58 protein-coding genes and 2 tRNA genes (2 of these 60 running past the window's edge) are annotated in these 54,975 nt (G+C 65.0%); 25 read left to right on the top strand and 35 right to left on the bottom strand.

Going from position 1 to position 54,975, the window contains the following annotated elements; translation table 11 throughout:
- From RAH32_RS02005 to RAH32_RS02095, 19 genes are all read right to left on the bottom strand, one after another.
- Positions 1-1,308: the 5' portion of an NADH-quinone oxidoreductase subunit M gene (locus RAH32_RS02005; RefSeq protein ID WP_306604647.1), read on the bottom strand. Its footprint begins 261 nt before the window's first position; the window shows 1,308 of its 1,569 coding nt (coding positions 1-1,308); the start codon lies at positions 1,306-1,308; its stop codon lies off the left edge, out of view.
- Position 1,309: 1 nt separating this feature from the next.
- Complete coding sequence (gene nuoL / locus RAH32_RS02010; protein WP_306604649.1) at positions 1,310-3,559, bottom strand: NADH-quinone oxidoreductase subunit L; 2,250 nt, start codon at positions 3,557-3,559, stop codon at positions 1,310-1,312.
- A 6-nt stretch (positions 3,560-3,565) separates the two neighbouring features.
- Entirely contained in the window at positions 3,566-3,871 is a 306-nt protein-coding gene (nuoK, locus tag RAH32_RS02015; protein WP_103173177.1) for an NADH-quinone oxidoreductase subunit NuoK, read from the bottom strand.
- Positions 3,872-3,930: 59 nt separating this feature from the next.
- Positions 3,931-4,533: an NADH-quinone oxidoreductase subunit J gene (locus RAH32_RS02020; protein WP_306604653.1), complete on the bottom strand. Its 603-nt coding sequence runs from the start codon at positions 4,531-4,533 to the stop codon at positions 3,931-3,933.
- Positions 4,530-4,943 carry a carboxymuconolactone decarboxylase family protein gene (locus RAH32_RS02025; protein WP_306604654.1) on the bottom strand — a complete coding sequence of 138 codons (414 nt, stop codon included), beginning with the start codon at positions 4,941-4,943 and terminating at the stop codon, positions 4,530-4,532. Before RAH32_RS02025 ends, RAH32_RS02020 begins: the two co-directional genes overlap by 4 nt.
- Positions 4,940-5,431: an NADH-quinone oxidoreductase subunit NuoI gene (nuoI, locus tag RAH32_RS02030; RefSeq protein WP_103173180.1), complete on the bottom strand. Its 492-nt coding sequence runs from the start codon at positions 5,429-5,431 to the stop codon at positions 4,940-4,942. The genes RAH32_RS02025 and nuoI overlap by 4 nt, the downstream gene beginning before the upstream one ends.
- Complete coding sequence (locus RAH32_RS02035; RefSeq protein ID WP_306604657.1) at positions 5,431-5,616, bottom strand: hypothetical protein; 186 nt, start codon at positions 5,614-5,616, stop codon at positions 5,431-5,433. The genes nuoI and RAH32_RS02035 overlap by 1 nt, the downstream gene beginning before the upstream one ends.
- A gap of 3 nt (positions 5,617-5,619) precedes the next feature.
- Complete coding sequence (nuoH, locus tag RAH32_RS02040; protein WP_306604659.1) at positions 5,620-6,651, bottom strand: NADH-quinone oxidoreductase subunit NuoH; 1,032 nt, start codon at positions 6,649-6,651, stop codon at positions 5,620-5,622.
- 16 nt (positions 6,652-6,667) lie between these two features.
- The gene (locus RAH32_RS02045) at positions 6,668-7,435 is read right to left on the bottom strand and encodes a hypothetical protein (RefSeq protein WP_306604661.1); all 768 of its coding nucleotides are present in this window, start codon (positions 7,433-7,435) and stop codon (positions 6,668-6,670) included.
- Positions 7,436-7,440: 5 nt separating this feature from the next.
- Complete coding sequence (gene nuoG / locus RAH32_RS02050) at positions 7,441-9,462, bottom strand: NADH-quinone oxidoreductase subunit NuoG (RefSeq protein ID WP_306604663.1); 2,022 nt, start codon at positions 9,460-9,462, stop codon at positions 7,441-7,443.
- An 11-nt stretch (positions 9,463-9,473) separates the two neighbouring features.
- Positions 9,474-9,905, bottom strand: a complete 432-nt coding sequence (locus RAH32_RS02055; protein ID WP_306604664.1) for a DUF5333 domain-containing protein — start codon at positions 9,903-9,905, stop codon at positions 9,474-9,476.
- Positions 9,902-11,197, bottom strand: a complete 1,296-nt coding sequence (gene nuoF, locus RAH32_RS02060) for an NADH-quinone oxidoreductase subunit NuoF (protein ID WP_306604666.1) — start codon at positions 11,195-11,197, stop codon at positions 9,902-9,904. The genes RAH32_RS02055 and nuoF overlap by 4 nt, the downstream gene beginning before the upstream one ends.
- A gap of 27 nt (positions 11,198-11,224) precedes the next feature.
- Positions 11,225-11,440 (bottom strand): DUF5337 domain-containing protein, encoded by a 216-nt coding sequence (locus RAH32_RS02065; protein ID WP_306604668.1) that lies wholly within the window; start codon positions 11,438-11,440, stop codon positions 11,225-11,227.
- Between the two features lie 15 nt (positions 11,441-11,455).
- The gene (gene nuoE / locus RAH32_RS02070; protein ID WP_306604669.1) at positions 11,456-12,373 is read right to left on the bottom strand and encodes an NADH-quinone oxidoreductase subunit NuoE; all 918 of its coding nucleotides are present in this window, start codon (positions 12,371-12,373) and stop codon (positions 11,456-11,458) included.
- On the bottom strand, positions 12,373-13,611 hold the full coding sequence (locus RAH32_RS02075) for an NADH-quinone oxidoreductase subunit D (RefSeq protein ID WP_306604671.1): 1,239 nt from the start codon (positions 13,609-13,611) through the stop codon (positions 12,373-12,375). The genes nuoE and RAH32_RS02075 overlap by 1 nt, the downstream gene beginning before the upstream one ends.
- A 4-nt stretch (positions 13,612-13,615) precedes the next feature.
- Entirely contained in the window at positions 13,616-14,233 is a 618-nt protein-coding gene (locus RAH32_RS02080; protein ID WP_306604673.1) for an NADH-quinone oxidoreductase subunit C, read from the bottom strand.
- A 3-nt stretch (positions 14,234-14,236) separates the two neighbouring features.
- The gene (locus RAH32_RS02085) at positions 14,237-14,770 is read right to left on the bottom strand and encodes a NuoB/complex I 20 kDa subunit family protein (protein WP_306604675.1); all 534 of its coding nucleotides are present in this window, start codon (positions 14,768-14,770) and stop codon (positions 14,237-14,239) included.
- On the bottom strand, positions 14,761-15,126 hold the full coding sequence (locus RAH32_RS02090) for an NADH-quinone oxidoreductase subunit A (RefSeq protein ID WP_103173238.1): 366 nt from the start codon (positions 15,124-15,126) through the stop codon (positions 14,761-14,763). The genes RAH32_RS02085 and RAH32_RS02090 overlap by 10 nt, the downstream gene beginning before the upstream one ends.
- 301 nt (positions 15,127-15,427) lie before the next feature.
- Positions 15,428-15,892, bottom strand: coding sequence for a hypothetical protein (locus RAH32_RS02095; RefSeq protein ID WP_306604677.1), 465 nt, complete (start codon positions 15,890-15,892; stop codon positions 15,428-15,430).
- Between the two features lie 252 nt (positions 15,893-16,144).
- Between RAH32_RS02095 and RAH32_RS02100 the strand changes: the two genes are divergently transcribed.
- The 3 genes from RAH32_RS02100 (at position 16,145) to RAH32_RS02110 (ending at position 18,795) form a co-directional block, all read left to right on the top strand.
- Entirely contained in the window at positions 16,145-17,629 is a 1,485-nt protein-coding gene (locus tag RAH32_RS02100; RefSeq protein ID WP_306604679.1) for a hypothetical protein, read from the top strand.
- A 23-nt stretch (positions 17,630-17,652) separates the two neighbouring features.
- A complete protein-coding gene (gene lipA / locus RAH32_RS02105) occupies positions 17,653-18,666 on the top strand; it encodes a lipoyl synthase (RefSeq protein WP_373429649.1) in 1,014 nt (337 codons plus the stop codon).
- 45 nt (positions 18,667-18,711) lie between these two features.
- Positions 18,712-18,795, top strand: a tRNA-Leu gene (locus RAH32_RS02110).
- 41 nt (positions 18,796-18,836) lie between these two features.
- On the opposite strand, the gene RAH32_RS02115 is transcribed toward RAH32_RS02110, so the two are convergent.
- Positions 18,837-19,583, bottom strand: a complete 747-nt coding sequence (locus tag RAH32_RS02115) for a TerC family protein (protein ID WP_306604684.1) — start codon at positions 19,581-19,583, stop codon at positions 18,837-18,839.
- A 126-nt stretch (positions 19,584-19,709) separates the two neighbouring features.
- Entirely contained in the window at positions 19,710-20,615 is a 906-nt protein-coding gene (locus RAH32_RS02120) for a hydrogen peroxide-inducible genes activator (protein WP_306604685.1), read from the bottom strand.
- A gap of 108 nt (positions 20,616-20,723) precedes the next feature.
- On the opposite strand from RAH32_RS02120, the gene RAH32_RS02125 reads away from it, so the two are divergent.
- A complete protein-coding gene (locus RAH32_RS02125) occupies positions 20,724-22,205 on the top strand; it encodes a catalase (RefSeq protein WP_306604687.1) in 1,482 nt (493 codons plus the stop codon).
- 46 nt (positions 22,206-22,251) lie between these two features.
- Here the strand turns inward: RAH32_RS02125 and RAH32_RS02130 are convergent, their stop codons facing one another.
- Positions 22,252-23,391, bottom strand: a complete 1,140-nt coding sequence (locus tag RAH32_RS02130) for a DUF6456 domain-containing protein (protein WP_306604689.1) — start codon at positions 23,389-23,391, stop codon at positions 22,252-22,254.
- A gap of 231 nt (positions 23,392-23,622) precedes the next feature.
- On the opposite strand from RAH32_RS02130, the gene RAH32_RS02135 reads away from it, so the two are divergent.
- Entirely contained in the window at positions 23,623-24,021 is a 399-nt protein-coding gene (locus tag RAH32_RS02135; protein ID WP_306604692.1) for a DUF6477 family protein, read from the top strand.
- Here RAH32_RS02135 and RAH32_RS02140 read toward each other — a convergent pair.
- Positions 23,984-25,546: a helicase HerA-like domain-containing protein gene (locus RAH32_RS02140; RefSeq protein ID WP_306604694.1), complete on the bottom strand. Its 1,563-nt coding sequence runs from the start codon at positions 25,544-25,546 to the stop codon at positions 23,984-23,986. The genes RAH32_RS02135 and RAH32_RS02140 overlap by 38 nt on opposite strands.
- A gap of 458 nt (positions 25,547-26,004) precedes the next feature.
- On the opposite strand from RAH32_RS02140, the gene RAH32_RS02145 reads away from it, so the two are divergent.
- Positions 26,005-26,757: an invasion associated locus B family protein gene (locus RAH32_RS02145; RefSeq protein ID WP_306604696.1), complete on the top strand. Its 753-nt coding sequence runs from the start codon at positions 26,005-26,007 to the stop codon at positions 26,755-26,757.
- A gap of 55 nt (positions 26,758-26,812) precedes the next feature.
- Here the strand turns inward: RAH32_RS02145 and RAH32_RS02150 are convergent, their stop codons facing one another.
- From RAH32_RS02150 to RAH32_RS02165, 4 genes are read right to left on the bottom strand one after another with little or no spacing between them, the layout of a single operon-like run.
- Positions 26,813-28,021: a beta-ketoacyl-[acyl-carrier-protein] synthase family protein gene (locus RAH32_RS02150; RefSeq protein WP_306605202.1), complete on the bottom strand. Its 1,209-nt coding sequence runs from the start codon at positions 28,019-28,021 to the stop codon at positions 26,813-26,815.
- Between the two features lie 29 nt (positions 28,022-28,050).
- A complete protein-coding gene (locus RAH32_RS02155; protein WP_306604698.1) occupies positions 28,051-28,317 on the bottom strand; it encodes an acyl carrier protein in 267 nt (88 codons plus the stop codon).
- Between the two features lie 12 nt (positions 28,318-28,329).
- The gene (gene lpxD / locus RAH32_RS02160; RefSeq protein WP_306604700.1) at positions 28,330-29,430 is read right to left on the bottom strand and encodes a UDP-3-O-(3-hydroxymyristoyl)glucosamine N-acyltransferase; all 1,101 of its coding nucleotides are present in this window, start codon (positions 29,428-29,430) and stop codon (positions 28,330-28,332) included.
- Positions 29,431-29,471: 41 nt separating this feature from the next.
- Entirely contained in the window at positions 29,472-30,941 is a 1,470-nt protein-coding gene (locus RAH32_RS02165) for a L,D-transpeptidase family protein (protein WP_306604702.1), read from the bottom strand.
- 439 nt (positions 30,942-31,380) lie between these two features.
- Between RAH32_RS02165 and mepK the strand changes: the two genes are divergently transcribed.
- Both mepK and RAH32_RS02175 read left to right on the top strand, forming a co-directional pair.
- The gene (mepK, locus tag RAH32_RS02170; protein WP_306604704.1) at positions 31,381-31,941 is read left to right on the top strand and encodes a peptidoglycan L,D-endopeptidase MepK; all 561 of its coding nucleotides are present in this window, start codon (positions 31,381-31,383) and stop codon (positions 31,939-31,941) included.
- 174 nt (positions 31,942-32,115) lie between these two features.
- Complete coding sequence (locus RAH32_RS02175) at positions 32,116-32,691, top strand: TetR/AcrR family transcriptional regulator (RefSeq protein ID WP_306604706.1); 576 nt, start codon at positions 32,116-32,118, stop codon at positions 32,689-32,691.
- Here RAH32_RS02175 and RAH32_RS02180 read toward each other — a convergent pair.
- Entirely contained in the window at positions 32,688-33,305 is a 618-nt protein-coding gene (locus tag RAH32_RS02180) for a TetR family transcriptional regulator C-terminal domain-containing protein (protein WP_306604708.1), read from the bottom strand. The genes RAH32_RS02175 and RAH32_RS02180 overlap by 4 nt on opposite strands.
- A 201-nt stretch (positions 33,306-33,506) precedes the next feature.
- Here RAH32_RS02180 and RAH32_RS02185 point away from each other — a divergent pair, with 201 nt between their 5' ends.
- From RAH32_RS02185 to RAH32_RS02220, 8 genes are all read left to right on the top strand, one after another.
- Positions 33,507-34,772: a Zn-dependent hydrolase gene (locus RAH32_RS02185; RefSeq protein ID WP_306604710.1), complete on the top strand. Its 1,266-nt coding sequence runs from the start codon at positions 33,507-33,509 to the stop codon at positions 34,770-34,772.
- Between the two features lie 69 nt (positions 34,773-34,841).
- A complete protein-coding gene (gene hydA, locus RAH32_RS02190) occupies positions 34,842-36,293 on the top strand; it encodes a dihydropyrimidinase (protein WP_306604713.1) in 1,452 nt (483 codons plus the stop codon).
- Positions 36,293-36,766: a hypothetical protein gene (locus RAH32_RS02195; protein WP_306604714.1), complete on the top strand. Its 474-nt coding sequence runs from the start codon at positions 36,293-36,295 to the stop codon at positions 36,764-36,766. The genes hydA and RAH32_RS02195 overlap by 1 nt, the downstream gene beginning before the upstream one ends.
- Positions 36,763-37,575, top strand: a complete 813-nt coding sequence (locus RAH32_RS02200) for an ABC transporter ATP-binding protein (RefSeq protein ID WP_373429650.1) — start codon at positions 36,763-36,765, stop codon at positions 37,573-37,575. The genes RAH32_RS02195 and RAH32_RS02200 overlap by 4 nt, the downstream gene beginning before the upstream one ends.
- The gene (locus RAH32_RS02205; RefSeq protein ID WP_306604716.1) at positions 37,568-38,473 is read left to right on the top strand and encodes an ABC transporter permease; all 906 of its coding nucleotides are present in this window, start codon (positions 37,568-37,570) and stop codon (positions 38,471-38,473) included. Before RAH32_RS02200 ends, RAH32_RS02205 begins: the two co-directional genes overlap by 8 nt.
- 35 nt (positions 38,474-38,508) lie before the next feature.
- Positions 38,509-39,312 carry an ABC transporter permease gene (locus tag RAH32_RS02210; RefSeq protein WP_373429660.1) on the top strand — a complete coding sequence of 268 codons (804 nt, stop codon included), beginning with the start codon at positions 38,509-38,511 and terminating at the stop codon, positions 39,310-39,312.
- Positions 39,313-39,337: 25 nt separating this feature from the next.
- Positions 39,338-40,318, top strand: a complete 981-nt coding sequence (locus tag RAH32_RS02215; protein WP_306604720.1) for an ABC transporter substrate-binding protein — start codon at positions 39,338-39,340, stop codon at positions 40,316-40,318.
- Between the two features lie 116 nt (positions 40,319-40,434).
- Positions 40,435-41,037: a YitT family protein gene (locus RAH32_RS02220; RefSeq protein WP_306604722.1), complete on the top strand. Its 603-nt coding sequence runs from the start codon at positions 40,435-40,437 to the stop codon at positions 41,035-41,037.
- 35 nt (positions 41,038-41,072) lie between these two features.
- Here the strand turns inward: RAH32_RS02220 and RAH32_RS02225 are convergent, their stop codons facing one another.
- A complete protein-coding gene (locus RAH32_RS02225; protein ID WP_306604724.1) occupies positions 41,073-42,065 on the bottom strand; it encodes a hypothetical protein in 993 nt (330 codons plus the stop codon).
- A 127-nt stretch (positions 42,066-42,192) separates the two neighbouring features.
- On the opposite strand from RAH32_RS02225, the gene RAH32_RS02230 reads away from it, so the two are divergent.
- From RAH32_RS02230 to preA, 5 genes are all read left to right on the top strand, one after another.
- Positions 42,193-42,525: a PepSY domain-containing protein gene (locus RAH32_RS02230; RefSeq protein ID WP_306604726.1), complete on the top strand. Its 333-nt coding sequence runs from the start codon at positions 42,193-42,195 to the stop codon at positions 42,523-42,525.
- A 10-nt stretch (positions 42,526-42,535) separates the two neighbouring features.
- Entirely contained in the window at positions 42,536-43,198 is a 663-nt protein-coding gene (locus tag RAH32_RS02235) for a response regulator transcription factor (RefSeq protein WP_306604727.1), read from the top strand.
- Entirely contained in the window at positions 43,195-44,493 is a 1,299-nt protein-coding gene (locus RAH32_RS02240; RefSeq protein ID WP_306604729.1) for a sensor histidine kinase, read from the top strand. Before RAH32_RS02235 ends, RAH32_RS02240 begins: the two co-directional genes overlap by 4 nt.
- Before the next feature lie 98 nt (positions 44,494-44,591).
- Complete coding sequence (locus RAH32_RS02245; protein WP_306604731.1) at positions 44,592-45,950, top strand: NAD(P)-dependent oxidoreductase; 1,359 nt, start codon at positions 44,592-44,594, stop codon at positions 45,948-45,950.
- Positions 45,951-45,961: 11 nt separating this feature from the next.
- Positions 45,962-47,263: an NAD-dependent dihydropyrimidine dehydrogenase subunit PreA gene (gene preA / locus RAH32_RS02250; RefSeq protein WP_306604733.1), complete on the top strand. Its 1,302-nt coding sequence runs from the start codon at positions 45,962-45,964 to the stop codon at positions 47,261-47,263.
- Positions 47,264-47,269: 6 nt separating this feature from the next.
- Here the strand turns inward: preA and RAH32_RS02255 are convergent.
- From RAH32_RS02255 to pdxH, 4 genes are all read right to left on the bottom strand, one after another.
- A tRNA-Pro gene (locus RAH32_RS02255) sits at positions 47,270-47,346 on the bottom strand.
- A 40-nt stretch (positions 47,347-47,386) separates the two neighbouring features.
- The gene (locus RAH32_RS02260; protein ID WP_306604735.1) at positions 47,387-47,887 is read right to left on the bottom strand and encodes a DUF192 domain-containing protein; all 501 of its coding nucleotides are present in this window, start codon (positions 47,885-47,887) and stop codon (positions 47,387-47,389) included.
- The gene (locus tag RAH32_RS02265; protein ID WP_306604736.1) at positions 47,874-48,473 is read right to left on the bottom strand and encodes a cold-shock protein; all 600 of its coding nucleotides are present in this window, start codon (positions 48,471-48,473) and stop codon (positions 47,874-47,876) included. Before RAH32_RS02265 ends, RAH32_RS02260 begins: the two co-directional genes overlap by 14 nt.
- 166 nt (positions 48,474-48,639) lie before the next feature.
- Positions 48,640-49,254 carry a pyridoxamine 5'-phosphate oxidase gene (pdxH, locus tag RAH32_RS02270; protein WP_306604738.1) on the bottom strand — a complete coding sequence of 205 codons (615 nt, stop codon included), beginning with the start codon at positions 49,252-49,254 and terminating at the stop codon, positions 48,640-48,642.
- Between the two features lie 82 nt (positions 49,255-49,336).
- Between pdxH and fabI the strand changes: the two genes are divergently transcribed.
- The 4 genes from fabI to RAH32_RS02290 all read left to right on the top strand — a co-directional run bounded on the left by fabI (position 49,337) and on the right by RAH32_RS02290 (position 52,231).
- Positions 49,337-50,164, top strand: coding sequence for an enoyl-ACP reductase FabI (fabI, locus tag RAH32_RS02275; protein ID WP_306604741.1), 828 nt, complete (start codon positions 49,337-49,339; stop codon positions 50,162-50,164).
- Positions 50,165-50,173: 9 nt separating this feature from the next.
- Entirely contained in the window at positions 50,174-50,785 is a 612-nt protein-coding gene (locus tag RAH32_RS02280) for a LysE family translocator (RefSeq protein WP_306604743.1), read from the top strand.
- 14 nt (positions 50,786-50,799) lie between these two features.
- The gene (gpt, locus tag RAH32_RS02285; RefSeq protein WP_306604745.1) at positions 50,800-51,300 is read left to right on the top strand and encodes a xanthine phosphoribosyltransferase; all 501 of its coding nucleotides are present in this window, start codon (positions 50,800-50,802) and stop codon (positions 51,298-51,300) included.
- Positions 51,301-51,409: 109 nt separating this feature from the next.
- Entirely contained in the window at positions 51,410-52,231 is an 822-nt protein-coding gene (locus tag RAH32_RS02290; RefSeq protein WP_306604747.1) for a PRC-barrel domain-containing protein, read from the top strand.
- 54 nt (positions 52,232-52,285) lie between these two features.
- Here RAH32_RS02290 and trpE read toward each other — a convergent pair whose 3' ends face one another.
- Positions 52,286-53,788 carry an anthranilate synthase component I gene (gene trpE, locus RAH32_RS02295; protein WP_306604749.1) on the bottom strand — a complete coding sequence of 501 codons (1,503 nt, stop codon included), beginning with the start codon at positions 53,786-53,788 and terminating at the stop codon, positions 52,286-52,288.
- Positions 53,788-54,975: the 3' portion of a peptidylprolyl isomerase gene (locus RAH32_RS02300; protein ID WP_306604751.1), read on the bottom strand. It continues 666 nt past the right edge of the window; 1,188 of the gene's 1,854 nt are visible here — the last part of the coding sequence; its start codon lies beyond the right edge, outside the window — the gene reads right to left on this strand; its stop codon occupies positions 53,788-53,790. The genes trpE and RAH32_RS02300 overlap by 1 nt, the downstream gene beginning before the upstream one ends.

Consider the following 54,975-nt stretch of genomic DNA (forward strand, 5'->3'; position numbering starts at 1 on the left):
CCACAGCGCGTAGCCCGCCGACAGGATCACGCCGGTCGCGGCGACAAAGGCGACCCAGGTATTGGCCTTGAAGGTGCCCATCAGGGTCAGGAATTCGCCCACGAAGCCCGAGGTGCCGGGCAGGCCCACGTTGGCCATCGTGAAGAACAGGAACACCAGCGCATAGACCGGCATCCGGTTGACCAGCCCGCCATAGGCGTCGATTTCCCGCGTGTGCATCCGGTCGTAGATCACGCCCACCAGCAGGAACAGCGCGCCCGAGATGAAGCCGTGCGACACCATCTGGAAGATCGCCCCGTCCAGTCCCTGCTGGTTCGCGGCAAAGACGCCCATCGTGACGAAGCCCATATGCGCCACCGACGAATAGGCGATCAGCTTCTTCATGTCGGACTGCACCAGCGCCACCAGCGAGGTATAGACGATGGCGATGGCCGACATCCAGAAGACCAGCGGTTGCAGCATGTCGCTGGCCACCGGGAACATCGGCAGGCTGAACCGCAGGAAGCCGTATCCGCCCATCTTCAGCAGCACCGCAGCCAGCACGACCGAACCGGCCGTCGGCGCCTGCACGTGCGCGTCGGGCAGCCAGGTATGGACCGGCCACATCGGCATCTTGACCGCGAAGCTGGCGAAGAAGGCCAGGAACAGCAGCGTCTGCATTCCGCCGACCACCGTGAAGCCCAGGACGCGCATCGTCTCGGACGGGAAGTCGAAGGCCAGCAGTTGCGCGATGTCGGTCGTGCCGGCGGTGCGCGCCATCGCGATCATCGCCACCAGCATCAGGACCGATCCGAGGAAGGTATAAAGGAAGAACTTGAACGTCGCGTAGATGCGGTTCGCCCCGCCCCAGATGCCGATGATCAGGAACATCGGGATCAGGCCCGCCTCGAAGAACAGGTAGAACAGGATCAGGTCAAGCGCCGTGAAGACGCCGATCATCAGGCCTTCCAGCACCAGGAAGGCGATCATGTATTCCTTGACGCGGGTCTTCACGTCCCAGGTGGACAGGATCGTCAGCGGCATCAGGAAGGTCGTCAGCATCACGAACAGGACCGAGATGCCGTCCACGCCCATCTTGTAGCGCAGGCCCATGATCCAGGGATGATCCTCGACAAACTGGAATCCGGTATCGGCCGGGTCGAAGCCTGCCAGCACGAACAGCGAGATCACGAAGGTGGCCGAGGTGGCGATCAGCGCCAGCCACTTGGCATTGCGCTGCGCGGCCTCGTCCTCGCCCCGCAGGAACAGGGCCAGGATCCCCGCTGCCACGATGGGCAGGAAGGTGATGATCGAAAGAAGGTTCGTCATGTCAGTGCGCGCCCCGCATCATCACCCAGATCAGCAAGCCCACGATGCCCAAGACCATCGCGAAGGCATAGTGGAACAGATAGCCCGACTGCACGCGACCGGCGAAGCGCGTCAGGCGCGGGATGATTCCCATCGCCACCCCGTTGATGGCGCCGTCGATAACCGCTCCGTCACCGCCCGTCCACAGCTTGCGGCCGATCCACAGCGCAGGCCGGACGAAGACGAAGTGATAGATTTCATCGAAGTACCACTTGTTCAGCAGGAATTGATACAAAGCGGGCTGCTGTGCGGCGAGTTTCGCCGGGGCATTGGGAAAGCGGATATACATCAGCCAGGACAGGCCAAGCCCGATCAGCATCGCCACGAAGGGCGACAGCTTGACCCAGGTCGGCACGTAATGCGCGTCATGCATGACATGGTTGTCCGACCGCATGAAGATCGCGCCCTGTTCGTATTCTGCGAGGGCCTCGTGACCGTCGGCGGCAGTTTCCTCGGCAGGATCGCTTGCGGCACCTGCGGCAGCATGAGTCGCAGCACCCGCTGGTTCCCCATGCGGCGCCTCGGCCACGGCGCCGTCAAGCGCCTCGCCATGGCCGCCCTCGGCCTGTTCATGCGCGGCTTCGGGCAGGCCGAAGAACCGCTGCACGTCGTCACCGAAGAAGCTGCCGTACCAGATCATGCCCGCGAAGATCGAACCCAACGCCAGGACAGCCAGGGGAACAGTCATCACCGGCGGGCTTTCATGCGCATGATGATGCGCGTGCAGCGGGTCGTAGTAGCCGTGATTGTCGTGGCCATGCCCGCCATGTCCGTGGCCATGCGCTGCGGGAACGGGCTGCACTTCTTCCTCGGTCTTGATCTCGGCGTCCCAGACCTTTTGCGGGCGCGGCGCACCCCAGAAGGTCAGGAACATTAGCCGCCAGGAGTAGAAGCTGGTCATCAGCGCCGCAATCACCAGCAGCCAGAAGGCATAGCTGACGCCGGATGCATAGGCGCTTTCGATCACGGCGTCCTTGGACAGGAAACCCGCGAAGCCGATATGGGTCAGCGGAATGCCCACGCCCGTAATGGCAAGCGTGCCGATCAGCATGGCGGCAAAGGTATAGGGCACCTTCTTGCGCAGCCCGCCATAGTTCCGCATGTCCTGTTCGTGGTGCATCGCGTGGATCACGGAACCGGCGCCCAGGAACAGCATGGCCTTGAAGAAGGCGTGCGTGAACAGGTGGAACATCGCGACCGAATAGACGCCGACGCCCGCCGCCACGAACATATAGCCCAGCTGCGAACAGGTCGAATAGGCGATCACGCGCTTGATGTCGTTCTGCACCAGGCCCACGGTCGCGGCGAAGAAGGCCGTGCTGGCGCCGATGATCGTCACGAACATCTTGGTCTCGGGCGCGAATTCGAACAGCGGCGACATGCGGCAGACCAGGAAGACACCCGCCGTCACCATGGTCGCCGCGTGGATCAACGCCGACACCGGGGTCGGGCCTTCCATGGCGTCCGGCAGCCAGGTGTGCAGGAACAGCTGCGCAGACTTGCCCATCGCGCCCACGAACAGCAGGAAGGCCAGAAGGTTCGCCGCGTTCCACTCGGTCCACAGGAAGCGCATCTGCACGTTCGCCAGTTCGGCCACCTGCGCGAAGATGGCGTCGAACTGGATCGAGCCGGTCATCCACCACAAGCCGAAGATGCCCATCAGGAAGCCGAAGTCGCCGACCCGGTTGACGATGAAGGCCTTGATGGCGGCGGCATTGGCGGACGGCTTGCGATAATAGAAGCCGATCAGCAGGTAGGAGGCAACGCCCACGCCTTCCCAGCCGAAGAACATCTGCAACAGGTTGTCCGCCGTCACCAGCATCAGCATGGCAAAGGTGAAAAAGGACAGATAGGCGAAGAAGCGCGCCTTGTAGTGTTCGTGATGCGTCCAGTTGTCGTCATGGGCCATGTAGCCCATGGAATACAGGTGGACCAGAGCGGACACCGTCGTCACCACGATCAGCATGATCGCCGTCAGCCGGTCCAGGCGGATCCCCCACTGGGCGCTGAACTCGCCCGATACGACCCAGTCCATGACCGGGATGTGCTGGGTTTCGCCGTTAAAGCCCAAAAAGACGATCCAGGCAAACAGGGCGCAGACGAACAGCACCCCCGTCGTCAGCAACTGCGCGGCCTTTTCGCCGATGAAGCGCCAGCCGAAGCCGCCGATCAGGGCGGCCACCAGGGGCGCGAACAGGATGAATTGCACCATGACCGCTTACCCCTTCATCACGTTGACATCATCCACCGCGATCGAGCCGCGGTTGCGGAAGAACACCACCAGGATCGCCAGGCCGATCGCGGCCTCGGCCGCGGCGACGGTCAGGATGAACATGGTGAAGACCTGCCCCGCAAGATCGCCCAGATGGGCCGAGAAGGCCACGAAGTTGATGTTGACCGACAGCAGGATCAGTTCGATCGACATCAGGATGACGATGACGTTCTTGCGGTTCACGAAGATGCCGAAGATCCCGGCGACGAACAGGATCGCCCCCACGACAAGGTAATGTGTCAAGCCTATCATCGTCTTTCGTCCCTTCGGGTCGTTACCCGTTCAATGTCTGTCCGCCTGGCAAGCGGGGCTTATAGCCCCTGCCCCGGCTTCACGTCGCGCAGTTCCATGGCCTTGGCCGGATCGCGATACATCTGCTCCAGTACGTCCTGCCGCTTGATGTCGCGCCGATGACGCATGGTCAGGGTGATGGCGCCGATCATTGCGACCAGCAGGATCAGCCCCGAGATCTGGAACGGCAGCAGATAGCGGTCATACAGGATGCTGCCGATGGCATTGGTGTTCATCGCCTGGTCCAGGATGGGCGCGGCACGCAGGCCCGGCGCCTGGTCGGCGATCTCCCAGCCGCCGAAGGCGATGACCAGCAGCGCCAGCAGGACAAGACCGATCAGCCCCGCCAGCGGCAGATAACCGGCCAGTTCCCCGCGAAGCTGCGCGAAATCCACATCCAGCATCATCACGACGAACAGGAACAGCACCGCGACCGCGCCGACATAGACGATCACCAGAAGCATCGCCACGAATTCCGCACCCTGCAGCACGAACAGACCGGCCGAAGCGATGAAGGCCAGGATCAGCCACAGCACCGAATGGACCGGGTTGCGCGACAGCACCACCATGAAGCCCGCCGTGCAGACCGAGATGGCGAACAGATAAAAGGCGAAGGTGATCATGAGGACTGTTTCCCTTCATGTTCGGTGAGGACGCCCTGGGCGATTTCCAGGGCCTTCTGCATGGCCGGGATGCCGCCGAACATCCCCATCTGATAGATCACCTCTGCCACCTCGCGCGCGGTGGCGCCGGCCTCGATGGCGTGCCGGATGGTCAGGCGCAATTGCGGCTCGGCATGGGCGCCTTGCACGGTCAGGGCGGCAAGCGTCACCAGCAGCCGGGTCTTGGCGTCAAGCCCGTCGCGGTTGAAGGTGCGGCCGAACCACAGTTCCAGCATATCCGCCGGCATGGTCGGGATCATCTTCTCGAACGCGCGGGGATCGAAGGTTTCCAGGGCAGGATTGAAGGCGCGGGCCATTTCCTGACCCGACTGCATCATCTGCTGGAACAGCTTGGTGAAGGCGTCGCTCATCGGTAGGGCGCGTCGATCGACAGGTTGCGGGCGATCTCGGCCTCCCAGCGGGCGCCGTTGTCCAGAAGCTTCTGCTTGTCGTAGAACAGCTCCTCGCGCGTCTCGGTGGCGAATTCGAAGTTCGGGCCTTCCACGATGGCATCGACCGGGCAGGCTTCCTGGCAGAAGCCGCAATAGATGCACTTGGTCATGTCGATGTCATAGCGCGTGGTGCGGCGCGAGCCGTCCTCGCGAGGCTCGGCATCGATGGTGATCGCCTGGGCCGGACAGATCGCCTCGCACAGCTTGCAGGCGATGCAGCGTTCCTCGCCATTGGGATAGCGGCGCAGCGCATGTTCGCCCCGGAAGCGCGGCGACAGCGGCCCCTTCTCGTGCGGATAGTTGATGGTCGCCTTGGGCGCGAAGAAGTACTTCACGCCAAGGCCGAACCCTTTCAGGAAATCGACCAGCAGGAAATACTTGGTCGCGCGGGCGATGTCGAATGCCATCAGAATTCTTCCCCTTGCTTGGGCGCAGCGAAGCGGTCGAATGCCGCCACATACTCGCGGACCCTGGCGCTGTCACGGGACTGTTCAGCACTATCCAGATTGTTGGCCAGGAAATGCGCGAACTCGACCTTGTCGGTTTCGGACGCGTTGGCCAGCATTTCGGCGATCTTGTTGGAATAAGCCATCTCTTATGCTCCTGCCCAGCGTGCCCAGAACGAACCGAAGACTTCGAAGCGCGCAAGGAAGGCGACCAGCACGACCCAGCCCAGCGACAGCGGCAGGAACACCTTCCAGCCGATCCGCATCAACTGGTCATAGCGGTAGCGCGGCACGATCGCCTTGACCATCGCGAACATCCAGAACCAGAAGACCATCTTCAGGAACATCCACAGCGCACCGTCCGGGATGCCCGGAATGGGCGACAGCCAGCCGCCGAAGAACAGCAGCGAGATCAGCGCACACATCAGCCAGATCGCGATGTATTCGCCCGCCATGAACAGAAGATAGGGCGTGGACGAGTATTCCACCATGAACCCCGCCACCAATTCGGATTCCGCCTCGGCCAGGTCGAAGGGCGGGCGGTTCGTCTCGGCCAGGGCCGACACGAAGAACAGCACCAGCATCGGCAGGTGCGGCAGCCAGTACCAGGACAGCAGGCCCGCGCCCGCCTGCGCCTCGACGATCGCGCTGATGTTCATCGAGCCGGTCGAGATGATGACCCCGATGATGATCAGGCCCAGGCTGACCTCGTAGGAAATCATCTGCGCAGCCGCCCGCAGCGACGACAGGAACGGGTATTTCGAGTTCGAGGCCCAGCCGCCCATGATCACGCCATAAACCTCGAGCGAGGACACGGCGAAGATGAACAGGATGCCCACGTTGATGTCGGCCATCACCCAGCCCGGCGCGAAGGGGATCGCGACGAAGGCCAGCAGGGCCAGGGTCATCGACAGGAAGGGCGCCAGGAAGAAGACGAACTTGTCCGCCCCCGCGGGGATGACGATTTCCTTCAGCACGTATTTCAGCGCGTCGGCAAAGGTTTGCAGCAGCCCCCAGGGGCCGACCACGTTCGGTCCGCGCCGCATCTGCACGGCGGCCCAGATCTTGCGGTCGCCATAGACCATGAAGATCAGCGACAGCATGACAAAGGCGATCACCGCCAGACCCTGCGCCAGCATCAGGATCGTCATGCCCAGAGAGGATGCCCAGAATTCAGCCATGCCCGTCCCTATCCCGTTACGCGGCGGGAATGCCGCGTTCCTTGCATTCGCGCAAGGTGTCTTCCGTTTCCATCACACGCAAACCCATCGGCCTTTGATCCGACAGCGTGAACGCGGCCCCGATCGTCAGCTTGCCATCCCGCGTGTCCTGCAGCGTGCGCACATGGCGGCCATATGCCTCGCCATTCCGCTTGGCCCAACCGGCCAGCGCGCAGGTGGCATACGAGAAGGCGATATCCGCGTCCACCCCCTTGCGCAGATTTGCCGTCACCTCGACAAGATCGCCAGCTCCCTTGGGATCAAGGGGCGCCACGCGGGCACCCAGGAAATCCTCGGGATCAAGTTCGGTGCCCTCGGCCCAAGTCGGCAGCGCGGGCTGGGTCCGGGCCGCGAATTCCTCAAGCGCCTTTTCCTGCGCGGTCTGACGCGGGGGCAGGTCTGCGGCAACCATCCCGCCCAGGTCCAGGTCCAGATTCGCGTTCAGCGCCATCAGGTCGGCCTCGGTCACGGCGAAAGCGTCCTGCCCTTGGGGGCTGTCCAGCGCCATCGTCGTCACTGTGCCATCGGGTTCCAGAATCAGGATCTCACCCGACTTGGTCGAGATTCGGGCCAGCGTCAGGGGTGCCTTGCCTGGCGCGGCGCCGGGGGTCGCGACCCTGGCGGTCATCGTCGCGGGCTTGGCCGGGGGGCGGTCGCCGCCAGCGCCGCCCGCGCAGCCGGACAGGATCGCAGCACCGGCAAGGGCTGCGATCGCGATCCGCGGCGGGCAGGACGCTGGCCGCATGATCGTCACTCGGCTGCCATGGCGGGCGATGCCTTGCGGGCCGCGGCCATCTGCGACAGTTCGCCCATCAGGGGCGACGACCGGGCGATCGGATTTGTCAGGTAGAAATCCTTGATCGCATAGCGGAACGTCGCGCGACCCAGATCCAGCCGATCCAGGGGGCGCCATTCGTTTTCCGGCACCTGGTCGATCATCGCCAGATGCGGCACGGCCTGCACCATCGCCCGGCGCAGTTGCGTCAGACTGTCCCAAGGCAGAGGCTGGCCCAATTCGGCGGACAAAGCACGGAGGATCGCCCAGTTTTCCTTTGCCTCGCCGGGCGCAAAGTTCGCGCGCAGCGCCAGCTGAGGACGCCCCTCGGTGTTCACGAACAGGCCGTTTTCTTCCGTATAGCAGGCCGCGGGCAGGATGATGTCTGCCCGGTGCGCGCCACGGTCGCCATGGCTGCCCTGGTAGATCACGAAGGCACCCGGAGCCACGTCCACCTCGTCCGCGCCGAGGTTATAGATCACCTCGGCCCCGTCGATGGCCGCAGCCATGCCGCCCTCGGTCACGGCGCCCACATCCATCGCACCGACGCGCGAGGCGGCGCTGTGCAGGACCAGCAGCTTGCAGTCGTCCAACTCGCAGATGCGCATGGCATTGGCCAGCACGGCCTCTCCATCCGCCTCGGTCAGGGCACCCTGCCCCACGATCACGATGCCCGGCGTGCCCGCGGTCGACTTCAGGTCGTCCTTGACCAGGTGCGACAGCGCGGCGCGGTCGTTGCCGTGGTGGTGATAGTCATAGGTCAGATCGACCGGATCGCCGATCAGCGCGATCTGCGCGCCATGCGCCCAGGCCTTGCGGATGCGGGCGTTCAGGACAGGCGCTTCGTCACGCGGGTTGGTGCCGATCAGCAGGATGCGTTTCGCGCTGTCGATATCCGCGATCGTCGCGTTGCCGACATAGGCGCCCCGGTTGCTTGCAGGCAGCCGTGCGCCATCGGTGCGGCATTCGACGCTGCCGCCCAGTCCCTCGACCAACTGCTTGAGGCTGAAGGCAGCCTCGACCGGGGCCAGATCGCCAACCAGACCCGCGACCTTGCGGCCCTTCATCGCAACGGCCGCAGCCGACAGGGCCTCGCCCCAGGTGGCCGGGCGCAGCTTGCCGTTCTCACGGATATAGGGCTTGTCCAGCCGCTGGCGGCGCAGCCCGTCCCAGACATAGCGGGTCTTGTCGCTGATCCATTCCTCGTTCACGTCGTCATGGTTGCGCGGCAGGATGCGCATGACCTCGCGCCCCTTTACGTCCACGCGGATATTGCTGCCAAGCGCGTCCATCACGTCGATGGTTTCAGTCTTGCCAAGCTCCCAGGGCCGCGCACGGAAGGCATAGGGGCGGCTGACCAGAGCGCCCACCGGGCACAGATCCACGATGTTGCCCTGCAGGTTCGAGGCCAGCGTCTCGTTCAGATAGCTGGTGATCTCGCTGTCCTCGCCGCGCCCGGTCTGGCCCATCTGGCTGATGCCCGCGACCTCGGTGGTAAAGCGCACGCAGCGTGTGCAGCTGATACAGCGGGTCATGTGGGTCTCGACCAGTGGGCCCAGATTCAGCTCCTCGGCCGCACGCTTGGGTTCGCGATAGCGGCTGAAGTCTACGCCGTAAGCCATTGCCTGGTCTTGCAGATCGCATTCGCCGCCCTGGTCGCAGATCGGGCAGTCCAGCGGATGGTTGATCAGCAGGAACTCCATCACGCCCTCGCGGGCCTTCTTGACCATGGGGCTGTTGGTGCGGATTTCAGAAGGCGCGCCGTCGGGGCCGGGGCGCAGATCCTTGACCTGCATGGCACAGGACGCGGCAGGCTTGGGGGGACCGCCCACGACCTCGACCAGGCACATCCGGCAGTTGCCGGCGATCGACAGCCGTTCGTGGTAGCAGAAGCGCGGGATTTCGATCCCCGCCATTTCGCAGGCCTGGATCAGGGTCAGGTTGGGATCGACCGCGATCTCGGTCCCGTCAATCTTGATTGTCCGCAAGTCGGCCATCGGTTTCTTCCTTACCTGGCAACCAGAAGCGATCCGGCGATCGTCTTCCGTTCTATCTCTTGCCGCCCCAGGCGGCAGAATGTCTCGGGCTGGCCGTTCACCACCCCGTTGGCGACCATGTAGCGGTCGGCCTGTGCGTAAATGCGGCGGCGCTCCTCGCGGCTGTCGAGAAACGCGTCGATCTGCGCCTCGCTGTAGCCCTGTTCCAGGGCATAGCGTTTCAGCTTGCGCGCCTCGGAAAAGGCCTTGATGATCCGCGCGTCCAGATCGGGACAGCCCCGGCGCAGCAGATCGGCCACCCGCGCCTGCACCAGGCTGTCGTTGACGTGGCGTTCCTGCGACAGGGGCGGAAGGGCGGCGGCGGGGCTGGCCGGCGCAGCCGCAAGGGACAGCGCCACAAGCGCCGCCCTTGCCAAGCCGCGATATGCCGCCCTGCCCGTCATTCCGCAGCCATCGCCCCCATGCGGCCGGTGCGCTTGGCCTTGATGCGGTCCTCGATCTCCTCGCGGAAATTGCGGATCAGGCCCTGGATCGGCCAGGCGGCGGCGTCGCCAAGCGCGCAGATGGTGTGGCCCTCGACCTGCTTGGTCACGTCCAGCAGCATGTCGATTTCCTCGACCTCGGCATCGCCGCGCACCAGGCGTTCCATCACCCGCATCATCCAGCCGGTGCCTTCGCGGCAGGGCGTGCATTGCCCGCAGCTTTCGTGCTTGAAGAACTTGGACAGCCGCCAGATCGCCTTGATGATGTCGGTCTGCTGGTCCATCACGATCATGCAGGCGGTGCCGAAGGAGGACCGCAGTTCCCGCATCCCATCATAGTCCATGATGGCGTTTTCGCACTGTTCCGCCGTCAGCACCGGACAGGACGCCCCGCCGGGGATCACCGCCTTGAGGTTCTTCCAGCCGCCGCGCACGCCGCCGCCATGCTTTTCGATCAGCTCGCGCATCGGGATCGACATGGCTTCCTCGACCACGCAGGGCGTGTTTAGGTGTCCGGTCAGGCCGAACAGCTTGACGCCTGCGTTGTTCGGACGGCCAAAGCCCGCGAACCATTCAGGCCCGCGCCGCAGGACCGTGGGCACCACGGCGATGGATTCGACGTTGTTCACAGTGGTCGGGCAGCCGTAAAGACCCGCGCCCGCCGGGAACGGCGGCTTCATGCGGGGCATCCCTTTCTTGCCTTCCAGGCTTTCCAGCAGCGCCGTTTCCTCGCCGCAGATATAGGCGCCGGCGCCGTGGTGCAGGTAAAGGTCGAAGTCCCAACCCGACCCGGCCGCGTTCGCGCCCAGCAGCCCGGCGTCATAGCATTCGTCGATGGCGGCCTGCAGGGCTTCCTTCTCGCGGATGAACTCGCCGCGGATATAGATATAGGCCGCGTGCGCGCCCATGGCGAAGCTGGCGATCAGCGCGCCTTCGATCAGCGTGTGCGGATCGTGGCGCATGATCTCGCGGTCCTTGCAGGTCGCGGGTTCGGACTCGTCGGCGTTGATCACCAGATAGGACGGGCGGCCGTCGGATTCCTTGGGCATGAAGGACCACTTGAGACCCGTCGGGAAGCCCGCCCCACCCCGGCCGCGCAGCCCGGATGCCTTCACCTGTTCCACGATCTTGTCGCGGCCACGGGCGATGATCTCGGCCGTGCCGTCCCAGTGGCCGCGCTTGCGTGCGCCCGCCAGGCTACGGTCGCCCATCCCGTAGAGGTTGGTAAAAATGCGATCCTGATCTTTCAGCATCCTGTTCTCAATCCTCTCATCCGGGCGTCAGGACTTCCTGCGCCGCCAGATACGCCAGGTCACGATCAGCGACCAGACAAAAGCTCCGATGGCGGCCAGATCCGCCAGATAGGCCCATTTTCCGGCCCAGTCGTAATAACTGCCAAGCGCCTGAACCAGCAGCCACAGGCCCATGGCGCCGGCGATCACAAGGGCCGCCAGCCGCATCTGGCCCGCATCACGATCCTGCCCTGTTCCGCGCATCGCCTTCCCCGTGGCCTATCGGTCCGTCGTCTCGTCCTTCTGCTCCGCTTCCTCGATCCCCCGGATCCCGGCGGGATTGCGGTCCGAAACAGGACGCGCTGCGGACGCGGCCTGCGCCTCCTGCGCGGTTATGCCGGTCGCATCCACCGGCACACCTTCCGAGGGGCGCGGTTCGGCTTCCGGGGCGGTATCGACGCCGGTCTGGTCGTCCACGGCAGCCTCGGGGTTGCGCAGCCATTTGGTCAGGATCGGCACCTCGGTCCCGTCGATGCGCTTGACGGTCTCGCCAATGTCGCGCGCCAGGGCTGCGCTGGCGTTCAGACTGTCGCCCTGCCCCTTCAGATGGGCAAGCGCGATCGGACCGCCCAGCGGCTCGGACGAAAAGCGGCCGTTCTGCGGCCCCGGCAGCGGCACCTGGCCGGCCGAGAAGGCGTCGATCAGTTCTTCCAGCCTGGCCGGGGTCAGATCCTCGTAATAGTCCTTGCCGATCTGGGCCATGGGCGCATTGGTGCAGGCGCCCAGGCACTCGACCTCTTCCCAGCTGAACTTTCCGTCGGCGGACAGGGTATGCGGCGCCGGCGCGATCTTGCGCTTGCAGACGGCGATCAGGTCCTCGGCCCCGCAGATCATGCAGGTGGTGGTGCCGCAGATCTGGATATTGGCAACGGACCCAACGGGTTGAAGCTGGAACATGAAGTAGAATGTCGCGACTTCCAGCGCCCGGATATAGGGCATGCCCAGCAGTTCGGCGCAGTATTCTATGGCAGGCCGGGACAGCCAGCCTTCCTGTTCCTGCGCGCGCCACAGGACCGGAATGATCGCCGATTGCTGGCGGCCTTCCGGGTATTTGGACATCTGGGCATAGGCCCACTCCAGGTTGGCAGGCGTGAATGCGAAGCTGTCCGGCTGAACCGGCGAAAGACGGCGGAGCATCAGCGGTCAACCTCTCCGAACACGATGTCAAGGGTGGCGATCAGGGCGGGCACATCGGCCAGAAGATGGCCTTTGGCCAGGAAGTCCATGGCCTGAAGATGCCCGAAGCCAGGCGCGCGCAGCTTGGCGCGATAAGGTTTGTTGGTGCCGTCGCTTACCAGATAGACGCCGAATTCGCCCTTGGGGGCCTCGACTGCTGCATAAACCTCGCCTGCCGGAACCCGGAAGCCTTCGGTATAAAGCTTGAAGTGATGAATCAGGCTTTCCATGTCGCGCTTCATCTCTCCGCGGCGGGGCGGGGTCAGCTTGCCGCGCGCCAGCACGTCGCCTGCGGGTTCCGCCCGCAGCTTCTGGATGGCCTGCTTCATGATCCTGGTCGATTCCCGCATTTCCTGCATGCGGATCAGATAGCGGTCGTAGCTGTCGCCATTCCGGCCGACCGGTATCTTGAAATCGAATTCGCTATAGCACTCGTAGGGCTGCGACCGTCGCAAGTCCCAGGCCAGGCCCGAACCGCGCGCCATCACCCCGGAAAAGCCCCAGTCCAGCGCATCCTGTTCGGTGGCGACGCCGATGCCAACCAGACGCTGCTTGAAGATCCGGTTTTCGGTCAGCAGGGTATCCAGGTCATCCAGAAGCTTCGGGAACCGGTCGCACCAGGCATCGAGGTCGTCGATCAGGTCCGGCGGCAGGTCCTGGTGAACACCGCCCGGCCGGAAGTAGTTGGCGTGCAGACGCGACCCGCTGGCGCGTTCATAGAAGATCATCAGATCCTCACGCGCCTCGAAGCCCCACAAGGGCGGCGTCAGGGCGCCCACGTCCATTGCTCCCGTGGTCACGCCAAGCAGATGGTTCAGGATCCGGCCGATCTCGGCATACAGGACCCGGATCAGGCTGGCACGGCGCGGCACGACCGTGCCGGTCAGGCGCTCGATCACCAGGCACCAGGCATGTTCCTGGTTCATGGGCGAGACATAGTCCAGCCGGTCGAAATAGGGCAGATTCTGCAGGTAGGTCCTGCTTTCCATCAGCTTTTCGGTCCCGCGATGCAGCAGACCGATATGCGGGTCGGCGCGTTCCACCACCTCGCCGTCCAGTTCCAGCACCATGCGCAGCACGCCATGCGCCGCCGGGTGCTGGGGACCGAAGTTGATGTTGAAGTTGCGGATCTTCTGTTCGCCCACCAGGGTGTCGGCGGAACCGTCGTCGTATTGGTTGGTGCGGATATCGCCGTCCATGGCCTTACCCCTTGGTCTTTTCGTCGCCGGGCAGCACGTATTTCGCGCCTTCCCACGGCGAAAGGAAATCGAACTGGCGGTATTCCTGCGTCAGACGCACGGGTTCGTAGATCACGCGCTTTTCGGATTCGTCATAGCGAACCTCGACATAGCCGGTGGTCGGGAAGTCCTTGCGCAAGGGAAAGCCGCTGAAGCCGTAATCGGTCAGGATCCGGCGCAGGTCCGGGTGGCCCGAGAACAGGATCCCGAACATGTCGAACGTCTCGCGCTCCAGCCAGTTGGCGCAGGGATGGATGCGCGTGATCGACGGGACGACCTCATCCTCGCGGATGGCGACCTTCACGCGGATCCGCTGGTTCTGATACATGGACAGCAGGTGCCATACCACGTCGAAACGCTGCGGCCGTTCGGGGTGATCGACGGCGGTGATGTCTATCAGCGTCGAGAAACGGCAGCTGCTGTCGGTGCGCAGGAACTCGATCAAATCCACGATGCTGGACAGCGTCGAGGTCACGGTCAGCTCGCCGAAGGCGACGGTCGCATCCAGAACCTGGTCCCCGCAGCGCAGGCGAAGATGTTCGGCCAGCTGTTCCAGCGCGTCGATGTCGGGATAGACGGCCATGACTTACCTCACCAGCGTGCCGGTGCGCCGGATCCGGCGCTGGAGTTGCAGGATGCCATAGAGCAGAGCCTCGGCCGTCGGCGGGCAGCCGGGGACATAGATGTCCACGGGCACGATCCGGTCCACGCCGCGCACCACCGAATAGCTGTAATGGTAATAGCCGCCGCCATTGGCGCAGCTTCCCATGCTGATGACATAGCGCGGCTCGGGCATCTGGTCATAGACCTTGCGGACAGCGGGGGCCATCTTGTTGGTCACGGTGCCCGCGACGATCATCAGGTCCGACTGGCGCGGGGACGCGCGCGGCGCCGTGCCGAAGCGTTCCACGTCATAGCGCGGCATCGAGGTATGCATCATCTCGACCGCGCAGCAGGCCAGCCCGAACGTCATCCAGTGCAGCGAGCCGTTGCGCGCCCAGTTGATGACGTCTTCGGTTCTGGTCAGCAGGAAACCCTTGTCCTGCAATTCCTGGTTCAGCGCGGCAGTCGCGACCTCGCGGTCGGGACCGGCGGTATTCGCTCCGGTCATCACGCCCATTCAAGCGCACCTTTCTTCCATTCATAGGCAAAGCCCACGGTCAGCACGGCCAGAAACACCATCATCGACCAGAAGGCCACGTCCGACAGGCCTGCGAAGCTGACCGCCCAGGGGAACAGGAAGGCCACTTCAAGGTCGAAGATGATGAACAGGATCGACACCAGATAGAAGCGCACGTCGAACTTCATCCGCGCGTCGTCGAAGGCGTTGAAGCCGCATTCATAGGCGCTGACCTTTTCCGGGTCAGGATTGCGCACGGCAACGACCACGGCCGCAAGGATCAGGATCAGTGCCAGCGCCGACGCCATTCCCGCAAAGACGAGGATCGGCAGATAGTCCTGGAGCAAGGTTTCCACGGGCAAGTTTCCCTTGTCGGCCGCGGAAAAGCTGTGGCTGCCCGCGACGGGTTAGCTGTGCGTCCGTTTAGACCTGTGGGCCAGCGGGGTCAACGGGCGGCAAACCCTGGCGCAGGTGCAATTCGCGGCGCTTCAACATTGGCTGCAAGGCGATGCGGAAAGTTGCTTTCCGATCGTCTGTCGCTCAGATGGTTCCGGGCAGCGCCGGTTTCAAGACGCCCGAACACCGCGACGGGGGCCCCAATCCACAAAAAAGGCAGCCCCTGGAGGCTGCCCTTGGTCGCACAATGGGATGGGACCGTTACATCCCCGCAGCCTGGCAATCGGCCAGGGTGATGATCTCCATGTTGATCGTGCCCGAGAACTGGTCGGCATCCTGGTTGCCTTCCAGACCGGTCGTCGCCGTGGCCGAGTTGTCGGATGCCGTAGCGGCCATGGCCGGATCGCGCGAGTCGTCGTCCTGGTTGCCTTCGTTGCCCGTGGTGGGTTGCGCGGCATCCATGGTGCCGGCATCCGTGTCGGGGCCGGTGCCGGACACCGAATCGTCGTCCGCATTGCCGGAATTGCCCGCATCGCCGCCGGACTCGGTCGCGCTGGTGGCCTGATCATCCGAACCCATGGCCAGGGTCCGGCAATGTTCGGCGACGGCGGCCATGTCGGCTTCGCTGACTTCCTGCGTTCCGACCATCGTCTGCGCGAAGGCGGTGGACCCGAAGCCAAGGGCGGCGGCGATCGCCAGCGGTGCGGTAAGAGATTTGATAGACATACCTTCCTCCGTTACGTTTCAAAAGGGTTCATTGGTGAACGAACCCCTTGACGAACAACTTGTTCCGTCCGCCGCCCTACACGACATCGTTGACAACACGGGCCGAACCAGGATGGCGCATGAGGCATTTCAGTTCTTCGGGCGCGTCCCGGACCACATGTCCATGCCGTGCCGGCCGGACTTGCCAAACCTCCGTCTATCCAACAAACAGCGCTGGGCCTTGGCCTTGTGTCGTGGAATGCGCCGGAGCAGATGATGGAAGATCCCAAGCTTGCGAAAACCGCCCTGATCGTCCTGGGGATGCATCGGTCGGGCACCTCGGCGCTGGCGGGGGTCGTGGGCCATCTTGGGGCGGCGCTGCCACAGGATCTGATGGCCGGGACCGAGATGAACGCCAAGGGGTTCTTCGAATCGAACCGCATCATGAAATTGAACGACAGGCTGCTGGATGCAGCGGGCACCACCTGGTGGGATCCGCGCCGCTTTCCAGACGAGTGGCTTGAAGGCGACGGGGCCGAACCCTTCCTGGCCGAAGCGGTGGAAACCCTGACCCTGGACTACGGCGAGGCGCCGGTCTTCGTCATGAAGGATCCGCGCGTCTGCCGGCTGATGCCCTTCTGGCAGAAGGCGCTGTCACGCTTCGGGGCGCGGCCGCTGATCATCCACACGCACCGCCCGCCCCTGGACGTCGCCCCCTCGCTGACCCGCTGGACAGGCTATGACGCGGAATACGGGCTGCTTCTGTGGGAACGGCATGTCCTTGACGCCGAGGCCGAAAGCCGCGGCCTGCCCCGGGCCTTTACCTGCTACGAGGCGCTTCTGACGGACTGGCGTTCCGAGATGACCCGCGTCGCGCAGGTGCTGGACTTTGCCTGGCCCTGCCCCCCTGACACGGTTCAGTCGGGGGTTGACGATTTCCTCAGCCGCGACTTGCAGCATTTCCATGATCGTGACCGTACCAAGGCTGCCGGCGACGTGCCGCCCTTGCTGACGGAAACGCTTGCCATCATGGACCGCTGGGCGCGGGACGGCGAGGTCCGCGAAGATCACGCAAGGCTGGACAGGATGCGCGCCGCCCTGGATCAGGTCGGCCCCCTGTATGACGCCCTGGCACGGAAATCCGTGTTGCGCGCAAAAGAGGTGACAAGCCTTCAAGGGAAACTGGACGACCTTGGCGGTCACCTGGATCGCAACAGGGCGGAATTCGACGACCTGAATGCGCGCCACAGCACCCTGGTGGAACGCCACCAGACAGCCGAACAGCAGTTGAAGGAATTCGCTGACCTGCAGGCCCGGGAACAGGCGGAACGACAGGAACTGTCGGTCGCGATGAAGGACCCCACCGTGGCGTCGCTGCGCATCGTGGACCTGATCGCCAAGGTGCAGGAGGCCTCTGCCGTCGCGCTGCAGGAAAGGGCAAGGGCGGACATCCTGTCAGCCGAACTGGCCGTCACCGTCAGGGCGCGCGACAGCCTGATAGCGGACTCGAGCCGTCTCTCGGCGGAAGGCGCGCGCCTTGCGGCTGACCTGGCAGCGGCGCGGCAGGCCGAACAGACGTTGCGTGCCGAGCGGGACGGCCTGGCGGTGAATTGCCAGCGGCTGACGACCGAACGCGACCAGGCCCGTGCCGAGACAAGCCAATGCGAGGCGGCGTTCCTGGCCAGCACATCGTGGCGGGTGACGGCACCGCTTCGGTTCGTGTCCCGGCTGGTCGGGCGCGGCAGACAGGCGTCCTGACCTTCGATCCGCACATGGCGACCATGCGTTGCACTGAACCCGCGAAGCGGTTATTTCTGCCGCAACCGCGACCGAAAGGACATGCCTTGCGCGATCTTCGGATTCCCGACCAGAGACACCCGGAAAAGGCCCACAGGCCCGATCAGGAACAGCCCAAGAAGCCTGCCTGGATCCGCGTGAAGGCGCCGACCTCGGACGGCTACAAGCGCACCCGCGACATCATGAAGGACAACCGCCTGTCCACCGTGTGCGAGGAAGCCGGCTGCCCGAACGTGGGCGAATGCTGGTCGCAGGGCCACGCCACCATGATGATCATGGGGGAAATCTGCACGCGCGGCTGCACCTTCTGCAACGTCGCGACCGGCAAGCCCAACGCCCTTGACGTGTTCGAACCCGGCCGCGTTGCCCATGCCGTGCAAAAGCTGGGCTTGAAGCATGTGGTCATCACCTCCGTGGACCGCGACGACTTGGACGACGGCGGCGCGGATCACTTCGCCCAGACCATCCGCGCCATCCGCCACCGCAGTCCCGATTCGACTATCGAGGTGCTGGTCCCCGACTTCTTGAAATCGAAGCCAGGTTCGGTTGAGATCGTGGTCGAGGCGCGGCCCGATGTCTTCAACCACAACCTGGAAACGGTGCCTGCGCTCTATCCCACGGTCCGGCCCGGCGCGCGTTATTTCCATTCGCTGCGGCTGTTGCAGAAGGTGAAGGAACTGGACCCTGCGATGTTCACCAAGTCGGGCATCATGGTGGGCCTGGGCGAGGATCGGGGCAGCGTCTTGCAGGTCATGGACGACATGCGCGCCGCCGACATCGACTTCATGACCATCGGCCAGTATCTGCAACCGACGCCCAAACATCACCGCGTGGACCGCTTCGTCACGCCCGAGGAGTTCGCGGGCTATGAAAAGGCTGCCTACGGCAAGGGCTTCCTGATGGTTTCGGCCACGCCGCTGACCCGGTCGTCCTATCACGCCGGCGACGACTTCGCCCGGCTGCGCGCCGCGCGCTTGCAGAAGCTGGGCCGCGCCTGACCCCCTTGCAAAGACGCCTGCCTCGCGCTAGGGCAGGCACAGAAGGCCCGAGTGACGGAATGGTAGACGTAGCGGATTCAAAATCCGCCGCCGCAAGGCATGTCGGTTCGAGTCCGACCTCGGGTACCAGCCTTTCCTGACATGATACCCAAAGGCCCTCCGGCCAGCCGCTAATGCGTGCTGGCCTTGTTGCGGATGCGGGCGTTGCGAGCCCACATGTTCAGCGCCTCGACAATGGCCGAGAAGGCCATCGCGGCATAGACATAGCCCTTCGGGACATGCACGCCGAAGCCCTCGGCGATCAGGGTGGTGCCGATCAGCAGCAGGAAGGACAGCGCCAGCATCACGATGGTGGGGTTCTTGCCGATGAAGGCCGCCAGCGGGTTCGCCGCAAGCAGCATCACGGTGACGGCCACGACGACGGACACGACCATGATTTCCACATGCGGCGTCATGCCCACGGCGGTGATGATGCTGTCGATGGAAAAAACCAGGTCCAACATCAGGATCTGCACGATGGCGCCTCCAAAGGTGATGCCGGCGACGCCCACCATCGTGTCCTCGTGATCGACAGGATCGACGTGGTGGTGGATTTCCTTGGTGGCCTTCCAGACCAGGAACAGACCGCCCGCAATCAAGATCATGTCCTTCCAGGACAGTTCATTCCCCAGAATCGTCACCACGGGCTGCGTCAGCTGCACGATCCAGGCGATCGTCGCCAGCAATCCCAGCCGCATGATCAGCGCCAGGCCGATGCCGATCTTGCGCGCGCGCTCACGCTGGCCGTGGGGCAGCTTGTTCGACAGGATCGAGATGAACAGCAGGTTGTCGATGCCCAGCACGATCTCCATCACCATAAGGGTGGCAAGCGCCACCCAGGCTTCGGGTTGCTGCATAAGGGCGATGATGTCCTGCATGGGCAAATTCCTGTAAAAAAGGGCCGTTGGTCAGGAAAGTCCGTCCTGCCCAAGTGGTTCCGTGTTTTCGCGTTGCGGCATCATGCTTGGCGGGCCATGGAGGCGCCGTCAAGCGGCCCTGCCCCGTCAGCCCGCCATCACCCGCTGGCCCGCCCCGGCCAGGGTGGCCGCCAGGTCGTCCAGCCAGCCGCCCGGCGGGGTCGAGGCGCGGCGCAGCAGCAGCACCTTTCGCGATGGCTGGGGGTCGGGAAACTCGACCACCGACAGGCCGGGGGCGGCCGCGCGTTCCTGGCGGAGGGCAAGCTGCGGCAGGAAGGTCAGCCCCATCCCCTGCGCCGCCAGCCGGCACAGCGTTGACAGCGAGGCCGCGCCCAGGTCCAGCCGCGCGCCACGGCGGCCAAGCCCGCAGACCTCCAGCGCCTGAGCGCCCAGGCAATGCCCTTCGTCCAGCAGCAGCAACTGGCCGGGATCCAGGTCGCGCGGCCCGGGCCGCAGCGCACTGACGCGGGCGATCTGGTCGGGGCTGCCCGCCAGCAGGAAGCGGTCGGTGAACAGCGGGGTCGCGGCCAGATCGGGGCTGTCGGGCGCGGTCGCCACCACGGCCACGTCCAGCCGCCCCTGGACCAGCTCCTCGACCAGCCGGTCGGTTTGCGCCTCGCGCAGGTGCAGGTCGCGGCCGATGTCCTGGGCGCGCAGGACCGGCAGCGCCTCGGGCAGCAGATAGGGGGCGACGGTGGGGATCATCCCCAGCATCAGCCGCCCGCCCTGCCCCGGCTGGCGCATCCCCTGCTCCAGCCCCGCCATCGCCGCCATCACCTTGCGGGCATGGGCCTCCAGCGCGCGGCCCTGCGGGGTCAGCAACACTCCCGCCGGGGTCCGTTCGACCAGGGGGGCGCCGACCTCCTCCTCCAGCGCGCGGATCTGCATGGAAAGCGCAGGCTGGGTGACGTTCATCACCTCGGCCGCGCGGGTGAAATGCGCCTGCTGGGCCAGCGCCAGGAAATAGCGCAACTGGCGAAGGGTGATGTTCATCAGGCATCCTTATCGGATTCATTGATTTATCCGATTTCCGTTTATGCCCCTGTTCGGTCAGAAACAACCCAACCCATTCTGCCCAACCCATTCTGAAGGAGCCAAGGCATGACCCAGGACACGTCCCGTCCCCGGATGACCACCACGGCCGGCGCGCCGATCGCGTCGAACCAGCACAGCGAGACCGCCGGCGACCGCGGCCCGGTGCTGATGCAGGATTACCAGCTTCTGGAAAAGCTGGCGCACCAGAACCGCGAACGCATCCCGGAACGCGTGGTTCATGCGAAAGGCTGGGGCGCCTTCGGCACCTTCACCGTGACCCATGACATTACGCGATACAGCTGCGCCTCGATCTTCGGGCAGGTCGGCAAGACCACCCCGATGCTGGCGCGGTTTTCCACCGTTGCGGGCGAGATGGGCGCGGCCGACCACGAGCGCGACGTGCGCGGATTCGCCCTGAAGTTCTATACCGACGAGGGCAACTGGGATCTGGTGGGCAACAACACGCCCGTGTTCTTTGTCCGCGACCCGCTGAAGTTCCCCGACTTCATCCACACGCAGAAGCGTCACCCGCGCACCAACCTGCGCAGCGCCACCGCCATGTGGGACTTCTGGGGCCAGGTGCCCGAATCGCTGCACCAGGTGACGATCCTGATGTCGGACCGGGGCCTTCCGCAGGATCCGACCTTCATGGACGGCTTCGGCAGCCACACCTATTCCTTCTGGAACACGGAGGGCGAGCGGTTCTGGGTCAAGTTCCACTTCAAGACCCGCCAGGGCCACCGCTTCTATACCAACGGCGAGGCCGCCGAGATCATCGGCCATACCCGCGAAGGCTATCAAGAGGCGCTGTTCGGCAAGATCGAGCGTGGCGAGTTCCCGCGCTGGACCATGTATGTCCAGATCATGCCGGAACTGGACGCCGAGAAGACGCCCTATGATCCCTTCGACCTGACCAAGGTCTGGCCGCACGGGGACTATCCGTTGATCGAGGTGGGCGAGTTCGAGCTGAACCGCAATGCCGACAACTATTTCGCCCAGATCGAGCAGGCGGCCTTCAGCCCGTCGAACAAGGTCCGCGGCATCGGCTACAGCCCCGACAAGATGCTGCAGGCCCGCGTCTTCAGCTATGCCGACGCGCATCGCTATCGCCTGGGCACGCATTACGAGCACCTGCCGGTAAACGCGCCGAAATGCCCGGTCCACCACTATCACAAGGATGGGCAGATGAACTTCTTTGGAGGGGTGACGGGCAGCACCGACGCCTATTACGAGCCGAACAGCCGTGGCGGCGCGGTCGAGGATCCGTCCTTCGCCGAACCCCCGCTGCGCCTGTCCGGCGTGGCCGCACGCCAGCCGCATCGGCAGATGATCGACGATTACGAACAGCCGCGCGCGCTGCATGACCGGGTGCTGAACGACGAGGAACGGGCGCGGCTCTACAAGAACATCGCCGCCGCCATGGAGGGTGCGGACGAAGACGTGCTCGAACGCGTTCTGGTCCATTTCGACCGGATCAGTCCGGCCTATGGCGCGGGGATCCGGGCGGCGCGTGCGGAAAAGGCGGCGCATCGCCACGCCGCCGAGTGATAGTCACGCAAGAAGAAAAGGGGGCGTCCGCGCCCCCTTTTTCGTCTCAGCCGATTAGCCGGGAACCGCTTCCATAGGTTTCCTCATAATGCCGTTCCAGCCGCATCAGCGCCAACCGCAGCACGATCTTGCCCGACCGTGCCGACCAGCCAAGGCGGCGCTCGGTCATCTCGATCCCTTCCAGGAAGCAGCAGACGCGCAGCACGATGTCGCCCATGCCGGGGCCAAGATCGCGCAGGGCCATCGCCACCCGGTCGCGCGCCGATTCCGATCCGCCGCGATAGCCCCCGCCGCTGCGGCTGACATCGATGCCCGATGTCATGAAGCCGGCCCAGTTCTGCGTGACGCGCGGACCCATCTGCGCCAGTTCGAAATCCTCGCGCAGGCGTTCGCCGGCGGCGACCATGCCGGGCGACAGGAAGGGCTTGCCGGCCCCATCACGACGGCGCGCCAGCAGAAGAAGCGGACTTTCGGCGATGTTGACGCGGGTGCGGCGACGGCGGCCATCCTCGGGGTCTTCGATGACGCGCTTTTCCCAGACCCGATGACGGTCGGCGTGATCGAAGGCGGCGGGCGCCTCGGCCATGCCGGGGGTATTGTCGTTGGCAACGGGGCTTGCGTCGGTGAAATCGGCGGGACCAGGGACGGCCTTGCGCTGCCGCGGGGAACGCAGCATCGCGCGCAGGGCATCCCGACCGGCAGGCGCGATCGCGTAACGCTGGACCCGCCCAGGGGCGGCAGAAGGCGTCACCCACCCCTTCAATGCCATCGTTTCGGCGATCCAGCGGTCAAGAACCGCCGTTCTGATATCGTCGCGGCTGATGATGGCCTTGTCCATCCCCTCGGCCGTGACCAGGACGGCCCCTGGTTCGGCCAGGCGCCGCAGCAGGCGCAGCGCCTGGCGTTCGTCCAGCTTGCGCGGGCTTTCGGCGATTTCGGTCAGGGCGCCGTCGATCAGGGGGTCGTCGCGCCGCGCCTCGAACCGGCGGATGCGCCGCAGGATGGTCGATGCGTGGCAGCCTTCGGACCGGGCCAGGGCGCGGATCGACTGGCCTCCCTCGACATGGCGCAGATAAAGCCGCGCATCATCCGGCAGGTCGCTGGCGGGGGTGTCTATGGCCTCGGTCGGCGAACGGTGCTCCGCGGCTAGGCTGTCGATGGCGAAATCACCGGTCAAAAGCGTCATGTCTTGTCCCTTGTCATCCTTAGGCAGCTTGAAGGAACCGAACTACCTTGGGTTGCGTTAAGCGTGGTTAATGGAACGGCTGATAATCAGCAGATAGCCGCAACATTCCCTAACAAACCCTAAAGATGCGTTGCCTCAGCGCACGCTGCGATAAAGCAGCAGGCAACACCCGTTAAAGTTGTGTGAAGCTGGTCGCACCAACTTGAATGGGACAGTTCTGAAATGAGCTACATGTCGAACGTGATCGCTTTCCGCCCCCGCCCCGTGGCCGAACCGCTGCGCCGACCGCGCTGCCTGATCCGCGCGGCGCGCGAAGGTCAGGCCGGATGGAAGCGCGACCGCGACCTGAAACGCCTGCTTCGCACCGACCACTGCCCCGCCCCCGGCGCTGCCCTGCCGCGTCTGCGGGCCGAAGAAGCCCTGCTGAACGATGCCCGTCTGCAACGCGCGGCGGAATACGACATGCACCGGCACGTTCTGCTGATGATCGCCATCCTTGCGGAAATGCGCGCCGCCGTCGCGGATGCCCCCATCGCGGTCAGGTCGGCCGCGCAGATGGGGGCAGCGCTGCTGGCGCAGGTCGGTGCTGCGATCAGCGGCCCCGGAACAGCGATCCCAGCACGCCCCTGACAATGGCCTGGCCGGATCTCGTGCCAAGCTGCCGTGCCAGACTTTTCCCGAAGGTTTCCACGATCGAATCGCTGCGGGACGATCGGGTGCGTCCCTCGTCCCGTGGCTCGTAACGGCGCGCGTTGCGGTATTCGTCCCGCGTCATGTCGAACAGCGCGTCGTTCTCTTTGGCCTTCGCTTCGGCCTGGGCGGCGGCCTTTGCGGCCTCCTCTGCCTTCCGGGCCAGCATCTCGTGCGCCGAAACTCGGTCAACGGCCTGGCCGTATTTCAGGCCCAGGGGGGACGCGTTCATTGTCTCGGCCCGCTCGGTATCGCTGATAGGACCAAGCCTGCTGAAGGGCGGGCGAATCAGCGTTCGCTGCACCACGCCCGGCACGCCCTTCGCCTCCAGAAGCGAAGTAACGGCCTCGCCGGTGCCGACGTTCTGGATGGCCTCCGCCGTGTCGAAATCAGGATTGGCGCGATAGTTCTGGGCCGCCATGCGCAGCGCCTTCTGGTCCTTGGCGGTAAAGGCGCGCAGCGCGTGCTGGATGCGGTTGCCAAGCTGTCCCAGGATCGCATCGGGAATATCGGTGGGATTCTGGCTGACGAACCAGATGCTGACCCCCTTCGACCGGATCAGGCGCGCAACCTGTTCGACTTTTTCGATCAACGCCTTCGGCGCATCGTCGAACAGCAGATGCGCCTCGTCGAAGAAGAATGCGATGCGCGGGCGGTCAGGGTCGCCAACCTCGGGCAGTTGCTCGAACAGTTCGGACAACAGCCACAACAGGAAGGTCGCATAAAGCCGGGGCGACTGCATCAGCCGGTCGGCGGCCAGGATGTTGATCATCCCCTTCCCCGAGGCATCCTGCCGCATAATGTCCGACAGTTCCAGCGCAGGTTCCCCGAACAGGCTGTCGCCGCCCTGGTTTTCCAGAACCAGCAAGGCCCTCTGGATCGCGCCCACACTGGCCGTGCTGACATTGCCATAGCGCAGCGACAGGTCGGCTGCGTTCTGGCCGACCCAGACCAGCATCGCCTGCAAGTCCTTCAGGTCCAGCAGCGCCAGGCCCTGTTCGTCAGCCACACGGAAGGCGATGTTCATCACCCCCTCCTGCGCGTCGGTCAAATCCATCAGGCGCGACAGCAGCAGCGGCCCCATTTCGGCCGGAGTGGTGCGGACAGGATGGCCGGCATTGCCCCAGATATCCCAGAAAGTCACCGGGAACGCCTGATACGCCAGGGGAATGCCGATCTGCGACGCCCGTTCGGAAAAGGCCTGGTGCAGCTTTCCATCCGCGCTGCCGGCGCGCGACAGGCCGGCCAGATCGCCCTTCACATCGGCCAGAAACACCGGGACGCCCGCCAGCGACAGCGACTCGGCCAGGGTTTGCAGGGTCACGGTCTTGCCGGTGCCGGTCGCGCCCGCGATCAGCCCATGGCGGTTGGCATATTTCAGCAGCAGGGTTTGCGGACTGGCATGGCCCGCGCCGCCGCCGCCCACGAACACCGCATTCGTCTGGCTGTCCACCACATCCGCCATTCCCGCCCCCGCCTGCTGTTGCGCCGCCGAGCGATGCGGCGTCCTGCGCGACAATACAATGTTAACCCATTCATGCCAGTATGAGAATCGTTCGGCATCAAGGTCGTCGATGCGTGAACCTTCCTCCCTGTTGGACTGCCGCGCCTTCGGGCGCGGCTTTTTTTTGTGATGGGCCCTGTGTCACGGAACTGTTGACTGATCACGACGGCGCGACTAGCGTGCGGATCAATGATGACCGGCCAGTCCGGCAGGGAGAGGGGCGCCATCAGGCGCTGGGGTCGTGGTTCATGCCGCGACCCTTTTATTTTTCCGTCTGCCGATGCAGGCAGTCCGTGTCCGGGGCAATCGCCGTAAGCCGGGTCAAGCCATGGTGAACGGGCTGTTCCTGTTGTCGCCTGACAAACCCTGCGGGACATGTTAGGCCCCCCCAACGCATTGAGCAAAGGGACGAAACAACCATGCCAATCAAACCTTCGCAGGCGGCCCTGGCGGCGCTCGCCTTGATCGCGGCCCCGGCCTTCGCGCAGGACAGCACCGCTCCGGCCGCGCCCGACACCCCGGCGGCCGAGGCTCCGGCGTCCCCGGCACCGGCCGCGGATGCCTCTGCAGCAGCCACCGACGCCCCTGCGGCGGATGCGCCCGCAACGGCGACGGATGCGCCTGCGGCCGAAAGCGCCCCGGCGGCCAATGCCGAACCGCAGGCCGGGCAGTATTACGTCAAGGAAACCCATCAGGACTGGACCACCCGTTGCCTGAAGGCCGAGCAGGGCAAGGATCCGTGCGAGCTGTATCAGTTGCTGAAGGACGGAGAAGGAAACTCGGTTGCCGAGATTACCATGATCCCGCTGCGCAACAGCGAGGTTGCGGCCGGGGCGACGCTGGTGGCACCGCTTGAAACCGATCTGGTCCAAGGCCTTGGCTTCGCGGTCGGCACGGCCGAGCCGCGCGGCTATCCCTTCAACTTCTGTGCCCCGGTCGGCTGCGTGTCCCGGATGGGCTTCACCCAGGCCGAACTTGACGCGTTGAAGCGCGGCGCGAATGCGACGGTGACGCTGCTGCCCTTCGGCGCCGACCGCGAAAACCCGGTGCGCCTGACCATGTCCCTGTCGGGCTTCACCGCAGCCTTTGACGCGCTGAACGCCTATGCCGAGGCCCCCGCCAACCAAGCCCCTGCCGCCGAGGCTCCGGCGGAAGAAGCGCCGGCCAACTGACCTGCTGAAACCCTGGAAACCGCGCCCTTTGTCCAAGGGCGCGGTTTTCCGCTGCTCAGATCCGGCGCAGCGCGATCACGGCGTTCAGCCCGCCAAACGCAAAGGCATTGGACAGCACCGCATCGACCCTTGCCTCGCGCGCCTCGTTCGGGACGACGTCCAGGCCGCATTCTGGATCGGCTTCCTGATAGCCGATGGTAGGCGCGATCACCCCGTCGCGCAGCGCCATGATGCAGGCCAGCAACTCCACCGCCCCGGTGCCGCCGATGATATGGCCGTGCATGGCCTTGGTGGACGAAATCATCAGCCGATCCGCGTGGTGGCCGAATGCATGGGCCACGGCTGCGCATTCCGTCTTGTCGTTCGCGGCCGTCCCGGTGCCGTGCGCGTTGATATAGCCCACGTCTTCCGGGTTCAGGCCGGCATCGTGCAGCGCGGCGGTGATCGCGCGTTCCGCACCTTGGGCCGAGGGCATCACGATGTCCTGCGCGTCCGATGACATGGCGAAACCCACCACCTCGGCCAGGATATCGGCGCCGCGGGCATGGGCATGCTCGTAATCCTCGAAGACAAAGACGCCCGCGCCCTCGCCCTGGACCATGCCGTTGCGGTTGGCCGAAAACGGGCGGCAGGCATCCTTGGACATGACGCGCAGCCCTTCCCAGGCCTTGACGCCGCCAAAGCACAGCATCGCTTCGGACCCGCCGGTCAACATCACCTGCGCGCCACCCGACCGGACCATCTGGAACGCAAGGCCCATCGCATGGTTGGAACTGGCGCAGGCGGTGGCCACCGTGAAGGCCGGGCCGCGCAGCCCGAATTCCATGCTGACATGGCTTGCGGCGGCGTTATTCATCAGCTTGGGAACGACAAAGGGATGGACGCGGTTCTTCCCTTCCTCATAGACGGTGCGGTAATTCTCGTCCCAGGTGTTCAGCCCGCCGCCCGCCGTGCCCAGCACGACGCCGGACCGCAGGCCAAGCGCGCCCTGGAAATCCAGGCCCGCCTGCGCGACGGCCTGCTTGGCGGCCAGCAGGGCGAACTGGGTGAACTTGTCGTAAAGCAGGATCTGCTGACGGTTGAAGTAATCCTCGGCCTTCCAGGGATGGACCTGCGCGCCGATCTGGATCGACAGCCGGTCAACGTCGCGGAATTCCAGCGGGCCGATGCCGCAGCGCCCTTGCCTGAACGCCTCCATCGTGGTCGGCACGTCGTGGCCAAGCGCGTTGATCGTGCCCGCGCCGGTGATGACCACGCGCCGCAGCCCGTCCTGCCGTTCGGAATTCTTCGACGTCATGCGGCCTTCTGCGCCACCAGCCGTTCGACCGCCGCCATGATCGTGCCCATGTTCGAAATGTCGAAATCCGACTTTTCGGGTTCGTTGGCGTTGAATGGGATCGAGATGTCGAACTCTTCCTCGATGGCAAAGATCGATTCGACCAGGCCCAGGCTGTCGATGCCAAGATCCTGGGGGGTCGCGTCGTCGGTGATCTGGTCGGGTTCCAGCATGGCCTGCTCGGCGATGATGGCCCGGATGCGGTTTCTGATCTGGTCGGTCATGACGCCTCCTGCTCAGCCCTTTTCCAACAGTCGTGTAACAGTTTCCTGAAGCCTTGCCAGTTGCTCGGCGAAACGTGGCAGGCGGCGGATGGCCTTCTGGATTTCCATCTGGGTTTCCATCTTGACCGCCGGATTGCCCAGGATCACGCGCCCTGCCGGCACGCGGGTAAAGATCTTGCTGGCCCCACCCGCGATCACGTCGTCGCCCACGTCAATATTGTCATTCACGCCGACCTTGCCGGCCAGCACGACGCGGTTGCCGATCCGGGCGGAGCCGGCGATACCCACCTGCGAACACAGCAGGCAATCGTCGCCCACCGTGACATTGTGGCCAAGCATCACCAGGTTGTCGATCTTGGTGCCGTTGCCCACGCGCGTCGCGCGGATCGTGCCCCGGTCGATGGTGGCATTCGCGCCGATTTCCACGTCATCGCCGATCTCGACCCCGCCCAGCGAGTGGATGCGGGTCCAGTGCTGCTGCTTGATCCCCGCGCGCGTGCCCAGGGTGCGGCGGATCTCCTCGATCCCCGACTCCTCGGGGGTGACAAAGGAAAAGCCGTCGCCGCCGATGACCGCGTTCGACTGCACGATCAGCCGGTCGCCCGCCGTCACGCCATGCGCGATGCGCACGCCCGCGTTCAACAGCAGGTCGTCCCCCAGGCACGACCCGCGACCAATCGACACATGCGGCCCGATCCGGGCGCCTGTGCCAATCCGCACATCGGCGCCGATCACCACGAAAGGACCGATGGCCGCGCCTTCGCCCACCTGCGCCGAAGGGTCGATGACCGCCGTCGGATGGATGCCGGGGGCAATATCGGGACCGGGGTCGAATGCGCGCGTCAGCCCTGCCATCAGCAGGCGCGGGCGCGGCGCAAAGATTGCGGCCTTCAGGCCATAGGCCTGGGGGTCCATTCCCTCGGCCAGGATCGCGATGCTGCCGGGTTTCAGCGTATCCGCATATTTCGGGGACATGGCCATGGCGATGACCCCGCCCTCGGGACCGACCGGGCCGGTCGCCTGGGGTTCTGCCGCGCCGGTGACGGGCAGGTCCAGATCCCCCCAGGCCTTCGCCTCGAGCGCCTGCGCCAGTTGTCCGATCGTGATTGCCATGGATCGCCCCCTTGTCGGAAAGGGGCTTAGACTTTTCGGACCTATGAATCCAGCCCGGCCTTCTGGATCGCATCATACAAGGGCGCGTCACGGCCATAGACGTCCTCGAACCGGCGGATCGTGCCGTCCGCATCCGGGAAGGCCGTGAAATAGACCAGATGCACGGGAACGATGGGGGTAAGCTTCAGCCATGCCTCGCTTCCACGATCCAGCGCCCGATGGAACATGGCCTGCGGATCGTTCGTCTGCTTCGACAGAAGGGCATAGGCCAGATCGAAAGGATCGCCGATGCGGATGCAGCCATGGGAATGGGCACGCATCGCATTGCCGAACAGATGCTTGGTCGGCGTATCGTGCAGATAGATGTTCCAGGGGTTCGGGAAGATGAACTTCACAAGGCCCAGGGCATTGTCGTCGCTGGATTTCTGCCGCATCCGATAGGGAAAGTTCGCCGCCGTATAGCGGCCGAAGTCGATGCGGTCGCGCGCGATCACGTTGCCGTTCCCGTCAACGACGTCCAGATGCGACACCGCATGGCGGTTGGCCTGCAGTTTGGGCAGGTATTCCTTGACCGTGATCGACCGGGGCACGTTCCAGCGGGGATTGGCCACGACATATTCGATCTGATCGGAAAACTCGGGGGTCTGGCGGTCGTGGTCGGCATGACCCACGACGACGCGGGTGCGGAAAACCTCGGCCCCGTTCTCCATGATTCGGGCGGTGTATTCGGGGATGTTCACCCAGACATGGCGGGCGTCCAGATCCTCGGACGCCATCCAGCGCATCCGTTCCAGGGCCACGACGATGGCGCGGTTGCGGGCATCGTCCGGGACATCGCCGTTCAGGTGACGGATGGTCTTGGGCCCGGCCACCCCGTCGGAAGGCAGCCCGACCGCCGCCTGATAGCGCGCCACCGCGTCGGCCAAGGCTGCGTCATAGGCCAGGGGATCAGCGGCGGGCGCGTCAAAGCCGATGCTGCCCAGACGGGCGCGCAGGAAGGCGATGCCGTCGCCGCGCATTCCCGTCCGCCACAATCCTTCGGGGACGCGGGGCAGATCGGCAGAAGCAACCAGGGTATCCTGGACCGTCAGGGCACGTTGAAGCGCGAGATAGGCAGGGTGGCGCGGCTGAAGATCCAGAAGGAACTGCCGTGGGTTTGGCGCCTGCGTGAAATCACGGATCAGGCGGTCGATGGGCGGGCGCCGGACCTCTCGCTTGATCAGCGGATCGACCGAGGCCGGCCGCACCACGCCTCCGGTCATGTCCCGCATATAGCGCACGAGGATTCGCGCCTGCCTGACCTCGGTGTCCGCATCGCGGGCATCGGCGGCAAGGGCAGCCGTGGCATAACGGCCCACCGGAATGCCATGCAGGGGCGCGGTCGCGATCGCCTCGCTCAGGGCGTTGCGCAGTTCACCCGCGCGTTCGCCCATGAAGATCGGCCGCAACCCATGCGACCCGTAATAGGAGGCCAGGTCCGGGACAGCTGCCGCCTTTTCAGCCAGAGCCATGTCCTGGGCGCTGAATTCAAGGCGTGGTGCTGCGGCAACAGCCACCGAGGGGGCCAGTCTCGCCTGCGTCTGCGCAACCGCAGATTGTCCAGTCCAGATCAACAGAATAGCCGCAAAAAGTGTCTGGCCGCGCATCGCCGTCCCTTCAATTCCAGCCTTGGATTCTGTCATCGTTCCCCTTTTTTCACCAGCGAATGCAGGGCACTTCCGCGCATGACGGGGCAATGGTTGCAACGACGCCACAGTCGCGCGGCGACCTTGCCACATCAGGTGATGATCGGCAGGTTCTCGCCTAACATGAGTGAAATTACACGCGGCAGGGAAGGAATCTATTTCTGAGCGCACGGTCTTTTGACATATTGTTAAGCAGCCGGGGATAACCTCGGCCGCGCTGCAGCAACTGCGGCGGAAAAAGACGAAGTGGGACAGGCGATCTGACATGACATTCGACCTTCTTTCGCGCCGCGGCATTCTGGGTGTGTTTGCGGCTACAACCGTGGCGGCAGCGCCGGTTATGGGGAACGCCTTCGGGTTGCTGCGGGGGGCAGGCGACATGCGCCGCATCCGCATGTATTCGGGCAGGACCGGCGAAAGCCTGGACACGGTTTACTGGGTGGATGGAAAGTACATCCGCGAAGCCCTGAACGAGATCAATATCTTCATGCGCGACTGGCGCACTGGCGAAGCCATCGGGATCGACCCGCGCACCGTGGACGTTGCCGCCGCCTCGCACCGGCTGCTGCAGACCAACGAACCCTACATGATGCTGTCCGGCTATCGCTCGCCCCGCACGAATGCGATGCTGCGCCGCAGTTCGGCCGGGGTGGCCCGCAATTCGCTGCACATGGTGGGCAAGGCTGCCGATCTGCGGCTGAAGTCGCGTTCGGTGGGCCAGATGTACAATGCCGCGATGTCCTGCCGGGCCGGGGGCGTGGGCAAGTATTCTCGTTCCAACTTCGTCCATATGGACTGCGGACCCGTCCGCACCTGGGGCGCCTGAAACATCGTTCCTGCACCACGACCTGCAACGCCGCACGCCTTTCGCGCGCGGCGTCTTTTGTTGACGAATGACTGCCGAAACAGCGGGATCCTGCAAGTGGCTTGACGGCACAGCCCGTATCCTGACACCTTTTCATCAAGATGAACGCCAACCGAAAGCTGCCAGATGCCGCAAATGACGCGTCGTTACCGAACGGCCAAGAAAATCCAGGCGACGGCGATCAAACTGGCGGTGCGCGACGGACTGGCGAATGTCACGACCGAGGCGATAGCCAAGGAAGCCGGGATCAGCACCCGAACCTTCTTCAACTATTATCCCTACAAGGAGGCGGCGATGATGGGGCCGCCGCCCGATTATCCGGCCGATGCGTCCGAGCAGTTCGTGAAGGGGCGTGGCACCCTGCTGGAGGATCTGGACCGCCTGATCACCGTTCACCTGGCACGCTTCATCGAGGAGCGGGAGCTTCTGGCCCACATCCTCGTCCTGGCCAATTCGGATGCCAAGCTGGACGCCCTGCGCAATTCCACAATCCTGTCGCGCCGCGCGCAGATGCGCGATCTGCTGCGCCGCCGCTGTCCCGACGCCAAGCCCGCCCAGATCGAGATCCTGGCCGCCGCCATCGTGGCCGCCACCAATGCCGCAACCAAGGACTGGGCCAGCGGAGAAGTTGACGATTTCATCGGCGCTGCGCGCGAGAACCTGACCCTGATCCAGTCTGCGGCGGCGATGCTGTCGCAAAGCCCCGGCTAGAGGCCCAGGATCTTGCGGTAAAGATTGTCCAGGAAGGGACCGGCCTCGACGAAAGGGTCATGTCCGGGGCCAAGCACCGCGCGCACCTGCACCTCGAAATCGGCATAGTGCTGGGTCAGCGCCCAGATCGAGAAGATGAGGTGGCGCGGCTCGACGGGGGCAAGGCGTCCATCATCCATCCAGCCTTGAAGGATCGTCGCCGCACGATCGACGATCTGCCGCAAGCCGCCCCCCAGGATTTCCGTGAGATGCGGCGCGCCCTGCAGGATCTCATAGGCAAACAGGCGGCTTTCGCGGGGAAAGCGGCGCGACATCTCCAGCTTGGCGCGGACATAGGTCATCACCTCCTCCAGCGGGTCGCCGTCGGGATCGATTCGGATCATGGGGGCAAGCCACATGTCCAGCAGCGTCGTCAGCAGGGTCTTGTGGATGTCGTCCTTGGACGCGAAGTAATACAGGACGTTGGGCTTCGACAGCCCTGCCGCGTCGGCGATCTGGTCGATGGTGGCGCCGCGAAATCCGTTGACGGAAAAGACCGACAATGCTCCTTCCAGGATCAGGTCCCGGTTCTTCTGCTGGATGCGCGTCAGGGGAGGCTGCGACTGGTCGGCCATTCCTGTGTCTCTTTCCCCTGATGCATTTTTGGGCAGGCGGCAAGGTGGCCCCGTTCGGGACGCTTGACTGAACCCTGCCCCGTGCTAGCGTGATCCTGACCATTTGGTCAATAAAGGAAGGGTGTTACCGGGCGCACTGCCCCCGGCCCCATCAAGCCTGCCCTGCGCCAGAACGGGGCGGCCAGACAGGAAGGACGACAGATGACCGATGCCAGCGGGCTGGTTCCGGCTGCCAACATGCGGGTTGACGGCGAACGGCTGTGGGACAGCCTGATGCAGATGGCGCAGATCGGCCCCGGCGTGGCGGGCGGCAACAACCGCCAGACCCTGACCGATGCCGATGCCGAAGGGCGCGCCCTGTTCCGCACCTGGTGCGAGGGTGCGGGCATGACCATGGGTCTGGACCGCATGGGCAACATGTTCATGCGCCACGAGGGCACCGAGCCGGATCTGGACCCCGTCTATATCGGCAGCCATCTGGACACGCAGCCGACGGGCGGCAAGTTCGACGGCGTGCTGGGCGTGCTGTCGGGGCTGGAGGTGATCCGGTCGATCCGCGACATGGGCATCACCACGCGCCGTCCCATCGTGGTCGTGAACTGGACGAACGAGGAAGGCGCACGCTTTGCCCCGGCGATGCTGGCATCCGGCGTCTTCGCGGGTGTGTTGACCGAGGATTACGCCAACAGCCGCACCGACGCCGAGGGCAAGCGCTTCGGGGACGAGCTTGACCGCATCGGCTGGCGCGGCGACGAGGCTCCGGGCGATCGCCGCATCCATGCGATGTTCGAATACCATATCGAGCAGGGCCCGATCCTGGAGGCCGAGGGCAAGCAGATCGGGGTCGTCACGCACGGCCAGGGATTGTGGTGGTTGCAGATCACGCTGACCGGCAAGGACGCGCATACCGGATCGACGCCGATGTCCATGCGGGTGAACGCGGGGCTTGGCATGGCGCGGATCATCGAGGCCGTGCATCGCATCGCGATGGATCACCAGCCCGACGCCGTGGGCGCGGTGGGCCAGGCGAATGTCTGGCCGAACAGCCGCAACGTAATCCCGGGCCGCGCGGTCTTCACCGTCGATTTCCGCAGTCCCGATCTGGCCAAGCTGAACGCGATGCGGGCGCGCCTGGAGGAGGAGGCGCCGCAGATCGCCGCCGCCCTGGGTCTGGGGATCGAGATCGAGCCGGTCGGCCATTTCGACCCCGTGGCTTTCGACCCAGGCCTTGTGGAGAAGGTCCGCAACGCGGCGGAACGCTTGGGTTACAGCCACATGAACATCGTCTCGGGCGCGGGGCATGACGCCTGCTGGATCAACCGCGTGGCGCCCACGGTTATGATCATGTGCCCCTGCGTGGACGGGTTGTCGCATAACGAGGCCGAGGAGATCACCCCCGAATGGGCATCGGCGGGTGCGGATGTGCTGCTGCACGCGGTGCTGGATGCGGCCGAGATTGTCCGCTGACGCGGACGAAAGCCGGGGGCGCTGCCCCCGGACCCCCGGGATATTTGAACACAGAAGATGAGGGCATCCATGAGCACGGTCATCCGCAACGGCACCATCGTCACCGCCGATCTGACCTACAAGGCCGATGTGCTGGTCGAGGGCGGGCGCATCGCGGCCATCGGCCAGGGGCTGACTGGCGACAGGGTGCTGGACGCCACCGGATGCTATGTCATGCCGGGCGGAATCGACCCGCACACGCATCTGGAGATGCCCTTCATGGGCACCTATTCCGCCGACGACTTCGACAGCGGCACGCGGGCGGCGCTGGCGGGCGGCACGACCATGGTGGTGGACTTCGCCCTGCCCTCGCCCGGGCAGGGGCTGCTGGACGCCCTGCAGATGTGGGACAACAAGTCGGGCCGCGCGCATTGCGATTACAGCTTCCACATGGCGGTGACGTGGTGGGGGGAACAGGTCTTCAACGAAATGCAGGCGGTGGTGGATCGCGGCATCACCAGCTTCAAGCATTTCATGGCCTACAAGGGCGCGCTGATGGTGAACGACGACGAGTTGTTCGCGTCTTTCCGCCGGGTTGGCGACCTTGGCGGCATCGCCCTGGTCCATGCCGAGAACGGCGACGTGGTGGCGGAACTGTCTGCGCGCCTGCTGGCAGAAGGCAACACCGGCCCCGAGGCCCATGCCTATTCCCGCCCCCCGCAGGTCGAGGGCGAGGCCACGAACCGCGCCATCATGGTGGCCGACATGGCGGGCGTGCTGCTGTATGTGGTCCACGTGTCCTGCGAGGATAGCCACGAGGCGATCCGCCGCGCCCGGGCGGCAGGCAAGCGCGTCTGGGGAGAGCCGCTTATCCAGCACCTGACGCTGGACGAAAGTGAATATTTCAACCCCGACTGGGACCATGCGGCGCGGCGGGTCATGTCGCCCCCGTTCCGCAACAAGCTGCACCAGGACAGCCTATGGGCGGGGCTGCAATCGGGGTCGCTGTCGGTGGTGGCGACGGATCATTGCGCCTTTACCACGGCACAGAAACGGACCGGCATCGGCGACTTCACCAAGATCCCGAACGGCACAGGGGGGCTTGAGGATCGGATGCCGATGCTGTGGACCCACGGGGTCGGCACGGGCCGCCTGACGCCGAACGAGTTCGTGGCCGTCACCTCGACCAATATCGCCAAGATCCTGGGGATGTATCCCCGGAAGGGCGCGGTGCTGGTGGGCAGCGATGCCGATCTGGTCGTCTGGGATCCCGAGGCCGAGAAGACCATCAGCGCGGGCAGCCAGCAATCCGCCATCGACTACAACGTGTTCGAGGGGCAGCGCGTCAAAGGCCTGCCGCGCTATGTCCTGACGCGCGGCCATGTCGCGGTGACGGAGGGCAGGCTGGACTCGCGCGAGGGGCATGGCGAGTTCGTGGCACGTGAGCCGCGCGGAACGGTGAACCGGGCGTTGTCGGCATGGAAGGAACTGACCGCGCCAAGGCCGGTGGAACGGTCGGGGATACCGGCGAGCGGGGTGTGATGGGCTGGCTCTATGGTACAGGTTTCATGCAGTGGTTCTGGGCGACTTGGTTGGCCACCATGCTGTTTTGGCCGGTGCCTCTGTTTCTAAGCAACACTTCAACAAATGAGATAGATCTGCTTGCACTTGTCGCTGCGCCATTCATTTCATTGCCAGTTGTCCTGCCTCTCGGCCTCATGATCGCTGCGACAGCTTTCCTTCCTGCTGTCTTTGGCTGGTGGCTGGCGCGTCGCCTAACGGCATGGGCGGGTATTGGCGGCGGGTTGGCAGCAAGTGCCGCAGGCATCATCGCAACCATATGTGCGCTTGCTCTGCCGACTTGGTTCAGCGGCATGATGAGCGGTAAAGAGCCAGAAGGTTTGGATTTAAAAGCCTTCATCTATTTCATTGTTTCTCTGGCAGGACCAGTCGCTGCCATCGCCGGGCCGTTTGTGGCTCTGACACTGACACGGGAAAGATTTCCAAGGCCATGACCCCAGGCAGAATGGAACGCAGCATCGACACCATGCAGCCGGTCATCAGCGCGGAAAACATTTCCCTCACTTTCCAGACCGCCGATGGCCCGGTCCATGCGCTGAAGAACGTATCCCTGACCATCAACCAGGGCGATTTCGTCAGCTTCATCGGCCCGTCCGGCTGCGGCAAGACCACCTTCCTGCGCGCCATTGCCGCACTCGAAACCCCCACTGCCGGCACGCTGTCCGTCGCAGGCATGACCCCGGATCAGGCGCGGCGCAGGCGGGCCTATGGCTATGTCTTCCAGGCGCCGGGGCTTTATCCGTGGCGGACGATTGCCGGGAACATCAGCCTGCCGCTGGAGATCATGGGCTTTGCAAGGCCGGACCGCCAGCAGCGGATCGCCCGCGTGCTGGATCTGGTGGACCTGGCCGGCTTTGGGGGCAAGTATCCCTGGCAATTGTCCGGCGGGATGCAGCAGCGTGCCTCGATCGCGCGCGCCTTGGCCTTTGACGCCGACATCCTGCTGATGGACGAACCCTTCGGCGCGCTTGATGAAATCGTGCGCGACCGCCTGAACGAGGCGCTGCTGGATCTGTGGAAGAAGACCGGCAAGACCATCGGTTTTGTCACCCACTCGATCCCCGAGGCGGTGTATCTTTCCACGAAAATCGTCGTCATGTCGCCGCGTCCGGGCCGGATCACGCGGGTGATCGACAGCCCCCTGCCGCGCGACCGCCCGCTGGAAATCCGCGACACGCCCGAGTTCATCGCTCTGGCCCAGCAGGTGCGGGAAGGGCTGCGCGAGGGGCACAGCTATGACTGAGGCGGTTGCGCGGGGGAATGGTGGGGTGAACCCCACCCTACGGGCCTTGCCCATCCTGACCGTTCTGCTGGCGATCGTCGTAGTCTGGTATGGGGCGGCGGTCTGGATGAACGCGCCCTGGGTCCGCGACCAGGCGGCGCGGGCCGAGACCACGCTGACAACCGGCGACCTAATCCGCCAGACCCTGACGCTGGAACGCCCCGTCCTGCCCGCCCCGCATCAGGTGGCGGCGGGCTTGTGGGAGGGGATCGCGGGGCAAAAGATCACCTCGAAGCGCAGCCTGGTCTGGCATGGCTGGGTCACGCTGTCGGCCACGCTGGCGGGCTTTGCCATCGGGACCGTGGCGGGGATCCTTCTGGCCGTGGGGATCGTCCACAACCGCGCCATGGACCAGTCGGTCATGCCCTGGGCGGTGGCCAGCCAGACAGTGCCGATCCTCGCCATCGCGCCCATGGTGATCGTGGTCTTTGCCAGCATGGGCGTCACCGGGCTGCTGCCCAAGGCAATCATCGCGGCCTGGCTGTCCTTCTTTCCGGTGCTGGTGGGGATGGTAAAGGGCCTGCGCACGCCCGATGCGATGCAGCTTGACCTGATGCACAGCTGGAACGCATCGCGCGCGCAGCAGTTCTGGCGGCTGCGGCTGCCCAGTTCGCTGCCTTATCTGTTCGCCAGCCTCAAGGTCGCCATTGCCGCCGCCCTGGTCGGCACCATCGTCGGCGAGCTTCCGGCAGGGGCCACCGCAGGCCTTGGCGCGCGGCTGCTGTCGGGCAGCTACTACGGCCAGACGGTGCAGATCTGGTCGGCCCTATTCGCCGCCGCGATCCTGGCCGCCGTGCTGGTGATGCTGATCGGTGCGCTGGAGCGGCTGACCCTGCGCCGCATGGGGCTGGCGCGATGAGCGCGCTGCCCATCCTCGCCGTCTGGCTGGGGGCCATGACGTTGAACAGCTGGCTGGCGCGGTTCGATACCCGCGCGACCCGGCTGGCGGTGGCGCTGATCTTTGGCGCCACGATCCTGGTGCTGTGGGAAATGGCGGTGCGCATCTATGCCGTCCCGCCCGTGATCCTGCCCGCGCCCAGCCAGATTGGCGCCAGCTTTGCGGCGAACACCCAGATCCTGTGGACCGACTTCGTGCAGACAATCGTAAAGGGCGCGCTGACCGGCTGGCTGATCGGCGCGCTTGCCGCCGTGCTGACCGCCATTGCCATCGACCGCAGCCCCTTCCTGCAGCGCGGGCTGCTGCCCATCGGCAATTTCGTGGCGGCCCTGCCCATTGTCGGCATCGCGCCGATCCTGGTGATGTGGTTCGGCTTCGACTGGCAATCCAAGGCGGCGGTGGTCGTGGTGATGGTCTTCTTCCCCATCCTGGTGAACATGGTGGCGGGGCTTGCCGCGACCGATCCGATGCAACGCGACCTGATGGCGACCTGGGCCGCACCCTATGGCGCAAGCCTGTGGAAGCTGCGCCTGCCCGCCGCCATGCCCTTCCTGTTCAACGGGCTGAAGATCACCACCACGCTGGCCCTGATCGGTGCCATCGTGGCGGAATTCTTCGGCAGCCCGACCAAGGGCATGGGATTCAGGATCTCGACCGCCGTAGGGCGGCTGGACCTGCCGCTGGTCTGGGCGGAAATCCTTGTGGCGGCCATTGCCGGGTCGCTGTTCTATGGCATCGTGGCGCTGATCGAAAAGAAGGTGACGTTCTGGCACCCGTCGCAGCGCCGTCAACGGGGCTGAAAACCCCAACACAGGAGAGGGAAGAATGAAGACATTGATGCTGGGCACCGCCATCGCCTTGGCCGCGGGCACCGCAGGCGCCCAGGAACTGACCCTGCAACTGAAATGGGTCACACAGGCGCAGTTCGCGGGCTACTACGTCGCCAAGGACAAGGGCTTCTACGAGGAAGAAGGCCTCGACGTCACCATCCTGCCCGGCGGTCCCGACATCGCGCCCACGCAGGTGCTGGCGGGCGGCGGCGCGGATGTGATCGTCGAATGGATGCCCGCCGCCCTCGCCGCGCGGGAAAAGGGCCTGCCCCTGGTCAATATCGCCCAGCCCTTCAAGGCGTCCGGCATGATGCTGACCTGCCTCAAGGAAAGTGGCATCACCGATCCCAAGACCGACTTCAAGGGCAAGACCCTGGGCGTCTGGTTCTCGGGCAACGAATACCCCTTCCTGTCCTGGATGAGCCAGCTTGGCCTTTCGACCGAAGGCGGGCCGGATGGCGTCACGGTCCTGAAGCAGGGCTTCAACGTCGATCCTCTGCTGCAGAAACAGGCGGCCTGCATCAGCACCATGACCTATAACGAATACGGCCAGATCCTGGACGCCGGGATCGCGCCCGAGGATCTGGTGACCTTCAAGTATGAGGATCAGGGCGTCGCCACGCTGGAGGACGGCCTTTATGTCCTGCAAAGCACGCTGGAGGATGACGCCAAGGTCACCGATCTGGTGAAATTCGTCCGCGCCAGCATGAAGGGCTGGAAATACGCCGAGGAACACCCCGAGGAAGCCGCCCAGATCGTGCTGGACAATGACGAGACCGGCGCGCAGACGCTGGACCATCAGGTCCGCATGGTCACGGAAATCGGCAAGCTGACGGCAGGCAGCGACGGCACCCTGGACGAGGGTGACTATCAGCGGACCGTGGACACGCTGATGGCGGGCGGATCCGACCCGGTGATCTCGAAGGCGCCGGAAGGGGCCTTCACCCACCTGATCACCGACCGCGCCTTCGACTGATCCATCTTCTGTGCGTAAATATCCTCGGGGGGATCTCCGAAGGAGATGGGGGGCAGACAGCCCCCCTTCTTCGTCGCCCCTTGCAACCCCAGGGGCCGCGCGCCATAGCACCGCGCATGAGCCTGCCGCCCGCGAAACACAGCTTCACCGATGACGCCCAGGGCATCGCCTTCGGCAGCTTCATGGCCGCCGTCAGCCTGGTGCTGCTGACGCATCTGGGCTTTGTGACCGGCCAGACGGCGGGCTTGGCGATCCTGATATCCTATGCGGCCGGCTGGCCCTTCGGGCTGGTGTTCTTTGTCATCAACCTGCCCTTCTACTGGCTGGGCTTGAAACGCTTCGGCCCCACCTTCGTCGCCAAAAGCTTCATGGCCGTGGCCATCGTCTCGGCCCTTGCGATGATCCTTCCCGATTACCTTCATTTCGGCCAGACCCACCCGGCCGTGGGTGCGGTGCTGGTGGGTTGCCTGACCGGCGCTGGCATGATCGCGCTGTTTCGTCATGGCGCATCGCTGGGCGGGATCGGGATTGTCGGTCTTTACATCCAGGATGCGACGGGCTTTCGCGCAGGTTGGGTGCAACTGGGCTTCGACGCGCTTCTGTTCGCGGTCGCGCTGACGCTGCGCGATTCCGTAACGGTGGGGTGGAGTTTCCTGGGGGCCCTGATCCTGAACCTGACCATCGCGGTGAACCACCGCAGGGACCGCTATATCGCTTGAAGGGATGGGGCGGCTTCCCGCCCCGCCCCCGGTATTCAGCGGGCCATTTCGCGCACCACCTCTCCCTGAGGATCCAGTTCCAGCGTCACCGCCTCGCCCTGCGGGTTGGTCGCATCCAGCAGCAGGCGCGGGCCATGGGCGTGCAAAAGGCCAAGTCCGCTATACCCCGCCCCGGTCAGCCGCTGATTGACGGCCACGGTATCGAAGTCGGCAGGGATCGCGGCCGGGCCGCCGCCGTTGCGGCCCATGGGACGCGCTTCATGCGGTCCGTCGCCATGCCTGGCGTGATTGCCGGGACCTGCGCCGTGGTCACCGTGGCCAGGTCCGCGATCGCTGCGGCGCTCGTCACGCCGGTCGCCGCGCGGCCCATCCTCGCGGCCAAAGCGCAGCACGCGACCGTCCGCGTCGAATTCGGCGCGCATGTCCTCGCCATTGGCATCTTCGCCCTTGACCGTCACGCGTCCGTTGCGATTGCCGATCTCGTCGATGCGGTCGAACTGTGCGATCACCTCATTGTCGCGCACGGCCTGGGGCAGCAGCGCATTGACCAGTTCGGCGGGGATTGCGGCATCATCCATCTCTACCTCGACCAGCGTGTTCTGGCGGTCGAATTTCACCTCGATCTCGGCTCCGCTGGACTGGCGACCCTTGATCTCGACGTGATCGGGACGTTGCTTCACCTCGGTGATGGACCCGAACAGACCCATGACCTGCTGGCCGCGCAGATCGGCGGGCACCAGGGCGTCGGTCAGCGACTGCGGCAAGGCGCCGTTGTCGGCCTCGACCTCGACCAGATTGCCGGCCATGTCGATCCTGGCCTCGATGTCGATACCATCGGCGGTGCGTCCCTCGATCTCGCGCATTCCGTCGCGCTTGGTGTCGATTTCCAGGTTGCCCAGGTTCAGGCCGGCCAAGGGTGCGGGCAGGTCAGCCGGCGCAGGCGCCGCGGTCTGCGCCATCGCGCCCGTGCCGATCCCGGCAATCAGCGCCAGAATCGCGGCCGAAGTGGTGAATGTGCGAATGGCCATATCGGTATCCTTTCCAGTTTTGCGGGCGGCAAGGCCCTGACGAATCATGTTCTAGCAAGTCGTCGCCGAACGGATCGCCAATGGCCTGTTTGGTTTCCATTTGGGTTTCCGCCGCTATGCTGGCGCCATGAACCCGACCCGCGCCCTTGCCCTGATCCTTGCGACCTGCGCCCCCGCGGCGGGACAGGAAGTCGCGCCGCAGATCATCGAACAGTTCCAGCCCTTGCCCTTCCACGAGATCGCCGCATCGGTATCCGACCGCTATGAAGGCAGGCTGTTGGCTGCCGATACCCGCGCGCCGGTGCCGCATGAACGCGACCTGGGGGCGGAGCTGGTCTATGAGTTCCGGCTTCTGACCCCACAGGGCAACCTGCTGGACATCCGCATCGATGCCCGCAGCGGACGCTTTCTGTCGGTGTCGGGACGGGGCCAGCTGGAAGCCCGCAAGCCGGTGAAATGAAGGAACCCCCATGCGTGCCTTGATCGTCGAGGATGATCCCCTGTTGTCCGGGCAACTGGCCGCCGCATTGCGCGACGCGGGCTTTGTCACGGACTGCGCGGCGGATGGCCAGCAGGGGGAATACCTGGGGGCTACGGAATCCTATGACGTCGCCGTTTTGGATCTCGGCCTGCCCGGGATGCCCGGGATCGAGGTTCTGACCCGCTGGCGCGATGCAGGATTGGCGATGCCGGTCCTGATCCTGACCGCGCGGGGCGACTGGACCGACAAGGTGGCCGGTTTCCGCGCCGGGGCCGACGACTACGCGGTCAAGCCCTTCCGCCTGGACGAGGTCGTCCTGCGGTGCCAGACCCTGATCCGGCGCGCGGCAGGCCATGCCCGCCCGGTGATCCGCGCCGGTGCCCTGATGCTGGACAGCCAGTTGGGCGTCATCACCCGGGACGGCGTGGCGCTGAAGCTGACCGGGTTCGAGACGCGGATCCTGTCCTATCTGCTGCTGCACCAGAACCGCGTCGTCAGCCGCACCGAACTGTCCGACCACCTGTACGAAGCCGAATCAGACCGCGACTTCAAATCCATCGAGGTCGTGATCGGCCGGTTGCGCCGCAAGGTCGGCGACGGCGTGATCGAAACCCGCCGCGGCGAAGGCTATCTGCTGCGGGCGCCTGCATGATGCGATCGATCCGGGGGCGGCTGCTTCTTCTCGCGGCCGTCTGGCTGGCAGCCGCCCTGCTGGCGGCATTCCTGTTCATCTCCTCGCTGCTAAGGGATTTCATCACCGACCGGTTCGACGCCGAAATGGCGGCTGTCGCGGACGGATTGATCGCCTCGCTGGACTTGAATGACGAAGGCCGGATCGAACTGGACGATCCGCCGACGGATCCCCGCTTCCGGCTGCCGTTCAGTGGCTGGTACTGGCAGGTCGCATCGGAAGCCGGGGTCATCGCCCGGTCGGATTCGCTGCTGGATGGACTGCTGCGGGGACCGGAGGGCGACTTCTCGGGCGGGCTGGGGGTCGGCGCGGATGGCGCGGTCCTGCGCGTCTTGCGCCGTCAGGTGACGCTACCCGACGAGGCGGTGCGGATTGCCGTGACCGTCACCGCGCCCCGCGCCCAGATCGACGACAGCCTGCGCCAGATCAGCCGTCCGCTGGGGGTCGCGCTTGCCGCGCTGGGGGTCGTGCTGGCCTTGGCCAGCGTGGTGCAGGTGACGGCAGGACTGACCAGCCTGAACCGTCTGCGGCGCGACCTGGCCCGGGTCCGCGCGGGAACCAGCGACCGTCTGGCCCTGCCCGATGTCAGCGAATTGCGCCCCCTGACGGCGGAGATCAACGCGGCCCTTGACCAGAACGCAGACCTTCTCGCCCGGTCGCGCCAGCATCTGGGAAACCTGGCCCATTCGCTGAAAACGCCCCTGGCATCGCTGGCGAATGAACTGCCCCTGGATCATCGTGGTCAGGCACTGATCACCCGCATGGACCGGCTGATCGGCTGGCATCTTCGCCGCGCCCGATCCGCCGGTCCGCGCGCCCTGGGACAGCGCACGCCCGTGCGGCCGGTCATCGACGACATCCTGATGGTCCTTCGGTGGCCGATGCAGGACAAGGGCATGACCGCCCAGGTCGACTGTCCAGACGATGCCGCCTTCGCGGGCGAGCGGCAGGATCTGGAGGAGATGATCGGCAACCTTTGCGACAACGCCGTGAAATGGGGTCGCTCTCATCTGGCGATCACCGTTTCCCAATCCCCCGGGCTGACCATCCGCATCGACGATGACGGTCCCGGCATGGTGGAAACCGACGCCCCCCGCGCCCTGATCCGGGGTGGACGGCTGGATGAACACGGCGCCTCGGGGTCAGGACTGGGCCTTGCCATCGTGGCGGACCTGGCGGCGCTGCACGGCGGCGGCCTGCGGCTGGAACGGTCGGCCCTGGGCGGGCTGGCGGCCGTTCTGGAACTGCCTGCCTGAAACTTCCGCAAATCCGTTTCCAGGAAGTTTTACCATTTGATAAAAAATTCGGCCTGTGTCAGCCTGATTCTTGCCAACAGGTGAGCCAGGAGACGTAAATGTCCCAAGCAAGATTGGCGCCGGGCGTCGTTCCCGGCCGCCTTACTCCTCATGAACTGGCGATGAACTTCGCCGATGTCGCGCCGCCGCTGACCGATCACGAAGCCCGCGTCGCCGCCGACCGCTGCTATTTCTGCCATGATGCGCCCTGCATCACGGCCTGCCCGACCAGCATCGACATCCCGCTGTTCATCCGCCAGATCGCGACCGGCACGCCGGATGCTGCGGCAATGACGATCTTTCACGCCAATATCCTGGGCGGCATGTGTGCCCGGGTCTGCCCGACCGAGAACCTCTGCGAAGGCGCCTGCGTGCGCATGGATGCCGAAGGGGACCCGGTCGAGATCGGCGCGCTGCAACGATACGCCACCGACGGGCTGATGGCGCAGGACGGGCATCCCTTCCGCCGCGCCGCGCCGACCGGCAAGCGTGTGGCGGTGGTGGGCGCGGGGCCTGCGGGCCTTGCCTGCGCGCACCGGCTGGCCGCCAAGGGCCACGACGTCACGATCTTCGAGGCGCGGCCCAAGCCTGGCGGGCTGAACGAATACGGCATCGCCAGCTACAAGGCCGTGGGCGGCTTTGCCCAGGCCGAGGTGGACTGGATCCTGGGCATCGGCGGGATCGAACTGCGCCACAACCAGCGGCTGGGGCACGAGATCACGCTGGAGATGCTGCGGGCCGACTATGACGCGGTCTTCCTGGGCATGGGCCTGGGCGGGGTCAACGCCTTGCGGGCCGAGGGCGAGGAACGCCGGAACGTGCTGGACGCGGTCAGCTTCATCCGCGACCTGCGCCAGGCCAGCGACCTGACGACCCTGCCCGTGGGCCGCGACGTGGTGGTGATCGGGGGCGGCATGACGGCGGTGGACGCCGCCGTGCAGGCGCGTCTGCTGGGGGCGGAAAACGTCACCATCGTCTATCGCCGCGACCAGTCGCAGATGGGCGCCAGCCGCCACGAACAGGACCACGCCACCGCCAGCGGCGTCCGCATCATCTGCAATGCGGCGCCTGTCAAGGTCCACGGCAACGGCACCGTGGTCGAGGTCGAGTTCGCCTATACCGCCACAGATCCCGATGGCGGGCTGCACCTGACCGACGACCGCTTTCGCCTGAAGGCCGACCAGTTGTTCCGCGCCATCGGCCAGCGGCTGGACGGCGTCCCGCAAGAACTTGCACTGGATGGGGCCAAGATCGGCGTCGCCGGCCCTGGCCGCACCAGCATCCCCGGCGTCTGGGCCGGCGGCGATTGCGCGGCGGGCGGCGACGACCTGACCGTCACCGCGGTGGCCCAGGGCCGCGACGCCGCCGAAGACATCGACGCCCACCTGACCGGACGCCCGGTCGAGATTCCCGGCTGAGGAGATCCATCATGGCCGACCTGCGCAGCAATTTCATCGGAATCAAGTCGCCCAATCCCTTCTGGCTGGCGTCCGCCCCGCCCACGGACAAGGAATACAACGTCCGCCGCGCCTTCCAGGCCGGCTGGGGCGGCGTGGTGTGGAAGACGCTGGGCGCCGAAGGCCCGCCCGTCGTCAACGTCAACGGCCCCCGATATGGCGTGATCCACGGGCCCGACCGCCGCGTCCTGGGGATCAACAACATCGAACTGATCACCGACCGCCCGCTTGATGTGAACCTGCGAGAGATCAAGTCGGTCAAGCGCGACTATCCCGACCGCGCCCTGGTGATTTCGCTGATGGTGCCCTGCGACGAACAATCCTGGCGCGACATCCTGGCGCGGATCGAGGATACCGGGGCAGACGGCGTCGAACTGAACTTCGGCTGCCCCCACGGCATGTCCGAACGCGGCATGGGCAGCGCCGTGGGCCAGGTGCCCGAATACATCGAGATGGTGACGCGGTGGGTCAAGCAATACTCGCGCATGCCGTGCATCGTGAAGCTGACGCCCAACATCACCGATGTCCGCAAACCGGCCGAGGCCGCGATGCGCGGCGGCGCGGATGCGGTCAGCCTGATCAACACGATCAACAGTATCACCAGCGTCGATCTGGACCTGTTCGCCCCCGAACCCACCATCGACGGCAAGGGCGCGCATGGCGGTTACTGCGGCCCTGCCGTCAAGCCGATCGCGCTGAACATGGTGGCCGAGATCGCGCGCAATCCCGCCACCTACGGCCTGCCCATCAGCGGCATCGGCGGCGTGACCACCTGGCGCGACGCGGCCGAGTTCATGGCCCTTGGCGCAGGCACGGTGCAGGTCTGCACGGCCGCGATGACCTATGGCTTCAAGGTGGTGCAGGAGATGATCTCGGGCCTGCGCGACTATCTGGACAGCCACGACATGGCGATGTCCGATCTGATCGGGCGGGCGGTGCCGAACGTCACCGACTGGAACCAGCTGAACCTGAACTATGTGACCAAGGCCCGGATCGACCAGGACCTGTGCATCAAATGCGGCCGCTGCTATGCCGCCTGCGAGGACACGTCCCACCAGGCCATCGCCATGAAACCCGGCCGCGTCTTCGAGGTGATCGAGGAGGAATGCGTCGCCTGCAACCTGTGCCTGGACGTCTGCCCGGTGGAAAACTGCATCGACATGCGCGAACTGGCCGTGGGCGAGATGGACCTGCGCACGGGCATCCGCCGCGGCACCTATGCTAACTGGACGACGCATCCGAACAACCCGATGGCGGTCAAGGCGGCCGAGTAGGAAAGATGGTCGGGGCGAGAAGATTCGAACTTCCGGCCTACGGTACCCAAAACCGTCGCGCTACCAGGCTGCGCTACGCCCCGATGCGTTCCGTTTAGCGGATCGCGTCGGCGGGGGAAAGCCCTAGCCGCAGGGAAGCGCGGCCAAATCCTGGTGCAGACGGGGATGGGCCATGGGCTGTCCCACCGCCAGGCCCAGACGCTCGGCCTCGCCGCCGCCGATTTCCAGAATCATCTGGCGATAAGGTTGGGGGTCTCCGGGGGCGGCGCCGGGAATGGGCGTTTCGTCCAGGGGAACGGCACGGGGGTGGATATGCCGGATCACGCCCGTCTGGTCCAGAAAGACCAGATCCAGGGGGATATAGGTGTTTCGCATCCAGAAGCTGACTGCACGGGGTGTGTCATAGACGAACAACATGCCGCTGCCCTGTTCCAGGGACTTTCGGAACATCAGGCCCTGGGCGCGTTCGGCTTCGTCATCGGCCAGTTCGACCTGGATTTCGACCGGTCCATCGGATGTCTGGAAGACCACCCGGTCGGGCGCGCAGGCAACATCGGCAGCAGAAGGGCCGGACCATCCCAGAGACAGAAGCAAGGCCGCAAGAGCGGCCTTATTCAGCGACATGCGCCATGAAATCCTTGACGTCCTGCACCTGATCGCCAAGGCTCGCGGCACTCAGCGAACTGGCGCCTTTTTCGGTGCCCCGATCCCAGCTTGTCACCTGGGCCGCCATCAGGCCGCGCGGACCTTCGACAACGCGGATGCCGATGGCCTCGCCAATGGCAAGGTCGGCAAAGCCGGAATGGCGCAGCACCTCGACATGCAGGAAGACATCGTCGGGGTGACCGAAGATATTGGCAAAACCGAAGCCCTTGGCCTTGTCGAACCACTTGACGCGGGCGGGACGCAGGGGCAGCGCCTCAAGATGCTCGATCACGCCATTGTCCAGATCGGCAATCGGCGCGCCCTCCGACAACGGAGGCTCGATCGAGACAACCTCGGTCGCCTGCAGGCCGCGCTGCGTCGGCTGCATCCAGACCGTCACGCGGGACTGGTCGGCGACCGAACTGCGTCCGAAATTCCTGAGAACGTTGGCGTGCAGCAGAATGTCCGCACCGCCTTCCTCGTTCAGGATGAAGCCATAGCCCTTGGTCGGGTCAAACCACTTGACCAGCCCAGAAACCAGCTTCAGTCCTTTCTCATCCGTCATCTTCCCACCACATGCGCTCAGCGCGTCTTGTCCTGCCCCGAATTCAACCAATCCAACCGTTCAATTCCTGTGCCTGTAAAGCGGCGGTCGCTTAAGGAAGACAAAGGCGCCTTGCTGATCAGCGCCCATCACCCATGGTCAGCCACCAAGACCCTTTCGTCAAGCCCTAGGGTGAAAGCCGCTCTACAATCCATACACCGGCCGCTTCTTTGACCCAGCGGAAGCGGTCATGCAACCGGAAAGCGCCATCAGCCCAGAACTCGATCTGCGTGGGCGCAATCCTGAACCCGCCCCAGAACGGTGGCCTCGGGGGATTGGTGCCATGGCGCAGGCCTTGGCGGGCAGCCTCGGCCAGCAGGGCGGCGCGGCTTTCCAGCGGCCGCGACTGCTGCGAGGCCCAGGCTCCGATCCGGCTTTGCAGGGCCCGGCTGTTGTAATAAGCGTCGGCCTGCGGCCCCTCGACACGGGTGACATGACCGCGCACGCGGATTTGGCGGCGCAGGGTTTTCCAGTGCATCACGAAGGCCGCCTTGCCGGTGGCTGTGATCTGCCGGCCCTTCGCGCTGTCGTAGTTGGTGTAGAAGACGAAGCCCCCGTCGGTCCCCTGCCCCTCGATTTCCTTCAGAAGAACCATGCGCGCGTCGGGCAGGCCGTTCTCGTCCACCGTGGCAAGCGCGATGGCATTGGGATCGTTGGGTTCGGTCTTTTCGGCCTCGGCCAGCCAGCGGCGGGCGATGTCGAAAGGGTCGTCGCCCGCAAACAGTCCGTCTCGATCAGCCATGGTGCATGTCCTTGCGCTTGATGCTTGCAACCCTTTGGCCTAAGCACCTTTCACAAAGGGTTGAAAGCGCGGAAGGCAGCACATGTCAAGCGAGCAGAAGCAGGGCCTGATGGCCGGAAAACGCGGCCTCATCATGGGATTGGCGAACGACAAGTCGATTGCCTGGGGCATTGCCCGCGCCGTCGCGGCCGAGGGGGCCGAGCTTGCGTTTTCCTACCAGGGCGAGGCGCTGAAAAAGCGCGTCGATCCGCTGGCTGCGCAGCTTGGCTCGTCGCTGGTCCTGCCCTGCGACGTCAGCGACGAGACATCCATCGAGAAACTGTTTCAATCGCTTGAACAGGAATGGGGCAGCCTGGACTTCGTGGTCCACGCCATCGGCTTTTCCGACAAGGACCAGTTGCGCGGCCGCTATGCCGACACGACGCGGGACAACTTCCTGATGACGATGGACATTTCGGTCTATTCGTTCACGGCAGTTGCGCGGCACGCCTCGGCGATGATGCCGAAGGGCGGCAGCCTGCTGACGCTGACCTATTACGGCGCCGAACGGGTGATGCCGCATTACAACGTGATGGGCGTGGCCAAGGCCGCCCTGGAAGCCAGCGTGCGGTATCTGGCAGAAGATCTGGGCAAGGACGGGATCCGCGTCAATGCGATCAGCGCCGGCCCGATCAAGACGCTTGCGGCCAGCGGCATCGGCGACTTCCGCTATATCATGAAGTGGAACGAGCTGAACTCGCCCCTGCGCCGCAATGTCACGACCGAGGATGTGGGCAACTCGGCCGTCTATCTGTTGTCGCATCTGGGCGCGGGCGTGACGGGCGAGACGCATCACGTCGACGCGGGCTATCATGTCGTCGGCATGAAGGCCGTGGACGCGCCCGATATCGCGACCGTCAAGAAGGACTGATCGGTCCTGATGTCCATCACCGCAGATCAGCTTGCCCTGTTCATAGGCACGCTGTCCCTGGCGATCCTGTCGCCAGGTCCCGGCGTCATCGCCGTCAGCCAAAGTGCCTTCGCCCTGGGACGCAGGCGCGCCCTGCCCTATGGCTGGGGCCTTGCGGTGGGCGCGTCGGTCTGGTGCATCTTTGCGCTGCTGGGCTTGACGGTGATCTTTCGCGCGCTGCCCTGGACCTATGTGGCGCTGAAGATCCTGGGCGGAGCCTATCTGGTCTGGATCGCCTTAAAGATGTGGCGCCACGCGCCCGACCCCTTGCCCGACCCGGCGGAAACCAGCCGGGGGATGGGCTTTTTCGGCGGGATGATGCTGAACCTGTCGAACCCCAAGCCTGCGCTGTTCTATTCCGCCGTGCTGCTGTCGATCTTTCCCGTGCTGCTGTCGGCGGGGGACAAGCTGGCGATCTATGCCACGGCGGTATCCGTCGAACTGGCATTTTATACCGCGCTTGCGTCGCTGATGGCTTTGCCTTGGCTGCGGCGCAGGTATTATGCCGCGAAATTCTGGATCGACCGCGCGGCTGGTCTGGCCATCGGGCTTCTGGGCCTGTCGCTGATCCTGCGCCACTGAAAGAGGGACTGTTCATGATCGACCGCCTGCCCCACGAAAAGGGTTTCCATGTTAGCTGGGACCAGTTGCACCGCGACGCCCGCGCGCTTGCCTGGCGGCTGGACGGGACCGACTGGCGCGCCGTCGTGGCGGTGACGCGCGGCGGGTTGGTGCCTGCCATGATCGTGGCACGCGAACTGGATATCCGGGTGATCGACTCGATCTCGATCCGATCCTACAAGGGCGTGGGGTCTGATGCGGGCCAGGGCCAGCTCGAGGTGTTGAATACCCCCGATCCTGCGCTGATGGGCGATGGCGACGGTATCCTGGTCATCGACGATCTTGTCGATTCGGGCCGCACTCTGGAACTGATCCGGGAAATGTATCCCAAGGCCCATTTCGGCACCGTCTATGCCAAGCCGAAAGGCAAACCGATGGTCCAGACCTATGTGACCGAAGTCAGCCAGGACACCTGGATCTTCTTTCCCTGGGACATGGCGCTGCAATACGTCCAGCCCTATCGCGGCGAGGACTGAGGCCGGGCGCAGCCGATTTTGGTCCCGGCGGTCGGAACCGGCTGGTCGATTGGGCATTGTCTCCTCAATCGCGCATCGCACGAATGCGCGGAATTTTAGGAGGAAAGACATGCGCAAGTTGATGCTCGGCACGGCCATGATCCTGCCATTGATGATGGGTCCGGCATTTGCCCAGGATACCGCGACGACGCCTGCCCCTGCCGAACCCGCGACGGATGCGGCCACTGCGCCCATGGGGGCCGAAACCGCCCCCGCGGCCGAGGTTCCTGCGGGCGAGAACACCGAAGCCGCAGCCGACGCTGCTGCCGAAGCCGACGTCGCGGCCAGCGGCAAGGTCGAACAGCAGCAGGCCGAAAATGAGCTTCGGATCGACTGGATCACCGATGCGACGGTGAATTCCCCTGACGGCGAAGCGATCGGCGAGATCAATGACGTGATCGTCGATGCCGAGGCGGGCACGATGAAAGCCGCCGTGATCGGCGTGGGCGGCTTCCTGGGAATTGGCGAGAAGCAGATCGCGGTTCCGTGGGATCAGCTGGAAATCAACTATGACGCCCAGCAGATCACCAGCGACCTGACCCAGGAAGAAGCCGAGGCAGCGCCGGAATATGTATTCCGCGAACAGGAAGCGGCGCCCGATGCCGCCGGTGGCACGGGCATGGGCACCGACAGCACCATGACCGCCACCCCGGATTCGTCCGCGACCACCGCCCCGGCAGCGACCACGACCGATCCGGCGATGACGGGCACCGATGCCGCCACCACCACGACGACCGAGCCGATGGAAGCACCGGCCGACACCGCCGAAACCCCCGCAACTCCGCCTGCGGATGCGGCCATGGAGCCGGAAGACGATGCTGCGGCCGACATGGAACCGGCTGACGATGCGGCGGCCGAACCCGCGGAAGGCACCGCCCCGGCGACCAACTGATACGTCTGCCGGATCACTACGGGATCGGCCCCCTTTCCGGGGGCCGTTTCCGTTTCAATTGCCGCGCACGAAGCGCGCCGCGCCTTCCGCCGCGCGTTGCAAGGCACGGCTCTTGTTCACGGTTTCCAGGAATTCCGATTCGGGATCGCTGTCATAGACGACGCCGCCCCCGGCCTGGATATACAGCGCGCCGTCCTTCAGCACGCCCGTGCGCAGCGCGATGCACATGTCCATTTCGCCATTGGCGGCGAAATAGCCGACGGCGCCGCCATAGATACCGCGCTTTTCCGGTTCCAGTTCGTCGATGATCTCCATCGCGCGGACCTTTGGCGCACCGGACACGGTGCCTGCGGGCAGGCCCGCCAGCAGCGCGGACAGCGCATCCTCGCCCTCGCGCAACTCGCCCACGACATTGCTGACGATGTGCATGACATGGCTGTATCGTTCGATGACGAACTGTTCCGTCGGGCGAACGGTGCCCGGCTTTGCCACCCGGCCCACGTCGTTGCGGCCCAGGTCCAGCAGCATCAGGTGTTCGGCCAGTTCCTTCTGATCGCCCAGCAGGTCCGCTTCCAGGGCGCGATCCTCGGCCTCGTCCGCGCCGCGGGGGCGGGTGCCGGCGATCGGGCGGATCGTCACCTCTCCGTCGCGCAGGCGCACCAGGATTTCGGGTGACGCCCCGACGATCTGGAAGCCGCCCATGTTGAGAAAGAACATGAAGGGCGACGGGTTGGTGCGGCGCAGGCTGCGATACAGCGCGAAGGGCGGCAGCGGGAAATCCATGCGCCAGCGTTGCGACGGCACGACCTGGAAGATGTCGCCCGCGCGGATATAGTCCCTGGCCCTTTCCACCGCCGCCAGATAGTCGGCCTTGGAAAAGTTAGACACCGGTTCCCCGATCCGGGCGTCATGGCCCAGGGCGCGAGGCTCCGAGGGCTGGCGGTCCAGCGATCGCAGGGCGTCCATCACCCGTTCCGCGGCCTGGGCATAGGCGGCGCGGGCATTTTCGCCGCCATTGCGCCAGACCGGGGCGCACAGCGTCACCTCTCCCTTCACGCCGTCCAGGACCGCCACCACCGACGGGCGCATCAGCATGGCGTCGGGCAAATCCAGCGGATCGGGATTCACATGCGGCAGGTGTTCGACCAGCCGGATCATGTCATAACCCAGATACCCGAACAGCCCCGCCGCGACGGGGGGCACGCCGTCGGGCATCGTCTCGATCCGGCTTTCCGCAATCAGCGCCCGCAGGCTGTCAAGCGCGGGGCAGTCGTCGGGCTGAAAGTCGTCGGAGAACCGGGCCTGCCGGTTGACCCGCGCATGGCCGTTCCGGCACTCCCAGATCAGGTCGGGCTTCATGCCGATGATCGAATAGCGGCCTCGGATTTCCCCGCCCGTGACCGATTCCAGCATGAAGGACATGGGTGCGGCTTCAGCCAGCTTCAGCATCAGGCTGACGGGCGTATCCAGGTCGGCAGCCAGGCGGATGGTGACAAGCTGGTTCTGCCCGGCCCTCCACGCCGCCTCGAAGGCGGCGAAATCGGGTGTCAGTTCCATCACTGGACCTGCGCGTTGATGGCGTTGATGGCCTGCTGATCCAGCGTGATCCCAGCCTCGCGCTGCACGGCGCGGGCGTAATAATCGAAGATGTCCGATTGCAGCGACTGGCCCAGGCGGTCGCCGACTGCGCCGGTGATGCGCTGCGCATCCTCGGTGGTCAGGTCGGCCTCGTCGATGGCGTCAAGACGAAGCAGGATCACGCGGCCTTCCGCATCCACGATCTCAATATCGCCGACTTCCGGGATCGCGAAGGCGCGGGACACGGCCTCGGCGGGAACGCCCTCGATCCAGCCGTCGCGGGTGATGTCCTGGACCTCGTTCCATTGGGGGGCGGGCTGGCCTTCGGGCGCCTGGGGGGACAGGCGCTGTTCCTCGGCCAGGGCAAGAAGCTGACGCTGCGTCTCGGCACGCCGCCAGTCCGCCTCGACCTCGGCCCGCACTTCGTCGAAGGGGCGCAGGGTGGGCGGCACCACCTCATCCAGGCGCAGGGCGAAGACGCCGCCATCGTCCAGGCTGGCCAATTCCGGGAAATCCGCTTCCGAAATCTCTGCCACACGATCACGGAACGCCTGATAGCCCGCTATGCTGCCCTCTTCGGGCGTGGTCCCGGCGGACCAGTCGATCGTGCCCAGTTCCAGTTCGGTTTCCTCGGCCACCTGTTCCAGGGTGGCTCCGCCTGCCAGCAGATCCTCGTATTCCGAGGTGCGATCCTCGATGATGCGGGCAGCGCGATCAATGGCGGCCTCGGCCCGCAGATCTTGCTGCGCTTCCTCGAACGGAATGTTCACCGGCTCGAGGATCGCATGGACCGAAAACAGCGCGGGGCCAAGGTCGGTCTGGATCGGGCCGACGACGCCGGGCTGTGCGGCGGCGAAGACCGCCTCTCCGGCGGCGCCCAGATCGGCCTGCGACACCTCGCCCAGTTCGGCGTCCTCGGGCTGCAGGCCGCGTTGCAGGACAAAGGCCTCGAAGGGCGCCGTGCCCGCATCGATCTGCGCCTTGGCGGCCTCCGCTTCCTCGACCGAGGGGAAGACCAGGCGGCTGACCAGCCTGCGTTCGGGCCGCTGGTATTCGTCGATATTGGCTTCATAGGCCGCACGCAGCGCATCCTGGTCCAGCTCGACGGTGGGGGCCAGCATCTCGGGCGTCAGCCAGACATAGGTGATCTTGCGCAATTCCGGCGC

The organism is Paracoccus yibinensis, assembly GCF_030846195.1.
In the GTDB taxonomy this organism is placed as follows: domain Bacteria; phylum Pseudomonadota; class Alphaproteobacteria; order Rhodobacterales; family Rhodobacteraceae; genus Paracoccus; species Paracoccus yibinensis.

Excerpts from the sequence above, each read along its gene's own strand:
- nuoL (WP_306604649.1), bottom strand. The coding sequence starts at position 3,559 with ATGGTGCAATTCATCCTGTTCGCGCCCCTGGTGGCCGCCCTGATCGGC.
- nuoK (WP_103173177.1), bottom strand. The coding sequence starts at position 3,871 with ATGATAGGCTTGACACATTACCTTGTCGTGGGGGCGATCCTGTTCGTC.
- RAH32_RS02020 (WP_306604653.1), bottom strand. The coding sequence starts at position 4,533 with ATGATCACCTTCGCCTTTTATCTGTTCGCCATCTCGGTCTGCACGGCG.
- RAH32_RS02025 (WP_306604654.1), bottom strand. The coding sequence starts at position 4,943 with ATGAGCGACGCCTTCACCAAGCTGTTCCAGCAGATGATGCAGTCGGGT.
- nuoI (WP_103173180.1), bottom strand. The coding sequence starts at position 5,431 with ATGGCATTCGACATCGCCCGCGCGACCAAGTATTTCCTGCTGGTCGAT.
- RAH32_RS02035 (WP_306604657.1), bottom strand. The coding sequence starts at position 5,616 with ATGGCTTATTCCAACAAGATCGCCGAAATGCTGGCCAACGCGTCCGAA.
- nuoH (WP_306604659.1), bottom strand. The coding sequence starts at position 6,651 with ATGGCTGAATTCTGGGCATCCTCTCTGGGCATGACGATCCTGATGCTG.
- RAH32_RS02045 (WP_306604661.1), bottom strand. The coding sequence starts at position 7,435 with ATGCGGCCAGCGTCCTGCCCGCCGCGGATCGCGATCGCAGCCCTTGCC.
- nuoG (WP_306604663.1), bottom strand. The coding sequence starts at position 9,462 with ATGGCCGACTTGCGGACAATCAAGATTGACGGGACCGAGATCGCGGTC.
- RAH32_RS02055 (WP_306604664.1), bottom strand. The coding sequence starts at position 9,905 with ATGACGGGCAGGGCGGCATATCGCGGCTTGGCAAGGGCGGCGCTTGTG.
- nuoF (WP_306604666.1), bottom strand. The coding sequence starts at position 11,197 with ATGCTGAAAGATCAGGATCGCATTTTTACCAACCTCTACGGGATGGGC.
- RAH32_RS02065 (WP_306604668.1), bottom strand. The coding sequence starts at position 11,440 with ATGCGCGGAACAGGGCAGGATCGTGATGCGGGCCAGATGCGGCTGGCG.
- nuoE (WP_306604669.1), bottom strand. The coding sequence starts at position 12,373 with ATGCTCCGCCGTCTTTCGCCGGTTCAGCCGGACAGCTTCGCATTCACG.
- RAH32_RS02075 (WP_306604671.1), bottom strand. The coding sequence starts at position 13,611 with ATGGACGGCGATATCCGCACCAACCAATACGACGACGGTTCCGCCGAC.
- RAH32_RS02080 (WP_306604673.1), bottom strand. The coding sequence starts at position 14,233 with ATGGCCGTCTATCCCGACATCGACGCGCTGGAACAGCTGGCCGAACAT.
- RAH32_RS02085 (WP_306604675.1), bottom strand. The coding sequence starts at position 14,770 with ATGGGCGTGATGACCGGAGCGAATACCGCCGGTCCCGACCGCGAGGTC.
- RAH32_RS02095 (WP_306604677.1), bottom strand. The coding sequence starts at position 15,892 with ATGTCTATCAAATCTCTTACCGCACCGCTGGCGATCGCCGCCGCCCTT.
- RAH32_RS02100 (WP_306604679.1), top strand. The coding sequence starts at position 16,145 with ATGATGGAAGATCCCAAGCTTGCGAAAACCGCCCTGATCGTCCTGGGG.
- lipA (WP_373429649.1), top strand. The coding sequence starts at position 17,653 with ATGCGTTGCACTGAACCCGCGAAGCGGTTATTTCTGCCGCAACCGCGA.
- RAH32_RS02115 (WP_306604684.1), bottom strand. The coding sequence starts at position 19,583 with ATGCAGGACATCATCGCCCTTATGCAGCAACCCGAAGCCTGGGTGGCG.
- RAH32_RS02120 (WP_306604685.1), bottom strand. The coding sequence starts at position 20,615 with ATGAACATCACCCTTCGCCAGTTGCGCTATTTCCTGGCGCTGGCCCAG.
- RAH32_RS02125 (WP_306604687.1), top strand. The coding sequence starts at position 20,724 with ATGACCCAGGACACGTCCCGTCCCCGGATGACCACCACGGCCGGCGCG.
- RAH32_RS02130 (WP_306604689.1), bottom strand. The coding sequence starts at position 23,391 with ATGACGCTTTTGACCGGTGATTTCGCCATCGACAGCCTAGCCGCGGAG.
- RAH32_RS02135 (WP_306604692.1), top strand. The coding sequence starts at position 23,623 with ATGTCGAACGTGATCGCTTTCCGCCCCCGCCCCGTGGCCGAACCGCTG.
- RAH32_RS02140 (WP_306604694.1), bottom strand. The coding sequence starts at position 25,546 with ATGGCGGATGTGGTGGACAGCCAGACGAATGCGGTGTTCGTGGGCGGC.
- RAH32_RS02145 (WP_306604696.1), top strand. The coding sequence starts at position 26,005 with ATGCCAATCAAACCTTCGCAGGCGGCCCTGGCGGCGCTCGCCTTGATC.
- RAH32_RS02155 (WP_306604698.1), bottom strand. The coding sequence starts at position 28,317 with ATGACCGACCAGATCAGAAACCGCATCCGGGCCATCATCGCCGAGCAG.
- lpxD (WP_306604700.1), bottom strand. The coding sequence starts at position 29,430 with ATGGCAATCACGATCGGACAACTGGCGCAGGCGCTCGAGGCGAAGGCC.
- RAH32_RS02165 (WP_306604702.1), bottom strand. The coding sequence starts at position 30,941 with ATGGCTCTGGCTGAAAAGGCGGCAGCTGTCCCGGACCTGGCCTCCTAT.
- mepK (WP_306604704.1), top strand. The coding sequence starts at position 31,381 with ATGACATTCGACCTTCTTTCGCGCCGCGGCATTCTGGGTGTGTTTGCG.
- RAH32_RS02175 (WP_306604706.1), top strand. The coding sequence starts at position 32,116 with ATGACGCGTCGTTACCGAACGGCCAAGAAAATCCAGGCGACGGCGATC.
- RAH32_RS02180 (WP_306604708.1), bottom strand. The coding sequence starts at position 33,305 with ATGGCCGACCAGTCGCAGCCTCCCCTGACGCGCATCCAGCAGAAGAAC.
- RAH32_RS02185 (WP_306604710.1), top strand. The coding sequence starts at position 33,507 with ATGACCGATGCCAGCGGGCTGGTTCCGGCTGCCAACATGCGGGTTGAC.
- hydA (WP_306604713.1), top strand. The coding sequence starts at position 34,842 with ATGAGCACGGTCATCCGCAACGGCACCATCGTCACCGCCGATCTGACC.
- RAH32_RS02195 (WP_306604714.1), top strand. The coding sequence starts at position 36,293 with ATGGGCTGGCTCTATGGTACAGGTTTCATGCAGTGGTTCTGGGCGACT.
- RAH32_RS02200 (WP_373429650.1), top strand. The coding sequence starts at position 36,763 with ATGACCCCAGGCAGAATGGAACGCAGCATCGACACCATGCAGCCGGTC.
- RAH32_RS02205 (WP_306604716.1), top strand. The coding sequence starts at position 37,568 with ATGACTGAGGCGGTTGCGCGGGGGAATGGTGGGGTGAACCCCACCCTA.
- RAH32_RS02210 (WP_373429660.1), top strand. The coding sequence starts at position 38,509 with ATGACGTTGAACAGCTGGCTGGCGCGGTTCGATACCCGCGCGACCCGG.
- RAH32_RS02215 (WP_306604720.1), top strand. The coding sequence starts at position 39,338 with ATGAAGACATTGATGCTGGGCACCGCCATCGCCTTGGCCGCGGGCACC.
- RAH32_RS02220 (WP_306604722.1), top strand. The coding sequence starts at position 40,435 with ATGAGCCTGCCGCCCGCGAAACACAGCTTCACCGATGACGCCCAGGGC.
- RAH32_RS02225 (WP_306604724.1), bottom strand. The coding sequence starts at position 42,065 with ATGGCCATTCGCACATTCACCACTTCGGCCGCGATTCTGGCGCTGATT.
- RAH32_RS02230 (WP_306604726.1), top strand. The coding sequence starts at position 42,193 with ATGAACCCGACCCGCGCCCTTGCCCTGATCCTTGCGACCTGCGCCCCC.
- RAH32_RS02235 (WP_306604727.1), top strand. The coding sequence starts at position 42,536 with ATGCGTGCCTTGATCGTCGAGGATGATCCCCTGTTGTCCGGGCAACTG.
- RAH32_RS02240 (WP_306604729.1), top strand. The coding sequence starts at position 43,195 with ATGATGCGATCGATCCGGGGGCGGCTGCTTCTTCTCGCGGCCGTCTGG.
- RAH32_RS02245 (WP_306604731.1), top strand. The coding sequence starts at position 44,592 with ATGTCCCAAGCAAGATTGGCGCCGGGCGTCGTTCCCGGCCGCCTTACT.
- preA (WP_306604733.1), top strand. The coding sequence starts at position 45,962 with ATGGCCGACCTGCGCAGCAATTTCATCGGAATCAAGTCGCCCAATCCC.
- RAH32_RS02260 (WP_306604735.1), bottom strand. The coding sequence starts at position 47,887 with ATGTCGCTGAATAAGGCCGCTCTTGCGGCCTTGCTTCTGTCTCTGGGA.
- RAH32_RS02265 (WP_306604736.1), bottom strand. The coding sequence starts at position 48,473 with ATGACGGATGAGAAAGGACTGAAGCTGGTTTCTGGGCTGGTCAAGTGG.
- pdxH (WP_306604738.1), bottom strand. The coding sequence starts at position 49,254 with ATGGCTGATCGAGACGGACTGTTTGCGGGCGACGACCCTTTCGACATC.
- fabI (WP_306604741.1), top strand. The coding sequence starts at position 49,337 with ATGTCAAGCGAGCAGAAGCAGGGCCTGATGGCCGGAAAACGCGGCCTC.
- RAH32_RS02280 (WP_306604743.1), top strand. The coding sequence starts at position 50,174 with ATGTCCATCACCGCAGATCAGCTTGCCCTGTTCATAGGCACGCTGTCC.
- gpt (WP_306604745.1), top strand. The coding sequence starts at position 50,800 with ATGATCGACCGCCTGCCCCACGAAAAGGGTTTCCATGTTAGCTGGGAC.
- RAH32_RS02290 (WP_306604747.1), top strand. The coding sequence starts at position 51,410 with ATGCGCAAGTTGATGCTCGGCACGGCCATGATCCTGCCATTGATGATG.
- trpE (WP_306604749.1), bottom strand. The coding sequence starts at position 53,788 with ATGGAACTGACACCCGATTTCGCCGCCTTCGAGGCGGCGTGGAGGGCC.